Source organism: Thermococcus sp. CX2 (assembly GCF_012027555.1).
In the GTDB taxonomy this organism is placed as follows: Archaea; Methanobacteriota_B; Thermococci; order Thermococcales; family Thermococcaceae; genus Thermococcus.
In genome coordinates, this window is the sequence record NZ_SNUQ01000005.1 from 1 (window position 1) to 53,520 (window position 53,520).

The 53,520-nt window shown below is 50.1% G+C and carries 69 protein-coding genes (1 of these 69 only partly in view); 31 read left to right on the forward strand and 38 right to left on the reverse strand.

Features of this window, described 5'->3' with window-relative positions:
- The coding region (locus E3E23_RS08735) for a pyruvate/oxaloacetate carboxyltransferase (protein ID WP_167908064.1) at nt 1–1,690 on the reverse strand (1,690 nt) is incomplete at its 3' end.
- Nucleotides 1,691–1,821: 131 nt separating this feature from the next.
- Nucleotides 1,822–2,667 carry a class I fructose-bisphosphate aldolase gene (gene fba, locus E3E23_RS08740; RefSeq protein ID WP_167908159.1) on the reverse strand — a complete coding sequence of 282 codons (846 nt, stop codon included), beginning with the start codon at nt 2,665–2,667 and terminating at the stop codon, nt 1,822–1,824.
- 99 nt (nt 2,668–2,766) lie between these two features.
- Between fba and E3E23_RS08745 the strand changes: the two genes are divergently transcribed.
- The 4 genes from E3E23_RS08745 (at nt 2,767) to E3E23_RS08760 (ending at nt 7,295) form a co-directional block, all read left to right on the forward strand.
- On the forward strand, nt 2,767–3,501 hold the full coding sequence (locus tag E3E23_RS08745; RefSeq protein ID WP_167908065.1) for a biotin--[acetyl-CoA-carboxylase] ligase: 735 nt from the start codon (nt 2,767–2,769) through the stop codon (nt 3,499–3,501).
- 224 nt (nt 3,502–3,725) lie between these two features.
- Nucleotides 3,726–5,000, forward strand: a complete 1,275-nt coding sequence (locus E3E23_RS08750; protein ID WP_167908066.1) for a dicarboxylate/amino acid:cation symporter — start codon at nt 3,726–3,728, stop codon at nt 4,998–5,000.
- 124 nt (nt 5,001–5,124) lie between these two features.
- Entirely contained in the window at nt 5,125–6,588 is a 1,464-nt protein-coding gene (locus tag E3E23_RS08755; RefSeq protein WP_167908067.1) for an exodeoxyribonuclease VII small subunit, read from the forward strand.
- Nucleotides 6,589–6,650: 62 nt separating this feature from the next.
- Entirely contained in the window at nt 6,651–7,295 is a 645-nt protein-coding gene (locus E3E23_RS08760; protein WP_167908069.1) for an alanyl-tRNA editing protein, read from the forward strand.
- 3 nt (nt 7,296–7,298) lie between these two features.
- Here the strand turns inward: E3E23_RS08760 and E3E23_RS08765 are convergent, their stop codons facing one another.
- The 14 genes from E3E23_RS08765 to E3E23_RS08830 form a co-directional block, all read right to left on the reverse strand.
- Entirely contained in the window at nt 7,299–8,297 is a 999-nt protein-coding gene (locus E3E23_RS08765) for a TIGR01177 family methyltransferase (protein ID WP_167908070.1), read from the reverse strand.
- 336 nt (nt 8,298–8,633) lie between these two features.
- Nucleotides 8,634–9,236, reverse strand: a complete 603-nt coding sequence (locus tag E3E23_RS08770; protein WP_167908071.1) for a hypothetical protein — start codon at nt 9,234–9,236, stop codon at nt 8,634–8,636.
- A 5-nt stretch (nt 9,237–9,241) separates the two neighbouring features.
- Nucleotides 9,242–9,943, reverse strand: coding sequence for an ATPase domain-containing protein (locus E3E23_RS08775; protein ID WP_167908072.1), 702 nt, complete (start codon nt 9,941–9,943; stop codon nt 9,242–9,244).
- Between the two features lie 194 nt (nt 9,944–10,137).
- Nucleotides 10,138–10,926, reverse strand: coding sequence for a pyrroline-5-carboxylate reductase (proC, locus tag E3E23_RS08780; protein WP_167908073.1), 789 nt, complete (start codon nt 10,924–10,926; stop codon nt 10,138–10,140).
- A 5-nt stretch (nt 10,927–10,931) separates the two neighbouring features.
- Nucleotides 10,932–11,654, reverse strand: coding sequence for an HAD family hydrolase (locus E3E23_RS08785; protein WP_167908074.1), 723 nt, complete (start codon nt 11,652–11,654; stop codon nt 10,932–10,934).
- Nucleotides 11,651–12,664, reverse strand: coding sequence for a histidinol-phosphate transaminase (gene hisC, locus E3E23_RS08790; RefSeq protein WP_167908075.1), 1,014 nt, complete (start codon nt 12,662–12,664; stop codon nt 11,651–11,653). Before hisC ends, E3E23_RS08785 begins: the two co-directional genes overlap by 4 nt.
- Complete coding sequence (gene hisIE / locus E3E23_RS08795; protein WP_167908076.1) at nt 12,661–13,287, reverse strand: bifunctional phosphoribosyl-AMP cyclohydrolase/phosphoribosyl-ATP diphosphatase HisIE; 627 nt, start codon at nt 13,285–13,287, stop codon at nt 12,661–12,663. The genes hisC and hisIE overlap by 4 nt, the downstream gene beginning before the upstream one ends.
- Before the next feature lie 9 nt (nt 13,288–13,296).
- Nucleotides 13,297–14,055 carry an imidazole glycerol phosphate synthase subunit HisF gene (hisF, locus tag E3E23_RS08800; protein WP_167908077.1) on the reverse strand — a complete coding sequence of 253 codons (759 nt, stop codon included), beginning with the start codon at nt 14,053–14,055 and terminating at the stop codon, nt 13,297–13,299.
- On the reverse strand, nt 14,049–14,738 hold the full coding sequence (hisA, locus tag E3E23_RS08805) for a 1-(5-phosphoribosyl)-5-((5-phosphoribosylamino)methylideneamino)imidazole-4-carboxamide isomerase (protein WP_167908079.1): 690 nt from the start codon (nt 14,736–14,738) through the stop codon (nt 14,049–14,051). The genes hisF and hisA overlap by 7 nt, the downstream gene beginning before the upstream one ends.
- A 1-nt stretch (nt 14,739) precedes the next feature.
- Nucleotides 14,740–15,327 (reverse strand): imidazole glycerol phosphate synthase subunit HisH, encoded by a 588-nt coding sequence (gene hisH / locus E3E23_RS08810; protein ID WP_167908081.1) that lies wholly within the window; start codon nt 15,325–15,327, stop codon nt 14,740–14,742.
- Nucleotides 15,324–15,857, reverse strand: coding sequence for an imidazoleglycerol-phosphate dehydratase HisB (hisB, locus tag E3E23_RS08815; protein ID WP_167908083.1), 534 nt, complete (start codon nt 15,855–15,857; stop codon nt 15,324–15,326). The genes hisH and hisB overlap by 4 nt, the downstream gene beginning before the upstream one ends.
- Nucleotides 15,854–16,987 carry a histidinol dehydrogenase gene (hisD, locus tag E3E23_RS08820; protein ID WP_167908085.1) on the reverse strand — a complete coding sequence of 378 codons (1,134 nt, stop codon included), beginning with the start codon at nt 16,985–16,987 and terminating at the stop codon, nt 15,854–15,856. The genes hisB and hisD overlap by 4 nt, the downstream gene beginning before the upstream one ends.
- On the reverse strand, nt 16,977–17,594 hold the full coding sequence (gene hisG, locus E3E23_RS08825) for an ATP phosphoribosyltransferase (protein WP_167908087.1): 618 nt from the start codon (nt 17,592–17,594) through the stop codon (nt 16,977–16,979). The genes hisD and hisG overlap by 11 nt, the downstream gene beginning before the upstream one ends.
- On the reverse strand, nt 17,591–18,481 hold the full coding sequence (locus E3E23_RS08830; protein ID WP_167908089.1) for an ATP phosphoribosyltransferase regulatory subunit: 891 nt from the start codon (nt 18,479–18,481) through the stop codon (nt 17,591–17,593). Before E3E23_RS08830 ends, hisG begins: the two co-directional genes overlap by 4 nt.
- A gap of 393 nt (nt 18,482–18,874) precedes the next feature.
- On the opposite strand from E3E23_RS08830, the gene E3E23_RS08835 reads away from it, so the two are divergent.
- From E3E23_RS08835 to E3E23_RS08845, 3 genes are all read left to right on the forward strand, one after another.
- Nucleotides 18,875–19,399: a ferritin family protein gene (locus tag E3E23_RS08835; protein ID WP_167908091.1), complete on the forward strand. Its 525-nt coding sequence runs from the start codon at nt 18,875–18,877 to the stop codon at nt 19,397–19,399.
- Nucleotides 19,400–19,698: 299 nt separating this feature from the next.
- Nucleotides 19,699–20,310 carry a DOMON domain-containing protein gene (locus E3E23_RS08840; RefSeq protein ID WP_167908093.1) on the forward strand — a complete coding sequence of 204 codons (612 nt, stop codon included), beginning with the start codon at nt 19,699–19,701 and terminating at the stop codon, nt 20,308–20,310.
- Nucleotides 20,300–20,692, forward strand: a complete 393-nt coding sequence (locus E3E23_RS08845) for a hypothetical protein (protein ID WP_240920785.1) — start codon at nt 20,300–20,302, stop codon at nt 20,690–20,692. The genes E3E23_RS08840 and E3E23_RS08845 overlap by 11 nt, the downstream gene beginning before the upstream one ends.
- Here E3E23_RS08845 and E3E23_RS08850 read toward each other — a convergent pair.
- Nucleotides 20,674–21,216 carry a GNAT family N-acetyltransferase gene (locus E3E23_RS08850; RefSeq protein ID WP_167908095.1) on the reverse strand — a complete coding sequence of 181 codons (543 nt, stop codon included), beginning with the start codon at nt 21,214–21,216 and terminating at the stop codon, nt 20,674–20,676. The two genes, E3E23_RS08845 and E3E23_RS08850, sit on opposite strands and share 19 nt — an antisense overlap.
- A gap of 55 nt (nt 21,217–21,271) precedes the next feature.
- Between E3E23_RS08850 and E3E23_RS08855 the strand changes: the two genes are divergently transcribed.
- Nucleotides 21,272–21,748: a ferritin family protein gene (locus tag E3E23_RS08855; RefSeq protein WP_167908097.1), complete on the forward strand. Its 477-nt coding sequence runs from the start codon at nt 21,272–21,274 to the stop codon at nt 21,746–21,748.
- 217 nt (nt 21,749–21,965) lie between these two features.
- Nucleotides 21,966–22,265 (forward strand): ferritin family protein, encoded by a 300-nt coding sequence (locus tag E3E23_RS08860; protein ID WP_167908098.1) that lies wholly within the window; start codon nt 21,966–21,968, stop codon nt 22,263–22,265.
- Between the two features lie 70 nt (nt 22,266–22,335).
- Here the strand turns inward: E3E23_RS08860 and E3E23_RS08865 are convergent, their stop codons facing one another.
- The 15 genes from E3E23_RS08865 to E3E23_RS08930 form a co-directional block, all read right to left on the reverse strand.
- Entirely contained in the window at nt 22,336–22,860 is a 525-nt protein-coding gene (locus tag E3E23_RS08865) for a ferritin family protein (RefSeq protein ID WP_167908099.1), read from the reverse strand.
- 3 nt (nt 22,861–22,863) lie between these two features.
- On the reverse strand, nt 22,864–23,214 hold the full coding sequence (locus tag E3E23_RS08870) for an iron-sulfur cluster assembly protein (protein ID WP_167908106.1): 351 nt from the start codon (nt 23,212–23,214) through the stop codon (nt 22,864–22,866).
- A gap of 3 nt (nt 23,215–23,217) precedes the next feature.
- Nucleotides 23,218–23,577: an iron-sulfur cluster assembly protein gene (locus tag E3E23_RS08875; RefSeq protein WP_167908163.1), complete on the reverse strand. Its 360-nt coding sequence runs from the start codon at nt 23,575–23,577 to the stop codon at nt 23,218–23,220.
- Nucleotides 23,578–23,626: 49 nt separating this feature from the next.
- Nucleotides 23,627–23,761, reverse strand: coding sequence for a hypothetical protein (locus E3E23_RS10085; RefSeq protein WP_256366236.1), 135 nt, complete (start codon nt 23,759–23,761; stop codon nt 23,627–23,629).
- A 115-nt stretch (nt 23,762–23,876) separates the two neighbouring features.
- Nucleotides 23,877–24,224 carry a class II SORL domain-containing protein gene (locus tag E3E23_RS08880; protein WP_167908108.1) on the reverse strand — a complete coding sequence of 116 codons (348 nt, stop codon included), beginning with the start codon at nt 24,222–24,224 and terminating at the stop codon, nt 23,877–23,879.
- A 10-nt stretch (nt 24,225–24,234) separates the two neighbouring features.
- The gene (gene rd, locus E3E23_RS08885; protein WP_167908110.1) at nt 24,235–24,396 is read right to left on the reverse strand and encodes a rubredoxin; all 162 of its coding nucleotides are present in this window, start codon (nt 24,394–24,396) and stop codon (nt 24,235–24,237) included.
- A gap of 82 nt (nt 24,397–24,478) precedes the next feature.
- On the reverse strand, nt 24,479–24,994 hold the full coding sequence (locus E3E23_RS08890) for a rubrerythrin family protein (RefSeq protein WP_167908111.1): 516 nt from the start codon (nt 24,992–24,994) through the stop codon (nt 24,479–24,481).
- Between the two features lie 88 nt (nt 24,995–25,082).
- Nucleotides 25,083–26,168 carry an FAD-dependent oxidoreductase gene (locus tag E3E23_RS08895; RefSeq protein WP_167908112.1) on the reverse strand — a complete coding sequence of 362 codons (1,086 nt, stop codon included), beginning with the start codon at nt 26,166–26,168 and terminating at the stop codon, nt 25,083–25,085.
- A 9-nt stretch (nt 26,169–26,177) separates the two neighbouring features.
- Nucleotides 26,178–26,717 carry a ferritin family protein gene (locus E3E23_RS08900; protein ID WP_206205704.1) on the reverse strand — a complete coding sequence of 180 codons (540 nt, stop codon included), beginning with the start codon at nt 26,715–26,717 and terminating at the stop codon, nt 26,178–26,180.
- Between the two features lie 71 nt (nt 26,718–26,788).
- A complete protein-coding gene (locus tag E3E23_RS08905; RefSeq protein WP_167908165.1) occupies nt 26,789–28,018 on the reverse strand; it encodes an FprA family A-type flavoprotein in 1,230 nt (409 codons plus the stop codon).
- Nucleotides 28,019–28,059: 41 nt separating this feature from the next.
- Nucleotides 28,060–28,512, reverse strand: a complete 453-nt coding sequence (locus E3E23_RS08910; protein WP_167908114.1) for a peroxiredoxin — start codon at nt 28,510–28,512, stop codon at nt 28,060–28,062.
- 1 nt (nt 28,513) lies between these two features.
- Complete coding sequence (locus tag E3E23_RS08915) at nt 28,514–29,404, reverse strand: thiamine pyrophosphate-dependent enzyme (protein ID WP_167908115.1); 891 nt, start codon at nt 29,402–29,404, stop codon at nt 28,514–28,516.
- Nucleotides 29,401–31,113 (reverse strand): 2-oxoacid:acceptor oxidoreductase subunit alpha, encoded by a 1,713-nt coding sequence (locus tag E3E23_RS08920; RefSeq protein WP_167908116.1) that lies wholly within the window; start codon nt 31,111–31,113, stop codon nt 29,401–29,403. The genes E3E23_RS08915 and E3E23_RS08920 overlap by 4 nt, the downstream gene beginning before the upstream one ends.
- Nucleotides 31,114–31,203: 90 nt before the next feature.
- On the reverse strand, nt 31,204–31,389 hold the full coding sequence (locus E3E23_RS08925; protein WP_167908118.1) for a hypothetical protein: 186 nt from the start codon (nt 31,387–31,389) through the stop codon (nt 31,204–31,206).
- Between the two features lie 319 nt (nt 31,390–31,708).
- Nucleotides 31,709–32,212: a PadR family transcriptional regulator gene (locus E3E23_RS08930; RefSeq protein ID WP_240920786.1), complete on the reverse strand. Its 504-nt coding sequence runs from the start codon at nt 32,210–32,212 to the stop codon at nt 31,709–31,711.
- Between the two features lie 205 nt (nt 32,213–32,417).
- On the opposite strand from E3E23_RS08930, the gene E3E23_RS08935 reads away from it, so the two are divergent.
- Together E3E23_RS08935 and E3E23_RS08940 are read left to right on the forward strand one after the other, a co-directional pair.
- Entirely contained in the window at nt 32,418–33,407 is a 990-nt protein-coding gene (locus tag E3E23_RS08935) for a 4Fe-4S dicluster domain-containing protein (RefSeq protein WP_167908119.1), read from the forward strand.
- Nucleotides 33,364–33,723, forward strand: coding sequence for a hypothetical protein (locus E3E23_RS08940; RefSeq protein WP_167908120.1), 360 nt, complete (start codon nt 33,364–33,366; stop codon nt 33,721–33,723). Before E3E23_RS08935 ends, E3E23_RS08940 begins: the two co-directional genes overlap by 44 nt.
- Before the next feature lie 13 nt (nt 33,724–33,736).
- Here E3E23_RS08940 and E3E23_RS08945 read toward each other — a convergent pair whose 3' ends face one another.
- From E3E23_RS08945 to E3E23_RS08965, 5 genes are all read right to left on the reverse strand, one after another.
- A complete protein-coding gene (locus E3E23_RS08945; RefSeq protein ID WP_167908121.1) occupies nt 33,737–34,090 on the reverse strand; it encodes a DUF302 domain-containing protein in 354 nt (117 codons plus the stop codon).
- Between the two features lie 12 nt (nt 34,091–34,102).
- Nucleotides 34,103–35,398 carry a cytochrome c biogenesis protein gene (locus tag E3E23_RS08950; protein ID WP_167908123.1) on the reverse strand — a complete coding sequence of 432 codons (1,296 nt, stop codon included), beginning with the start codon at nt 35,396–35,398 and terminating at the stop codon, nt 34,103–34,105.
- A 59-nt stretch (nt 35,399–35,457) separates the two neighbouring features.
- Nucleotides 35,458–35,787 carry a hypothetical protein gene (locus tag E3E23_RS08955; protein WP_167908124.1) on the reverse strand — a complete coding sequence of 110 codons (330 nt, stop codon included), beginning with the start codon at nt 35,785–35,787 and terminating at the stop codon, nt 35,458–35,460.
- A gap of 2 nt (nt 35,788–35,789) precedes the next feature.
- Nucleotides 35,790–35,996: a hypothetical protein gene (locus tag E3E23_RS08960; RefSeq protein WP_012571816.1), complete on the reverse strand. Its 207-nt coding sequence runs from the start codon at nt 35,994–35,996 to the stop codon at nt 35,790–35,792.
- A gap of 110 nt (nt 35,997–36,106) precedes the next feature.
- Entirely contained in the window at nt 36,107–36,646 is a 540-nt protein-coding gene (locus E3E23_RS08965; RefSeq protein WP_167908125.1) for a nitroreductase family protein, read from the reverse strand.
- 134 nt (nt 36,647–36,780) lie between these two features.
- Here E3E23_RS08965 and E3E23_RS08970 point away from each other — a divergent pair, with 134 nt between their 5' ends.
- The 6 genes from E3E23_RS08970 to E3E23_RS08995 all read left to right on the forward strand — a co-directional run bounded on the left by E3E23_RS08970 (nt 36,781) and on the right by E3E23_RS08995 (nt 42,916).
- Entirely contained in the window at nt 36,781–37,755 is a 975-nt protein-coding gene (locus E3E23_RS08970; protein ID WP_167908126.1) for a HesA/MoeB/ThiF family protein, read from the forward strand.
- A 1-nt stretch (nt 37,756) separates the two neighbouring features.
- Nucleotides 37,757–38,848, forward strand: a complete 1,092-nt coding sequence (gene thiI, locus E3E23_RS08975; protein ID WP_167908127.1) for a tRNA uracil 4-sulfurtransferase ThiI — start codon at nt 37,757–37,759, stop codon at nt 38,846–38,848.
- A 67-nt stretch (nt 38,849–38,915) separates the two neighbouring features.
- On the forward strand, nt 38,916–39,437 hold the full coding sequence (locus E3E23_RS08980; protein WP_167908169.1) for a ferritin: 522 nt from the start codon (nt 38,916–38,918) through the stop codon (nt 39,435–39,437).
- A 203-nt stretch (nt 39,438–39,640) separates the two neighbouring features.
- Complete coding sequence (gene sufC, locus E3E23_RS08985; RefSeq protein ID WP_167908171.1) at nt 39,641–40,375, forward strand: Fe-S cluster assembly ATPase SufC; 735 nt, start codon at nt 39,641–39,643, stop codon at nt 40,373–40,375.
- Nucleotides 40,362–41,786 (forward strand): Fe-S cluster assembly protein SufB, encoded by a 1,425-nt coding sequence (gene sufB / locus E3E23_RS08990; RefSeq protein WP_167908128.1) that lies wholly within the window; start codon nt 40,362–40,364, stop codon nt 41,784–41,786. The genes sufC and sufB overlap by 14 nt, the downstream gene beginning before the upstream one ends.
- Entirely contained in the window at nt 41,786–42,916 is a 1,131-nt protein-coding gene (locus tag E3E23_RS08995; protein ID WP_167908129.1) for a SufD family Fe-S cluster assembly protein, read from the forward strand. Before sufB ends, E3E23_RS08995 begins: the two co-directional genes overlap by 1 nt.
- A 240-nt stretch (nt 42,917–43,156) precedes the next feature.
- On the opposite strand, the gene E3E23_RS09000 is transcribed toward E3E23_RS08995, so the two are convergent.
- Nucleotides 43,157–43,723, reverse strand: a complete 567-nt coding sequence (locus E3E23_RS09000) for an NADPH-dependent FMN reductase (protein WP_167908130.1) — start codon at nt 43,721–43,723, stop codon at nt 43,157–43,159.
- Between the two features lie 141 nt (nt 43,724–43,864).
- On the opposite strand from E3E23_RS09000, the gene E3E23_RS09005 reads away from it, so the two are divergent.
- From E3E23_RS09005 to E3E23_RS09075, 14 genes are all read left to right on the forward strand, one after another.
- Complete coding sequence (locus E3E23_RS09005; RefSeq protein ID WP_167908131.1) at nt 43,865–44,434, forward strand: peroxiredoxin; 570 nt, start codon at nt 43,865–43,867, stop codon at nt 44,432–44,434.
- Nucleotides 44,435–44,701: 267 nt separating this feature from the next.
- Nucleotides 44,702–45,559: an FTR1 family protein gene (locus E3E23_RS09010; RefSeq protein WP_167908132.1), complete on the forward strand. Its 858-nt coding sequence runs from the start codon at nt 44,702–44,704 to the stop codon at nt 45,557–45,559.
- 67 nt (nt 45,560–45,626) lie between these two features.
- Nucleotides 45,627–45,992: a CoA-binding protein gene (locus E3E23_RS09015; RefSeq protein ID WP_167908133.1), complete on the forward strand. Its 366-nt coding sequence runs from the start codon at nt 45,627–45,629 to the stop codon at nt 45,990–45,992.
- A 9-nt stretch (nt 45,993–46,001) separates the two neighbouring features.
- Nucleotides 46,002–46,379, forward strand: coding sequence for a DUF302 domain-containing protein (locus E3E23_RS09020; protein WP_167908173.1), 378 nt, complete (start codon nt 46,002–46,004; stop codon nt 46,377–46,379).
- A 95-nt stretch (nt 46,380–46,474) separates the two neighbouring features.
- Entirely contained in the window at nt 46,475–46,681 is a 207-nt protein-coding gene (locus tag E3E23_RS09025; protein ID WP_042681535.1) for a heavy-metal-associated domain-containing protein, read from the forward strand.
- A 1-nt stretch (nt 46,682) separates the two neighbouring features.
- On the forward strand, nt 46,683–46,901 hold the full coding sequence (locus E3E23_RS09030; protein ID WP_167908134.1) for a YHS domain-containing protein: 219 nt from the start codon (nt 46,683–46,685) through the stop codon (nt 46,899–46,901).
- A gap of 220 nt (nt 46,902–47,121) precedes the next feature.
- A complete protein-coding gene (locus E3E23_RS09035) occupies nt 47,122–48,024 on the forward strand; it encodes a DMT family transporter (protein ID WP_167908135.1) in 903 nt (300 codons plus the stop codon).
- Nucleotides 48,025–48,096: 72 nt separating this feature from the next.
- Entirely contained in the window at nt 48,097–48,444 is a 348-nt protein-coding gene (locus tag E3E23_RS09040) for a helix-turn-helix transcriptional regulator (protein ID WP_167908136.1), read from the forward strand.
- A gap of 2 nt (nt 48,445–48,446) precedes the next feature.
- A complete protein-coding gene (locus E3E23_RS09045; RefSeq protein WP_167908137.1) occupies nt 48,447–50,537 on the forward strand; it encodes a heavy metal translocating P-type ATPase in 2,091 nt (696 codons plus the stop codon).
- A complete protein-coding gene (locus E3E23_RS09050) occupies nt 50,537–51,106 on the forward strand; it encodes an isoprenylcysteine carboxylmethyltransferase family protein (RefSeq protein ID WP_167908138.1) in 570 nt (189 codons plus the stop codon). Before E3E23_RS09045 ends, E3E23_RS09050 begins: the two co-directional genes overlap by 1 nt.
- 9 nt (nt 51,107–51,115) lie before the next feature.
- Nucleotides 51,116–51,847, forward strand: a complete 732-nt coding sequence (locus tag E3E23_RS09055) for a class I SAM-dependent methyltransferase (protein ID WP_240920788.1) — start codon at nt 51,116–51,118, stop codon at nt 51,845–51,847.
- Between the two features lie 78 nt (nt 51,848–51,925).
- Nucleotides 51,926–52,609, forward strand: coding sequence for a cupin domain-containing protein (locus tag E3E23_RS09995; protein ID WP_206205699.1), 684 nt, complete (start codon nt 51,926–51,928; stop codon nt 52,607–52,609).
- A gap of 379 nt (nt 52,610–52,988) precedes the next feature.
- Entirely contained in the window at nt 52,989–53,369 is a 381-nt protein-coding gene (locus E3E23_RS09070; RefSeq protein ID WP_167908139.1) for a DUF302 domain-containing protein, read from the forward strand.
- A 90-nt stretch (nt 53,370–53,459) separates the two neighbouring features.
- Nucleotides 53,460–53,520 carry the start of a hypothetical protein gene (locus E3E23_RS09075; protein WP_240920789.1) on the forward strand. It continues 593 nt past the right edge of the window, so 61 of the gene's 654 nt are visible here — the first part of the coding sequence; its start codon is at nt 53,460–53,462; its stop codon lies beyond the right edge, outside the window.

The window sequence follows — 53,520 nt, forward strand, 5'->3', positions numbered from 1 at the left end:
CATTTTCCATTTTCATGGCCTCGAGGACGAGTAGTCCCTGGCCGGTTTTGACTTCATCGCCCTCCTTGACTAATATCCTGATGATTTTGCCCGGCATTGGGGCAGTAACTACTCCCTCACCTGCCGGTGCTGGAGTTGGCGCTGCTGGTGCTGGGACAGGAGAGGGAGCCGGAGTCGGGACGCTAGAGGGGACGCTTGGAGCACTCGGAACTGCCGGGACGGGAGTACCGGCACTTGCTATCTGAGGCAGATACTTGAGGGCGCTCAGGTCAACTCCTTCAACGCCAACCTCGAACTCAACACCGTCGATGTACAGTTTAAACTTCTGGGCAGTCTTCGGGATTTCCGGTTTTCTAACCCCCTCCTTTCTGACCTTGAAGAACTCCAGTGCAACCTGTGGGAAGAGGCAGTAAGTTAGAACGTCCTCTTCCTTCTCCAGATAGCCGAGTTCCTCAAGCTCCTTCCTGCACTTCTCCAAGGCCGGCTCCAGAAGCTCACCTGGCCTTGCCGCTATCGGTTCTTCGTCCCCGAGAACCTTTGCCTTCAATTCGGGGTTTATTTCCGCCGGGGGCCTCCCGTACAGGCCTTTGATGTAGTTCTTGACCTCGTTGGTTATCCTCTCGTATCTTCCGAAGAGAACGTTGAGGACAGCTTGAGTGCCGACTATCTGACTCGTCGGTGTAACCAGCGGCGGCCAGCCGAGGTCCTCCCTCACGTGCGGAATCTCTTCCAGCACTTCGTCGAGTTTATCCAGAGCCTTCATCTCCTTGAGCTGAGCTATGAGGTTGGAGAACATTCCCCCAGGAACTTGGTACTTCAGGACGTATGGGTTCACCATGAGGGCCTCCTTGTGGAGCAGGCCGTAGTACCTCTCCTCAAGCAGCTTTTTGAGGTAGCGGGAAACCTCGTGGATTAAGTCCCTGTCGAGGTGAGAGCCGACTGCCTCAGGCAGTGCGTGCCATATCGTCTGTATCCCGGGCTGGGCAGTTCCGAAGGCGAGGGGGCTTATAGCTGTATCAATGAAGTCCGCTCCGGCCTCGACAGCCTTCAGGTAAGTCGCGACGGCCATTCCCGTAGTCGAGTGGGTGTGAACGTTAACTGGGACACCGTAGGTTTCCTTTATCTCTCTGACCAGCTCGTAGGCCTTCTGGGGAGTTAGCAAAGCCGCCATGTCCTTGATGGTTATGACATCGACGTCCAGCTTTAGGAGCTCCTCCACCTTTTTCATGTAATATTCAAGGGTAAATATCGGGCCAGTGGTGTAGGCTATGGCGCCCTGAACCTCGGCACCCACCTCTTTGGCCTTCCTTATTGCCACCTCCATGTTCCTGACGTCATTGAGGGCATCGAAGACTCTAAAGATGTCTATCCCATTCTTGTGGGCCAGCTCGACGAACTTCTCCACGACGTCATCGGGGTAGTGTCTGTAGCCTACAACGTTCTGACCGCGGAGGAGCATCTGGAGCTTCGTCTTCCTTATGTGCTCCCTCAAAAGTCTGAGCCTCTCCCAGGGGTCTTCCTTCAGATAGCGAATACAGACGTCGAAGGTCGCCCCTCCCCAGACCTCCATGGAGTAGAATCCTATCCTGTCCATCTTCTCAGCTACGGCCAGCATGTCCTCTGTCCTGAGGCGCGTCGCTATGAGCGATTGGTGCGCATCCCTAAATGTGGTATCTACTATCTCCACCATTCGTGATCACCTGCTTCCTTGTTGTTTACTCCGTATATGCCCCTCTAAACATCAGTTGACTTAAAAAAGTTCCGACGTTAGAGGACATATTTTCCGTCAAACGCCGAAAAGAAGGGAGCAGAAGAAAATGCTCAGAGAAGCCCTTCGGCCTTGGCAGCCTCTTCTGGCTCTTCGTTGCGATGGATGACTCTTATGAGGGCCTTGATGAGTGGCTCTGGGTTTTCACGCTGGAAGATATTCCTGCCGACAACCGCCCCAGCTCCGCCGGCCTCTATGACGTCGTAAACCACCCTAAGGAAGTCAACTGGATTCTCGGTCTTAGCGCCACCGCTCAGAAGGACTGGAACTCCTGCTGCGGCATCGACCACCTTGGCGAAGGTCTCCTTTGAGCCCGTCCAGTAGGTCTTTATCATGTCGGCTCCGCTTTCAACGGCCGCCCTCGCGCCGTACATAACAACACGATAGTCCTCCTTTTTGCCGTACTTCTCGTTGATGTACGGGCCGCGCGGATAGGCAAACTGCACAACCGGGAAGCCGAGGTCGTGGGCGTAGCTCGCTATCTCGGCGAACTGGCGCATCATAACGTCCTCCTGCGGGCTGCCCCAGTAGACGGTCGCCGCTATGGCGTCGGCGCCGAGCTTAATCGCGTCTTCAACAAAACCGAGCTGGCTCTGTAGGAGCTGCTCATCCTTTGGCCTCAGGTTGGTCTTGCTGGTGAGCTTTATCATGAGCCCCCTGTCGGGCTTAACCTCGTCGCCCGCGAACCTCACGAGGCCAGGGAGCATCATCACACCATCTACTCCTGCGCGCATGACCTTTCTTATGATGATTTTTGGATTAACGTGCTCCCAGTACTCCTCAAAATCGGTAGGTCCGTGTTCAAAGCCATGGTCCATCGCGAATATCAGCGCCCTCCCATCTCTGCGGAAGAATCGCTTCAACCTTCTTCTAATCCCAACGCTCTGGTAGGCATCCATACTAATCACCGAGAGTGATATATATCTTGGAGGATTTAAGGTTTTCCTTGATAGAAAGTTGTTTAAGCCTCCCAGAGGATTTCCCTCGGTGGTGGTTTGATGTCTGGACTGGGCAGTGGAATTATTGGCCGTAAAATAATCCACCTTCCTGAAGTAGATTCAACCAACGAGTACGCCAAGCTCATCGCTCTCAACGAGCCAGATGGAACAGTGGTGGTAGCGGACAGACAGACCGCCGGAAAAGGGAGGAAAGGTCGTACCTGGGCTTCCCCCGAGGGAGGCCTCTGGATGAGCGTTATCCTAAAGCCAAGGGGCAGGCCTGAAGACATCCCAAAGCTCGTCTTCATTGGGGCCCTGGCCGTTGCCGATACTCTCGGGGAATTCGGAATTGAAGCGGACATAAAATGGCCCAACGATGTATGGGTAAACGGAAAGAAGATCTGCGGTATCCTCGCCGAAGGACGGCTTAGTCAGTTCGTCGTTCTTGGTATTGGCCTCAACGTGAACAACGAGATTCCGGAGGAGCTGAAGGGGATGGCAACTTCCATGAAGGCCGTTCTGGGCCGGAGGGCCGAGCTGGACGAAGTCCTGCGCGTTCTAATTGAGCGTCTTGATCGCTGGTACACAGTCTTCCTTGAGGGGAGATACGGGGAGATAATCTCCGCCGTGAGGGAGAGGAGCCTTGTCTTGGGCAGGGAAGTTAAAGTCATTGAAGAGGGGATCGAGCTCGTAGGGAAAGCCGTTGATATAGACGACGATGGGGCGCTCATCCTAGAGACCTCGGGGGGTAGGGTGAGGGTTCTTTACGGTGACGTTTCCCTGCGCTTCGTTTAGGTTCAGAGAGAGGAAGAATTCGTATATGAGTGCTGCCCTTGGATTTTGTCGTCAAATCAGCGGATGCGAGTTGCTGTGTCTCTTGGTTCGTCAAGGTGTTTCCATTGGATTCATGATAACACATTCCTTTGACAAAATGCCAACTTTGTACAACAAAACATTAATATAATGCCCCTAGAAATACATTAGTGCCATTTGGCGCTCAAAGATAGGGGGTGAAGTCAGTGGGGAAGGGGCTGCTGAAAACCTATCTTGAAATTCCGGTTTTACATAAAATCCTCGCGGGCCTTATTTTAGGTGTTGTTTTGGGTCTGCTCCTTCCGGGGTATTCAGCGACGCTCAAGCCGCTCGGAGACCTCTTCATACGCCTGCTGAAGATGCTCGTGATGCCGATAATACTGTTCTCGCTAGTAGTTGGCGCCGCCAGCATCAACCCAGCGCGGCTCGGAAGGGTGGGCGTCAAGATAATCGTTTACTATCTGGTCACCTCAGCCTTTGCGGTGTTCTTTGGACTGCTGATGGGCAACATCTTCAAACCTGGAACCGGAATAAACCTGGGAACCGGCGCTGGAAAGGCTATAGAGGCAGAGGCTCCGTCGCTCGTCCAGACGCTCCTCAACATCGTCCCGACCAACCCCTTCGCAGCACTTTCGAGCGGCCAGGTTCTGCCCACAATATTCTTCGCCATAGTCTTTGGGATAGCTATCAGCTACCTCATGAACAGTGAAGATAAAAGGATCAGAAGCTCAGCCGAGACGCTCTTCAGAGTTATGGATGCCGCCGCCGAGGCGATGTACAAGATAGTCGCCGGCGTCATGCAGTACGCTCCAATAGGTGTCTTTGCTCTGATTTACTACGTCATCGGCCAGTTCGGCCCGAACGTCGCCGGACCGCTTGTCAAGGTCGTCGTAGCGGTTTACCTTGGCCTCATCCTCCAGATACTCTTGGTCTACGGCGTCCTGCTCAAGGTCTTCGGCATCGACCCGCTTAAGTTCCTTAAGAAGGCCAAGGACGCCATGATTACTGCTTTTGTTACCAGGAGTTCCAGCGGAACGCTGCCAGTTACAATGCGCGTGGCTGAAGAGGAGATGGGCGTTGACAGGGGCATATTCTCCTTCACCCTGCCGCTCGGTGCAACGATAAACATGGACGGAACGGCGCTCTACCAGGGTGTCACGGTGCTCTTCGTTGCGAACGCGATAGGCCAGCCGCTGACGCTCGAGCAGCAGCTCGTGGTCATCCTCACAGCTGTACTCGCCTCGATCGGAACCGCTGGCGTTCCGGGTGCGGGAGCCATAATGCTGGCCATGGTGCTCCAGAGTGTCGGCCTCGGGCTCGTTGAGGGGAGTCCGGTAGCCTTAGCCTATGCCATGATACTCGGAATCGACGCAATCCTTGACATGGGCAGGACGATGGTAAACGTCACCGGCGACCTGGCAGGAACGACCATTGTTGCCAAGACGGAGGGAGAACTGGACTCTTCCAAGTGGAGGGACTGAACCCTTCGCTCTTCTTCCTTTTTCCAGATTTTGGATTAATTTCTCTTCTGGCCTCTCTGGGATAAAGTTAAATACTCCAAAGTGGCGCTAACTACCAGCACAGATAGAATGGAGGTAATGTGTAATGAAGCGAGTGCTGGCGGTGTTTCTTGCCGCGATTCTGCTGACTCCTCTCATCGGCTCGAACTTCGGGCTTGCGGAGGATTTCCAGCCCAAAACGTACAAGCAAAACTTCGTGTTTACGATTCAGATTTTGCCCAACGGGAGCGCTAACATAACCATGAAAACCGTCTGGCTGGGCCCAAAGGACGAGATAGAGAAGCAAATAGAGATGATTCTCAACGAGACGAATCAGAGCAACGTGACCATCGAGGAGGCCATTCAGAAGTTCGAACAGGAGCAGCTCCGGAGGTATATAGAGAGCCTTACCCAGGCCGGCATGAAGCTCGTGAACGAGAGCATAAAGTCCTATGGCATAGAGAGCGGCGATAACATCACGATAGTCTTCAACGCCATAGCCCTGGACTTCGCCAAGTACTACTCCTACGGCGATTACTGGGAGGTTCAAATCGACCCCACGAGGGGCTACGCCACGCTTGCCATTCCAGACACTGGCCTCCCCTTTGCAATCGATATCAACAACACCTTCATCGTGAAGCTTCCCGAAAATGCCACCCTCCTGAGCTATCCGAGGCCCTTTGCAAAGCAGTACAACCAGAGCAGGTTCTTCGTCACCGCTGAAGCCCAGGACGATACGGTCATAATAAAGTCCCAGATTTACCTTGAGCCTTTCCTGCCACCAGATGGCTACCAGGCGCTCTTCGGGGACTACAAGGACTACTACATCAGATACAAGGCCCCCTACAAGGGCGAAGAGCAGTACCAGAGGAGTGTTATGAACGAGTACGTTACCCTTGACGTCTACGCAAACGGTACCATAAGGCTCCACATGAAGGACGAGTACATCGAGCCTAAGTCAGAGGTTCTTGCGAGGAAAGCTGAGATAGTCGCCTACGGCGTCCGGAACGTCACCGAGTACATCCTCAGGACGTACTCGATAGCCTTAGGTTATCAGGGCGCCCTCGTCGACCACGGCAAGGTTACCATCCTCGGCCTCAACGAGACGGACGCGCCGCTGATAATCGACGCCGAATACCTCGTCAGGAACTTCACCAAGTTCGTGAACGGCTCCTACGTTTACTCCTTTGACCCGACCATGGGCATCACCAACGGCCTCGGCGACAGGATTGAGTACGAGGTGAACCACACCCTCGATCTGACGATTAACCTCCCTGAGGGGGCGGAGATACTGGAGGTTCCCCAGAACGTGAGCAGGGACTTAAATGGCAACAGGTTCGTGCTCACCACCGTTGTCGAGGGAAGGACGATAAAAATCACATCGAACGTCTTCCTCCGCTACGGAGCTCCAGCAGACGACGTGAAGGAGCTCTTGGCCAACTACACGACCGCCACCGTCAAATACACCCTGCCCGAGGAAAAGAAAAACCTCACCACGACCCAGATTGCTGGCATAGTGGGGGCCTTGGTTCTCATAGGCCTCGCGGTTGCGATATGGAAGAAGCGCTGAGCCTTTCTTTCTTTTTCGATATTCATTTAAACCTGTTCTCCAACTTTTCTATGGTGGTGGAAGTGACGAGGAAGCTCTACTACGAGGACGCTTACATGAGGGACGCGAGGGCAAAGGTTCTTGAGGTTAGGGAGGGTGCACTCCTCCTTGACCAGACGGTGTTCTATCCTACCGGCGGCGGTCAGCCCCACGACAGGGGAACGATAAACGGCGTCGAAGTTCTGGACGTCTATAAGGACGATGCTGGAAACGTCTGGCACGCCGTTGCTGAGCCGGAGAAGTTCAAGCCCGGTGACGAGGTCGAGCTCAAAATAGACTGGGACTACAGGTACAAGCTCATGCGCATCCACTCGGCCATGCACCTCCTCGAGCACGTCCTCAATGAGGTTCTTGGGGAAGGCAACTGGGAGCTCTACGGCAGCGGGATGAGCGTCGAGAAAGGTAGGTATGACATACTCTATCCGGAAAACGTCAACCAGTACAAGGAGAGAATCATCGAGCTCTTTAACAAGTACGTTGATGAAGGCGGCGAAATGAAGATATGGTGGGAAGGGGAGACGAGATACACCCAGATAAGGGACTTCGAGGTCATCCCCTGCGGCGGGACGCACGTGAAGGACATAAAGGAGATAGGACACCTCAAGAAGCTCAAGCGCTCCAGCCTCGGAAAAGGCAAGCAGAGGCTTGAGATCTGGCTTGAGGACTGAGCTTTATTCTTTTTCGAAAACGTAGAAATACCTCTCCAGGCTCTTGTGCACACGCTGGTAATACTTGCCCACCAGCTTAAAGCCCACCCTCTCGGCTTCTCTTTCCCCATCGAAGCTCGTTGGAAAGGCTATCGCCAGCCTGCCGCCGTCTTCAAGGACATTGTAGATACTTCTCAGGGCCTTCCTGTAGAGCTCGTCGCGTTTTCTTCCGGCCAGGGTCGCCGAGGTTCCGTAGGGCGGGTCCGTGGCAACGGCTTCAAACTTCTTTCCTGGAAACATCTCCTCAAGCTTCGTGGCATCTCCGAGCCTGAGTTCGTAGTCCTTAACACCAAAGTGCTCGAGGTTGAGCCTTGCCCCTTCAACCATCTCGGGCTTTATGTCAATACCATAAACCTTGAGGCCGATTAAGCCGGCCTCCATGAGTATCCCGCCGGCGCCCATGAAGGGGTCAAGAAGCTCTCTTTTAGCCTTCGTCAGGTTCACCAGCGCCCTTGAAATCCTTGGATGGAGTGAAATCGGCCTGAAGAACGGCCTGTGGTGGGCCTTTCTCCTTTCAAAGTCTTTGGGGTTGAAGAAGTGGTATCTTATCCCCGCGTAGAGCTTTTCGCCGCAGTAGACCCTCACAAGGGTGTCCGGTTTCGAAAGGTTCACGCGGAAACCTTTGCCGTGTATCACCGCCCCCAGCTTCCTTGGAAGGTCGGTAACGTCATACCTGCAGTTAGCCATGGTCTCTGTGTCCACCTTGAAGGTTCCGCTTATCGGCCACTCAATTTCTTTGGCCTTTTCCAGGAGGTCCTCTAGGGAGTCGGCCTCGATTAAGAGCTCTCCATACTCATGGGCCAGGCCGAGGCGGTTCAGGTAGGGGAAAGCCCTCTCATCGGCGTCGAGCTTGAGAAACAGATAATCCTGACCCGCTATTTCACCGCCCGAGAGCTCGAGCATAGCCTTAACTTCATCCCTGGCCATCTCTGGAAGGTTTCCGAGTATCTCCAGGTAGAGCATATTGGTCGCTTTATCCTTTCTTTTAAAAATCTGCCGCTGGACGTTACTGGAATATGAGTTCCATAATAGCAAGCGGGAGCAAGGTCCCCCCAATGTGGAGGAAACTGTCGGTTGTGTAGAGTGACAGTTTGGCTATACCGGGCACTGCAAGCACGTTCTCTTCTATGTGCGTGTCTGGGGGTATACCGGAAACCCAATGGAGATAAGAACTGCTCCATGGGCTGTAGAGCCCCAGTCCTCGCCATTTCTTTGAAAATCTGGAAAACATGGAAAAGAGCAGGCTGGTATAGACCATCAACGTTACTGTTCTAGGGTGTGAACTGCACCATGGTGCGTTCATCTAATTGGATCGCCTATTGTGACTTTCCCATCCTTGATTTCAAATTCATAAAAATCAGTTCCACCACTGGGAGACTTTTTTATTCTAAGTCCACGGGTTATCTTGAATCCTTTGACCTCCTCAATGATGTCTATAACGTAAGTGGCATAGTTCTCGAACATGGCCAAGCTTCTGCTGTCGATGAGCCTTTTGTCAAGCAGAACTACCATGACTGCCTTCTTTTCTTGAACTATCGTAACGAGTTCTGAAAATAGTTTGAATACAATGCTCGAAGGCTGGAAAACGATGAGGGGGTGGAGCAGGAAGAATCCCACACTTGAGCCTTCAGGGAGGTTCCTGAGAATGTGGGATATCTGATAAAGTTCCTCCTGATACATGTCTCGTCCAAGAACTACCATCTCTATTTTCTGTAGATTAAAGCGTTTCTCGAACTTTTCCCTGAGCTGGGGTGTAACGAACGCCACGGCGTTTTCCTTGTGAGTTCGTAGCATACTTGCCGCTATCTCCTCGCCTAAAGTACCTATAGTCTCTATTAGGATCGTACTTCCCTCTGGAACCTCACTCAACAACTTGTCGAGCTTTTTTATTCCCGTCTTCATCCCCGTCACTCAACAAAGATGTTTTCAGTATGATATACCTCAATTCCGTGATCAGTTATTTTATATGGTCTAATCTGCTCGTCAAAAGAACTTCCACGGAATTTCCGTATCATAATTCCCCTCAGCAGCCTCCCGTTTACTTCAATGGTCTTCAGTTCTATGACCCCGCTCACTAGGTATTCCTCTATGTCACTGGTTTTCAGGTCGGAAGTTATCATCACGGTAGCGTTTAGCTCCGAAAGTGACTTCAGAAAACTTATGAACGTTGTTCTGTACTCTAGTTCTTCCTTTACGGTGAGCTTTAGCATTGTTAGTGGATCGATAACTACCCTTGAATAATGTTCGAATTCAACCTTGTTACGGATTGCGTTCGTTAATTTTTCAAAACTCTTCCCAAACTCTTCATAGAAAGCTCCTGCAAAGAGGTGTGTCCTTTCTGTAACCGGAGTCGCATCGATTGCTCTGAATTTTGGGTTATTCAAATCAAAGCCCAGCCTGGCCATATCCTCCTTTAAAATTTTGAGGGGCTCTTCAAGCGTCACATAGAGAACGTTCTCGTGGTTCTTCGCGCCTTCCATGAGAAATTGGATGGTGAGGGTAGTTTTCCCGGTTCCAGGACCACCTTTAACCAGATACGTTCTTCCCGGAATTAGTCCACCTCCAAGCATCTCGTCCAGACCTTTTATTCCTGTGGATACCCTTCCCATAATGCTCACCTAAAACCACTCACCTATGAGGAACTATGTGTTAGCTGTATATATACGTTATTGACAATATAAGGGTTATAAGAGGCATAGTTCTCTGTTTTAATACTTCACGCTTAGGGTGTGGGGGTTATTTTATTACTTGATGGCTTTGATAATAATCACTTTCGATACCCTTATTTTTGTGTAGGGGTCTGCTACTTTTTGATTTCCACTGAGAGTATCCTGGACTTCTTTGTCGCGGCGTCAACGGCTTTCATTATGGCCGTTCTTATCTTTCCTTCCTCCAGCTCAAAGATACCATCTATTGTGGTCCCTCCCGGCGTTATTACCATATCCCTAATTTCCGCTGGATGATTTTCGCTCTCTAGGAGGAGCTTCGCTGTCCCGAGCAGGGTCTGTGCCGCGGCAAGCTTGGCAACGTCCCTTGAGAGGCCAACCCTGAGCCCGCCATAAATCATGGCCTCCAGGAACACGGAGACATACGCTGGCCCCGAACCGCTTAGGCCAGTTATTGCATCCATATGCTCCTCTTCGACCCTTAGACACTTTCCAAAGGAACTAAAAAGACTTTCAACAGTTTTTGTATCTTCATCGCTCAGTCCATCTGAGGTATAGGCCGTGAATGACTCTTTGACTAAAATGGCTATGTTGGGCATTGCCCTCACGAACTTGGCTTTCGGTGCCAGTCGTTTGAGGCTTTTAAGGGGAATTCCCGCGGCCAGTGAAACCACGAGCTTGCCCCTTATGGCTTTCTCAATTTCCTCAAGGATTCCTGCCACTTTGTTTGGCTTGACTGCTATGAAAACTACCTCCGCCCATTCCGCGGCCTCGACGTTATTCCTGATGACCCTGACGCCGTGTTCCTCTAACCACCTGGCCTTTTCGGTGTTCCTGCGCGTTGCGATTACAGAATGGCCCGCCTCAGCCAAAGCTTTTGCGACCGCCCCGCCTATTGTCCCAGCACCTATAACGGCTATTCTCAAACCAATCACCCCAACAGCGTCTCCATTGCCTCGTTTACATCCTCAACGTCTCTTCCCACTATGATGGCCTCGAAATCTGCCCCGTATTTTTCCCGGTAGTTCCTAACCAGGAGCTCGTCGTTCACGGTGTCCCCTATGTAAACTCCCCCTTCACCCCGGGTGAGGTGCCATATTGCCCTCGGATCGGGCTTCACGTAGAGCTCCCTCGTCACAGCCTTCTCGAAGTGGAAGCCTATGAGCTTCTCCGCCAGCTCAAGCTCCAAGGCGCTTCTCCCAGTTATAACGCCGAGCTTGAACCGCTTTTTGGCCATCTCGAGCAGTTCCGCCCTTACTATTGGCTTCTCTCTCTTCCAGAGGCCATCGAAGTCGAAGAGCCTTCCCGGGTAGTGCTCGCCGAGGTAGAAGGTGTTGAAGACTCTTTCTATGCTCCCGTTGAAGAGCCCCACTCCAAACCGTTCGCGGACCCAGTCTATGCCCTCCCCCGCGGGAAACTCTCCGATGAGTTCCTCCACGTCCCCGGCCATGGCGAAGAGTATGAGGGCCTCGCTAACCTTGAAGTCGTCGCCAAACGCTCCTTTCCGCCTCAGCTCCCTTATCCAGTCTAGCTTGATTCTCTTCTTAACCCCAAAGAGCCCGAGGAAGTACTCGACGGTGAGCTTGGTTGCCAAGTCGTAGCTCTCCCTTACGTCGATTAAAACCCCATCAATGTCAAATATCAGCCACTTCATTTTATCCCCTCCACAAACTCCTTCAACGCCGCAATCAGCTCATCATTTTCTTCCCTTCTGCCGACGGTAACCCTTATGTATCCCTCCAATCTTCCGCCGAGCTTTCTCACCACGATGCCTTTTTCAAGCAAAAATTCATAGGCATTGAGCTTCATCAGTATGAAGTTGGCCTCGCTCGGATACGCGTAGTCCTTGAACTCCCGATAGATCCTCTCGCGCTCTTTAATTATGTAATTCACCTTTTCCATAACTACATCGTAGTGCCTCAGCATGACCTTTGCCGTTACCATAGTTAGGGCGTTCAGGCTGAAGGGAGACTTGATTCTGTATAGAGCGTCAACTATTTCTTCGCTTGCCAGGAAGTAGCCGACCCTCGCCCCGGCCAGACTGAAGGCCTTTGAGAACGTCCTCAGGATTATTAGGTTATCGTACTCATCGATCAGATCAACGTAGCTCTCTCCCGAAAACTCCGCATAGGCTTCATCCAGAACAACCGGCACCCCGGTATCGAGAACTTTAATTATCTCCTCCCTTGGCTGGGTATTGCCTGTTGGGTTGTTTGGGGATGTTATGAACACGAGGCTTGCCTTTTCTGCCTTTTCAGCAATTTTATCTCCGTTCATTATGAAGTTCTCATCTAGGGGTACTTCTACAATGGGAATTCCGTCCAGCTTTGCGTAGAAGTAGTACATGCCAAAGGTTGGAGGCGTCGTTACCACATATTCTCCATCAAAAATCCTCATGAGATAGCTCAGCAGCTCGTCCCCGCCGTTTCCAACGGCAACGTTTTCCGGACTAACCCCATAAAACTCGGCTATTGCTTCCCTGAGGGGCATCGAGGTTATGTGGGGGTAGCGGTTGAAAGGGGTTTTCCTAAGCTCTTCGAAGATTTCTTCCTTTATCTCGGGCGGCAAATCGAAGGGGTTCTCGTTCTTGTCAAGCCATATCCTGTAATCTCCCTCCAGAACTTTATAGGGCTGGAAAGATTTAACAAGAGGACTAATCCTCATTTCCTGCGCCTCCTTAACTCAGCCATAACCTCACTCAAACTTATGCCATTGTATGTTAAGAGAACCAAGAGGTGGTAGAGCATATCAGCAGTCTCGTAGATTATCCTTTCCCTGTTCTCTGCAACCAGAACCTCAACAGCTTCCTCACCGAATTTCTTGTAAATCTTCTCTTTCCCTTCAGCAAAGAGCTTTGAGGTGTAAGAGCCATCAAGGGGCTTCTCCTTTCTCTGCTTTATCAGCTCTTCAAGCTCTCTCAGGATTGTGAGCGAGTAGTCTATTCCGCCGGCGATTCTCTCAGGCTCCCCCAACTTTCTGTAAAAGCATGAGTAATTTCCCGTGTGGCATGCAGCACCAACCTGCTCAACAATTAAAAGCAGGGCATCGTTATCACAGTCTATCCTTATCTCCTTGACCTTCTGAACATTGCCGCTGACTTCCCCCTTCATCCTAATTCTGTCCTGTGAGCGCGAGTAGTAGTGGGCGTAGCCCGTTTCAAGCGTTTTCCTCAATGCTTCCCTGTTCATGTAGGCCAGCGTTAAAACTTCTCCCCTCGTGTCCTGAACGATTACGGGGACGATTCCGCCGTTCTTCTCCCAGTTGGCCTTCTTAATCAGCTCCTCCATGCTACCACCTCAGTAGTCCAGCCTCACGGGTATGCCCTTCCCAGCCAAATACTCCTTCAGCTCTCTGACCGTGTATTTCCCGTAGTGGAAGATTGAAGCTGCTAAAGCAGCCTCTGTTCCAATCTTGAAAGCTTCGTAGAAGTGCTCCGGACTTCCAGCGCCGCCGGAGGCAATGACTGGAATATCAACCGCTTCAACGATGGCTTTGGTTAAGGGAATGTCAAAGCCCTTCTGGGTCCCATCGGTGTCCATGCTCGTGAGCAGTATCTCACCGGCACCAAGCCTCTCGACTTCTTTGGCCCACTCTACTGCGTTAATCCCCCTCGCCTTCCTTCCCCCGTGGGTGTAAACCTCCCAGTACTCCCCGTTCCACTTTGCATCAATCGCTATCACTAAATTCGCAGAGCCGACAACCTTTGCTGCTTCCCTCACGAGCTCAGGGTTGTTCACTGCGGCAGTGTTGAGAAAAACTTTATCCGCTCCGCTTTTGATTATCTCTCTTATCTCTTCGACGCTCTTTATCCCCCCTCCGACGGTGAAGGGGACGTATATTTCCTCCGCTATCCGCTTAACGAGGTCGAGCAGGATTTTCCTCTTCTCAAACGATGCCGTGATGTCGAGGAAGACTATCTCATCTATCCCTTCTTCCTCGTATCTCCTGGCGAGCTCTATTGGGTCGCCAGCGTCTCTGATGTTCTGGAACTTTATCCCCTTGACGACTCTCCCCTCTTTTATGTCAAGAGCAGCGATAATCCTTTTGGCTAACATTTCAGAACCTCCAGAAGCTCTTTCAGGCTAACCTCACTCTCGTAGAGGGCTTTTCCGACTATGGCTCCAGAGAAGCCGACCTCCCTCAGCTTGAGCACATCATCCACGCTCGAAACTCCCCCGGCGTAGATGAACTCCTCATCCTTCCAAAACCGCTCTATGCTTTCTATCCCCGTCAGCGTGCCGTCTCTCTCGATTGCGGTGTAGATGAACCTGTCCACGTACTCCCTGAGCATCTCGTAGGCTTCCCCGACCTTAAGCGAGCTCTCCTCGAGCCATCCCTTAACCGCTATCTTCCCACCCCTCGCATCGAGGCTGACTGTTATTCCGTTGAAGTCGCCGGTTATCCTCTCCAGGAACTCGAGGTCGAAGGCCTTCGTGCCGATTATGACGTTCTCGGCGCCGATTTCGTATGCTTTTGCTATGCTCTCATAGGAGCGGAAGCCCCCTCCGACCTGGACTTTAAGCCCTGTTTCCTCTATTATCTTCTTCACAACGTCAAGGTTCTGTGGCTTCCCTGTGAAAGCCCCGTCTAAGTCCACGACGTGGATTTTATCAACGAGCTCCGCAAATCTGCTTGCTATCTCCACAGGATCACCGTAGACCTTCACTTTCTCCTTCTGCCCCTTGTAGAGGCGCACGGCTTTTCCGCCCATGAGGTCAATGGCTGGATAAATTCTCATCTCACAACCTCCTGAAGTTTGCTAAAAGTCTCAACCCGTTTCTGCTCGACTTTTCAGGGTGGAACTGCACCGCGAAGACGTTGTCCCTGCAGACTGCCGAGGTAAAGACGACCTCGTTCCCCTTGGACTTGTAATCGGTAACTCCGGCGATTATGCCCTCATCTGCCGGCTGGGCGTAGTAGGAGTGGACAAAGTAGAAGTAAGCTCCGTCCTTTATGCCCTCAAAGAGCTTGCATTCTTTTTTCTGCCACACCTGGTTCCAGCCTATGTGCGGCGTTCTGACTCCTCTAAACCTCACAACGTTACCCTCGAAGACACCTAAGCCTTTACCCCTGCTTTCTTCACTCCACTCAAACAGCAATTGAAGTCCAAGGCATATCCCAAGGAACGGCTTCCCGTCGTTTATAGCATCCAAGATAACTCCCCTCAAAGGCTCAAGCTTCTCCATCACAGCTCCAAAGTTTCCAACCCCGGGCAGGACTATTTTCTCAGCTTTTTCTATTTCATAGGGGTCGCTCGTAATTACTCCTCCGAGGGCTTTCCTCACGTTGGCCAAGTTACCTATGCCGAGATCAACTATTGCAATCACCACAGCACCCCCTTTGTGCTCTCCAAACGCTCACTCTCTCTCAAAGCCTGTCTTAAAGCAATGCCGAGTCCCTTAAAGGTCGCTTCGATTATGTGGTGGGCATTTATTCCAGCCAGCTGCTTCACGTGGATTGTTGCATTCAGCGTCCTCGCCAGCGCCCAGAGGAACTCCCTGACGAGCGTAACCTCAAAGCCCTCTTCGCTCTCCTTCACGTCAAGCTCAAGGTTGAGGTAGGGCCTTGAGATGTCCACGGCTACCAGAACCAATGCATCGTCCATAGGCATTACGGCATTTCCGAAGCGCGCTATCTTTTTGCCCCTAATTTTCTCCCTAAGCTCCTCTCCGAGGACTATACCCAGGTCTTCCCATAGGTGGTGCCTCAAATCGTAGCTCGCCCTGATGCTGACATTCTGCTCCATGTAAAAGAATAAAGCGGTGAGGAGGTGGTCGAACACTCTGTCTCCCGTCTCTATGCCCCCCTCAACGCCAATCTCCACGGTTATGTCGGTCTCTTTCGTTTTGCGCCTCATCTTCTAACCTCCATGCTCCTTTTGTGTATCTCAAGTCCTTCAATTTCAGCCAGGCGAATTCCTAGATATCTCTCCGCCAAGAACTCCTCTCTGCTGACGTAGGCTAAGCTAATCCTCTTCATGAAGTCCATAACTGTTAAAACTCCGCTGAACTTCGCTGCTCCTCCTGTCGGAAGGACGTGGTTGACGCCGAGGAAGTAGTCAGCCGCTGGCACGGGCGTGTACTCTCCGAGGTATATCGCTCCCGCGTTGTCTATGAGGTCAACCAGTCCCATCGGGTTCTCGGTGATTATCTCCAAGTGCTCGGGAGCTATCTCGTTAGCCTTTTCGGCGCATTCCTCAAGGCTCTCACAGAGAACGACCTCGATTCCGTCCCTGCTGCAGTACTCTGCCAGCTCTCTTGAAGTCGTCAGGAGCCAGGCCTTGCTGTCCTTTCCGTGCTCAAGCTGGGAGAGTAAGTCGTAGAGGACGTATTCTTTGTTCGCGCTCTCATCGGCTATAACTGCTATCTCCGACGGTCCAGCCAAGCTGTCAATTCCCACAACACCGAAAACCTGCCTCTTTGCCTCGTTCACGAACTTGTTGCCCGGACCAAAGATTTTGTCCACTTTCTTCATTCCAATGCCGTAAGCCATTGCTCCAATCGCCTGAATCCCGCCGAGCTTGTAGACCTCTTTAATGCCGAGGAGCTTTGCCACGTAGAGGACGTAGGGGTTGATTTTGCCGTCCTTCGGGGGCGTTGTCACCGCTATCTCCTTAACGCCCGCTATCTTTGCCGGAACCCCGACCATCATGAGCGTCGAGGGCAGAGGCTTTCCTCCCGGAACGTAGATTCCTATCCTCCTAATTGGCTTGTAGATTATGCCGTAAAGCGAGGCGTTCTTCATGTAGAGCTTATCGTTCTCAAGCTGCTTCTCGTGGTAAAAGCGGATTCTCTCTATTGTACGCTTGATGATCTCCTTGTCTTTTTCTGGAATCAGCCTCTCAGCTTCTTCGAACTCCTCCTCGCTTACCAGAAATTCGCCCTCGTAGCCGTCGAACTTCCTTGAGTATTCCTTCACCGCTTCGATGCCCCTCTCCCTTATATCCCTCAAAATTCCAGCCACGTAGCTTTCCAGCTCAAAATCCATCTCTAACAACCTCCTTAAGTTTTAAAACGAGCTCGTTAATTTCCTCAAACTTCGTCTTCTGGGAGATTCTGTTCACCAAAAGCAAAGCCGAAACGTCCATAATCTTCTCTACCTCAACTAAGCCGTTAGCCCTTAACGTGTTTCCAGTCTCGACTATGTCGACGATGGCATCTGCAATCCCGATCTTTGGAGCGAGCTCAATGCTCCCGTGAAGCTTTATCACTTCAACTTCAACTCCATTCTTCTCGAAAAACTTCCTCGCGAGGTTTGGATATTTGGTGGCTATCCTGAACCCGTCCATCTCTTCAACGCTGACTGCATTTTCTTTGGGCATCGCCAGGCTCAAGCGGCACTTCCCAAAAGGCAGCTCAAGAGGAACGAGGACGTCGCTCCCCCTCTCCTCCACGACATCGCTTCCGGCTATGCCGACATCTATGCCGTGCTCTACATACACGGGCACATCAAAAGCCCTCGCAAGGAGAAGCTCATACCTGCCGTTTCTCACTATCAGTTCCCGGGTCTCTGGTGGTTTAAGCTCAACGCCTGCTTTTCTGAGGATTTCAAGCGAACCCTTGAACAATCTTCCTTTGGGCAGGACGAACCTCATTCTTCCACCTCCACCGGAATGCCGAGCTTAACAAGCTCCTTTGCAAGCTTGTACGCTTCCTTCAGCTCCCCTCTGATTCTCTTTCTGCTCTTCTCTATTTTGCCGTCAAAGAGTTTTGAGAGTGCATTTAAGTCAAAGGCGAATCCAAAGGCTTTTGTACCTTTGAAGACATACTCGCCTCCGCCGCCCAAGGGCTTGCCAATCTTTGGAGAATAGACCTCAAAGATTACATCGCTGTAGTAGGGCAGGGGTCTTATCGTGCCGAAATCTATGAAGACCCTCCTGTCGTCAAGGGCCTCGATAATTTTGTTGAGCTTTTCATATCCGCAGCTCTTTCCTCTGAAGTTGAACAGCTGCCAGAGCTCCTCCTTTTTTTCTTCACTTATAGGCAGTCTCTCGATAATTTCGAAGTTTCTCCTCGTCAGGGCTCTGAAGATCTCTGCCCTAAATTCTTCAACTCCTTCAACGGCACTTTCCCAGACTTTTAGGCTGCCGACGTCGATGTAAAAGTCCTCAATGCCGAGCGCCTCAAGGGAAGTTATAACAGTTAAAAGAACCTCGACCTGCATTTTGATGTCTTCTCCGCCGATGAACTCCACTCCAGCCTGCCATTTCCCTCTAATCCCGCCGTTCAACACTTCGCTGATATAGTAGAGCTTAAGTTTCCTAGGCTCTTTGAGGTTTGCAAGTATCTGAGATGTCAGGTCTGGCTTTATTACATAAAATCCGTTGTTGTACGCAAATTTTGTTCCTTTTCTCAGCTCCTCGCTGAACTCTTCTATCGTCGGCAAAAATATCTCTCTGTAACCCCAAAGCTCAAATGTCCGCCTTAAATATTTTGTAATATCCGCTAGCCTCTCTGATTCGGAAAACAAATCCTTCTTCACAATAACCCCTCCAAGAGCTTTTGGATGAAAATATCCCCTGCTAAATAGCGCCTAACCAAGCTAAATGCTCTAGAACAGTCAATGATGATGGCAGTAGCTCACCAGAAAAGCGGATATGTTACAGTAGCTCAACTTGGTGGATATAATTTTCGAGTTTTTGGGCACTTTTCTGTCTTTCATGTTGATCCCCCCAGTCTGAGATTGGGGAGTGTTTGTTACAGTATTTAAGCTTATCCAATGATTTTCTGTCAAGATGTCTGCAATGCGTGAGAATCTTGTCATAATATCTAAAAACTGCGCGAAGAACTTGACAGATATACCCAAAAATGACCGCCTATGAGTCTTCCGAAAATGTTAATAGACTTGAAAGCGAGGTAGATATGGTGATTTTGCATGGAGATAACCGACAAAGAGGTTTTTGAGATTGCCATAAGCTCTGAGATTAGGGCCAAGGAAGCCTACGAAAAACTCGCTTCTGTAATTAAAAGCGACATTATAAGAGACGAAATTCTCTTCCTGGCGAAGGAGGAAGACAAACACCGCGAGATAATCGAGAAAATGGCCGAGAAGTTCGAGGGCGAGAGGACTGAGCCGAAGAAGATAGAGATCGATGTTATGGCCGAGTTCAAGGTCATAGCCGAGAAGATGGCCGAAGTCATCAAGAAGCCCGATGCCAACATCGATGAGATTTACGAGATAGCTATGCAGGCTGAACTCGTCAGCGAGAAGCTCTACAAGGAGCTCGCAGGCTACGCTGCCACCGAGAAGACCAGGCTCATCCTCGAGATGCTCGCAGATATGGAGAGGAACCACTACAACATCCTCAGGAAGCAGTACGACTACATAATGCGCTATCCTGAGCTCTACAAGGAGGAGTTCTACGACCAGCTCATGAAGGACATCAACTTCAACTTCTGAGCCCCGTTCACGTCACTCCATATAGCATAAGCCCAGGATACTGTAGATACTATACTTTACCTAAATTCTTAGCTTTTTTGATCTTATTAAAAATGCTCCACCCAGCATGGGCATGCAAAGCAAAGGTAGACAAGGCCGAAATTTTATTAACGAATTATCCTTTTTATGTAACACTATGTGCCAAATATATGGGCATATTTTTAGCAATGTCCTGCAATTTGGGCACAAACTGTGTATAACTGTGATACTGGGGAAAAAGTTTATATATGTAGAAAAACTGATTATTTTAGGTGAACCTAATGAAGAGAACTTTGTTGGGTTTGATTTTTGTTTTTGTGGTTTTTCTGAGCGGATGCATAGGCGGTGAGAGTACTTCAACAACATCTTCCTCAGTTTCTACGGCGACAACTCTAAGTGAGTGGAAAGCAGACGGCGTTATCGGGGAAAACGAATACTCCCATAAGCTCTCACTTGCCGATGGCAAGTTTGTTGTACACTGGAGGAACGATGGGGAGTACCTCTACGTGGCCCTCAAGGGGCAGACGACGGGTTGGGTGGCAATAGGGTTTGAGCCGAGCGTTGCAATGAAGGATGCCGACATGATCTTCGGCTGGGTGCAGGATGGTCAGATCGTGGTCATAGACGCGTACTCGACGGGGACCTATGGGCCTCACCCTCCTGATGGGGAGCTGGGCGGAACGAACGATATTCTGGCCTTCGCTGGAAAAGAGGAGAACGGCTACACCGTTATAGAGTTCAAGAGAAAGCTTGATACGGGCGATCAGTATGACAATGCCTTCAAGCCGGGGCAGAAGATAAACTTTATTTTTGCGATGGCGGACAGCGACAGCTTTACCCAAAAGCACAACATAGCCAGGGGAAATGGTGAACTCACGCTGGATGAGATCTGATAATGACTATACCTCCAAGATGGTGATTCCAATGGAGCCATTCCAGATACATGCCATAATCCAGATTTCAGCACTGCTGAGCGCTCTCATTGGAATACGCTACGCAAAAAGCCACAACCTAAAGATGCACCATACCTTCATCTACACTACCGTTATCCTGCTAACCATCGGCATCGGCTACATGCTCTACACAACCAGAGCCCTCTCTCCACACGGAGCGCTCGGACTCTTCGTTTACCTCTACCTCCTCCTCACGGCCTTAAGCGGCAGGGCTTTTTTGGCAAGAAAAATTACAAGGAATCGGCACAAGCGTTTGGCCATGATTGCGGTGCTTCTATTAACCCTCCAAATCCTACTGGCAGTTTACAGCTTCCTTCTCTGACCTTTATATTTCAGCACCACGAACTCCTTGTAGTCCATCACCTTTTCGAAGCCCTTCCTGAGGTAGTAGGAGTAAGCTTCTAGGTTGGGGAAGGTTATCACATAGGCGTCTTTTCCAAGCTCTCCTAGGCGGTTTATTGCAAATTCCAGCAGCCTTGAACCGTAGCCCTTACCTTTGTAGGTAGGATCAACCATGAAGAACTCTATGAGGCCCGTTCTCTCGCTCTTAATCTCCTCTGGTACCCACCAGACGTCTTTGCCCTCCAGGTTGTAGACGAGGGCGACCGTTCCAATTACTCTCCCATCTTTCCTTCCGACGTAGAGCTCGTCGAACTCTTCTCCCAGCCGAAACTCGAGGAATGGCTCGTAGACTTTTTTGAAGCCCTCGAAATCGTCAATACTCGGCTTGTTTTCGACCCATTCAAGGGCTGGATAGGCCCCTCCGGTAGACTGATACACACTGAAAACAAAGCTCATCAGTTCGTCTTTAATTGATAGGGGATTTTCTACTCTGACAATCTCCATTTTTATCCCCAAAAGAGTTAATAGCTCTGGGCTCTAAATATTTATTGGTGGTAGCATGGACGAGCTTGAGGCACTTGCTCTTGCCCTTGAAGTTGAGAAGGTCGAGCTGGAGTTCTACCTTGAAATGGCGAGAAATGCAAAAGAGGAGCGAGCAAGGAAGATGTTCCTGTTTCTGGCTGGAGAAGAAGCCGGACACTGGGATATATTTGAAGAAAAATTCGCTGAAAAGCTCGTAGAAAAATGCAAGCTTCCGGCGGTTGATAAAGATACTTTAGAAAAGCTGACGCCGAAGTATGAAGGCGAGCTCAGTGAGGTCAAAGCCGTTGAGATTGGTATGGAGCAGGAAAAGCTCACATGGGAGTTTTACGAGAAGGCCGCTGAGGAAGCCAAGGACGAGAACGTGAGGAGGATCTTCCGTGAGCTGGCTAAGGTTGAGAAAGCTCATTACGAGCTTTTAAAGGCCCAGTATGATGCCGTCATGAAGACCGGGATATGGATGGATTATCAGGACTTCAGCCTAGAGGTGGATTAGTCGAGAAGAACATTAACAGCTTTGTACTTCTTCCTGTCTTGGGCAAGATCAACTGATATGTTGAACATGAAGCATGGTTCGAGAAGCTTTTAATCGGAAATAAAGCGGGCATTTCAGAAAGGAAACCCGGAGAAGGCCCATACGTTTCGGAGTTTTTGAAATGAGGTTTTAGAAAACGTTATCAAGATATAGATCAAAACATAGTTTGGTGATGTGAATGTTGGGAATGAACCCGATTTCCATAAACAAAGAGAAACTGTCCAAAAGGGAAATCGCCCAGGCCCTTCGATGGGCCATAATGGCCGAGCTCGATGCCATCAACTTCTACGAGCAGTTCGCGGAGCTTATTGATGACGAGGCTGTAAAGCACACCTTCTTGGATGTGGCCAACGAGGAGAAGGAGCACGTGGGTGAGTTTTTAGCTCTACTCCTCAAGCTCGACCCTGAGCTGGGCAAGTATATGAAGAGGGGCTTTGAGGAAGTCGAGGAGGAGACTGGCATAAAGGTCGAGCTCTGACCTTTCCTTTTATTGCCCCTGTCAGGGCGCTAGCTGTCTGGTGTGGGTAGGTGTACACGGAACGTTAAACTCAAGGCCCGACGTTCATCATCTGGGAATACATTGTCCAGTCTAGGAGGAGTTCGTATTCGGCTTTGAGCGTGTAGTAGTGGCCTCTTTCCATGTTGGAGAGATAGCGCATCAGCCTTTTCTTCTCTTCAGTGTCCACCATGTCCTCAAGCCTGCCGTAGAACTCCGCGGCTATCTCCTCGGCCTTCATGGCCCAGCGTACAAGATCTATGATGTCCTCGACCTTATGAAGCTCCCGGGCAACGGGCTTAAGCTCAGGACCTATGTGTTCCTTCGGGAAGACCACCTCTTCGCCCGGGAACATGTTGGCGTAGAGTTCTCTCAAAAACTTCTCGTGTTTCTCCTCCTCTCTCGCGAGCCACTTCACCTTCTCCTCAAGAGCCTCCATATCCATGTTTTCTGCCAGGCTCTTGTAGAACTTCTTCGCTCCAATCTCGGCCTTGATGGCCATTCCGAGGAGCTCCTGAAGCGAGAACTCCCCGGCCTTTTCGAGGGGAAGCCCCTCATCAAGTTCAGGTGGAACCACAAATCATCCCTCCGCAAGCAACAGTCCAAGTTCGTTATAGACCTTTATTTTATTAAAGCCTTCCTCCTTGAGAATTTGAAGGATCTCGTTCAGAATCTTGTTCTGTACGTTTATCGCCAGCATCTGGCAGGCGTGACATTCTGGAGTGGAGCGGGCCATGAGGAGGAAAACGTCAACCCTATCTCCTTCAACCGTCAGGCCGTAGACCAGTCCCTCATCCACGATGTTAACGTCAGTTTCCGGATCCTTAACTTTCTTCAGAATCTCGACTACCCTTTGAACCTCTGGAGGCAGATCCTTACGCGGTCCTGATTTTGGTCTTTTCCCCGACCTCAGGAGATCAAAGAGCCCCATAGCTCAGACCTTCTCCGAGCTCAAATCTTCGATCGTATAGCCTTTCTTGTTCTCAAAAACTCCGACAGGGTTGTTCCTGAGGTCGTAGACATAGACGTTGTCGAACTTGACGAGGGCAAAGCGCTCGATGATGTCACCGATTATCTTGGAGTATGCTATCGCCGACTGGCCGGTTATGTTGTACTCGGCGTGGCTCTCGAAGTTGAGCCAGATTTTCAGGGTGTCCTCCCCGACCTCTAGGCCGGCTATGACACCTGAATCGAGGATGTCTCCCCCCGTGATCGGGTCAGTTATCTTCCTCAGCTCGTCGAGAACGGCCTTATAGTGCTCCGGCCACTCTCGATTGGGCATGTAAACCTTCATCTTCTCCACCGGTCATGAAATCAGTATGTCAGGTTAAAAGCCTTCCTGGTCAGGTCTGTCCAGTATTCCAACGGTCGGTATTACTGATGTCGCTCCTCTCGAGGTTTCTGAAGGTGAGCCACGTGAGGGCAATTCCAAGAAGAGTAATCGCCCCGCCGATTCTCATCACTAGCTGATCTAACATCTTCCCAACGCCTTACGTGTTTTTACTTTTACACTTTCTCAGTGGAAGTAGATAAAGCTTTCGAGAAGAGCTACAATGGAAAAAAGAGAAAGGATGGGGGCTGGGGCCTGAGCTTTCACTCAAGCGCGACCTCGTTTTCCCAGAGGCCGTGGATGTTGCAGTAGCTCAGGGCGTAGAGTTTGCCCTTCTTCTGGGTCCTGAGGAAGAAGATAGCCTTCGGCTCGGTGAGCGGGTCGCTGTGGTTGGTGAAGGCAACCCTGCCGACGAGAATCGGGAAGTTGCCATCCTCGGGGTGGAAGTAAAGCTCGATCCAGGCGATGTGGTGCTCGGGAGTGTTCGGGTGCGGGATTTCTTTGCCGACGCTGACCTCAACCTTGATGAGGTCGCCGTCCTTCTCGTACTCTATAACGGGCACGTGCTTTTCTCCCTTCCAGTCTCCACTCTTTATGGTTCCGCTCAGCATCTCTACCACCTCACTCTATCTTTTCAAACATGTCCTTGGGGGCGCCGCAGAGCGGGCAGACCCAGTCTTCGGGAAGGTCTTCAAACTTGGTTCCCGGCTCGATTCCGGTGTCCAGGTCGCCTTCATCCTCATCGTAGATGTATCCACAAACTATGCATTTCCACTTTGCCATTCCTATTACCTCACTCTAATGTTATTAGTCGGGCCTTATAAGGTTTGCGTTTCAAACTTGTTCATTAAGAAAAACAAAGAAATCACTCGAAGATCACAAACTTATCCCCAGGAACACCGCACACCGGGCACTTCTCGGGGATTTCATCGACGACGGTGTAGCCGCAAACGGGACAGATGTAAACCTTCTTTATCTCTATGTCCTCGCCTTTTTCGACCTTCTCTTTTGCCTTCGCGTAGAACTCAGCATGTATCTTCTCTGCCTCGAGGGCGTAGTGGGTTGTTCTGACGGCATCCTTCTCGCCCTGGAACTCGGCCGCGTTCTTGAAGACAGGGTACATCTCCTCGACCTCGTGGGTCTCCCCGTTTATGGCCTCCTGCAGGTTCTCGGGAGTCTTGCCCAGCTTCCCGAGGGCTATGAAGTGGTTCTTGGCATGGACAAACTCGGCATAGGCTATCGCTCTGAAGATCTTGGCTATGTTAGGATAGCCCTCCTTCTCCGCCTGCTCGGCGAAGATAAGGTACTTCATGTGGGCCATGCTTTCGCCAGCGAAGGCCTCCTCCAGAAACTTCCTAGTCATTTTCCTTTCCACAACCATACTATCACCAACAGGAGTTCTGCATTAATAGTTGGGCGGTGAGGTATATAACGATTTTCCAAACCCTGAGTTTGTACACTTTATCATTTCAGTCAATAGGCAGCCCTTCTTTGATTGCTTTTTCAACCTCCATGGCTCTCCTTACGTCTCCGAGCACAACTGCCCCAATGGGCTTTTCATCTTTGTAGAAAACTTTCGTTTTTTCATCAAGCCACCTGCCTTCTCCCCTTGTTCTTCCAATCAATGCAACGTTTAAGTCGGCGAACTTAAAGAGCGCCGAGCAGAAGGAGAAGTCGTGGCTGTTATCCTGCCCCCTGAGCAGGTTTGTGAGGATCTTTGCATGCTCCACGGCGGCTTTGGCAGTCCCGCATATCGTCCCGCTGTACTCGGCGCAGTCGCCTATTGCATAGACGTCCTTCGCGGAGGTTCTGAACCCTGCATCTATGAATATTCCACGCCCGGCGTGGATTCCGCTCCTCAAAGCCAGCTCTTTGTTGGGAACTACCCCGAAGGCGCAGACCTTAAGCCTCCCAGAGATGTATCCCCTATCGGTCTCCACACCGTTCTCATCGGCCTTCAGGAGGTTGGCCTCGAGGTGGAACTCAACTCCGACCTCCTCCAGCTTTTCCTGGAGCTTTTCGCTTAGCTCCTCGTCCAGCCTGAGGAAATTCTTGCTCCTATGAATGAGCTTGACAGAATAGCCAGCCTTGGCAACATTCCCGGCCAGCTCAAGCCCTATAAAGCCGCCGCCGATGACTGTGATTTCTCCCTCTTCCTCAAGCCTTTCCCTTATCATCTTGGCGTCGTCAAAGGTTCTTAGGGTCAGGACGTGCTCCCTCCCGGGTACGGAAGGCTCTCTTGCCCTCGCGCCAGTCGCAAGAACGAGGACGTCATAGGGAATCTCCCCTCTGCTCGTTACGAGAACCTTCCTCGCTCTGTCTATGACCTTGGCTTCAACGCCTAATCTGAGGTCTATTCCATTCCGCTCGTACCATTCGGCTGAATACGGAAAAAGGGCCTTTTCATCCACGAATCCTGCTATGTAGTGGCTCAGCATCGGCTTTGAGTAGTAAGGGAGCTCTTCTTTGTCCACTATTGTTACTTCAAAGTCCCCCGAGAGTCTCTTGGCAAGCTCAACTCCTCCGGGCCCATCGCCGACTATTACAACCCTCACGCTGTCACCTCACGACCGCGTGTGGGGCGCTAGGTAAAGTTCGAGCTGGGTGTTAAGGTGCTCGATGGGAGCGTTGACGTATTCTGGCTTGCCCTCCGTGACGTCCTCGAGATATTCAACGTGGGACTTTATGGACGCGTAGTGGGATCTCTCCTGCGCCGCCAGAAATCCGAATATGGCCCCGTGCTCTGGGAGGAGTTTTTCCAGGTGCGTGTATAGCCTCTCTGAGGTTTTTTCACTGAGCAGGGCAACTCTCATAGCCTCTACGAGGTTGGCGACAGTGTCGACCCTGATCGAGTTTTCGGCGAAGGGTATCCCTTCGGGAACGGTGTAGTCGGTATCCCCAAAGAGCGTTTCGTGCAGCCTTAGAAGAGTCTCCTTGTGGGAGTTCTCAGCTTTAGCAAGGGTCTGGAAGAAGTCTCTGAGCAGCCCTCCTGTTCTGGAGGCGAGGCGCTCATAAAAAGCTTTGGCGTCATCTTCTGAGGCTATAGCGTAGCCGATTATCTCCCTCAGGGGGAGCTCAACAAGTTTATCAAGAATTTCATCCATTGGTATCACCTAATGTAATATCTGTGTTTGAAGTATTTAAACCTACGCAGTGGGGTCAAATAATAAAAAGGTCAGGAAATCCATGCAACGAGCTTTCTCACGCCTTCTCTGAGTTTCTCTTCGTCCTCTGGAGTCGGCCAGCCGCGCGATTCAACAGTGTCTACGTGGTCGAACTTGCTCCTCGTTATGAGGGTCTCTATCTTCTTTCCAGCAACGCCGCCCCAGCCAAAGGCGCCGACGATGAGGACGGGCTTCTCGTAGTTTGCCTTATCAACTATCTCATAGAGAGCATAGCGTATCCTCGGGTGTATCTCGGCTTCGTAAGTTGAGGCTCCTATTATTATCGCCTCACTGTCGGGAATCTCCCCGAGGATGTCGCTAACTGCCGGCGCCTCTTTGTCCGTGAACTTGTAGACTACCGGGTTGAAGCCGTGCTTCCTGAGCTCGTCCAAAACAATCTCCATCCTCCTCTCGACAAAGCCGTACATCGAGTCGTAGATGACGAGAACCTTGCCCTTCTTTACCTTCCCAGCACCGACAGCCTCGTAGTACTCAAAGATCCTGGCCGGATTCTTGCGCCAGATGAGCCCGTGGCCCGGGAGTATCATCTTTGCTTCTTCAATTATGCCGAGGTCTTTGAGCTTCTTTATATTCTGGACTATGTACTTGTGGTAGTGGCCTATGACCGTGACGATGTATTTCCTCACGTGGGGGAGGTACTCCTGAACGACCTTTTCGTCGCTGTCGTCAATGACTGGGGGAATGGAGTAGCCTCCGCCGGCGTCGCAGCTGAAGATGAGCTTATCCTCAACGACGTAGGTTATCATTGTGTCCGGCCAGTGCAGCCACGGGACGGTTATGAAGCGGAAGGTTTTTCCGCCGATGTTAATCTCCTCGCCGTCCTTGATTGCGTAGAAGTTCTCGACGACCTTTTCTCCGTAGAATCCCTCAAGGAAGCGCTTCGCAAAGCTCGTGCCTATGAGCTGGGCCCTGTATCCGTTGGCCTCAAGAACTGCCGGAAGGGCCCCGCTGTGGTCCGGCTCGGTGTGATGGATGATGATGTGTGTTATCTCTTTGGGGTCAACGATGCTCTTGAGGGCCTCCATGAATTCCTCTGTGTACTCTTTCTTGGTTATGTCAAAGAGAACAACGGCATCTTTGAGCTTCATGAGGTAAGCGTTGTAGGTTATGCCCTCCGGGATGTCCCAGGTGGCCTCGAAGTACTTGATCCTGTCGTCATCAATCCTTATGAGGTAAAGCTCGGGATCATCCAGTATTTTTTCAGTCCAGGCCTTTGGCATTGCCATCACCACCTTTGAGTTCTCTTTCCATGGTTATTAATTCATCCCTTCAGGACTGCTAGTATCTCGTTTAAGTCCGGAAGCTCTCCGAGAGGATAGACCTTCACAAAAGCCACCCTGCCGTTTTCGTCTATTATCACGTTCGCCCTTTCCGAGATGCCATCCTTCTCCCTGAAGAGGCCGTACTTCCGGGCAACTTCCCCATGGGGCCAGAAGTCCGCCAGGATTCTGAGCTTTTTAAGGCTCATGTGCTCTGCCCATGCCTTCTTTGTGGGGACTGAATCAACGCTTATTCCCACAGGAACAACGTTGAGCTCCTCAAGCTCATCGTAATGCTCCTCTAGGGCCTTCATTTGCCTTTCACAGATGTTCGTCCATGCTAAGGGGTGGAAAGAGAGCAGAACTCTCCTCCCCCTGAAGTCGCTCAGCCTGAACTCCTCCCCATTCTGGTCTTTCAAAACAAAATCCGGTGCAACATCACCAACTTTTACCATTTCAGAGCCTCCTTTTAATATCTAGAATCTTTCTTATCTCCTCAACCTTCGGCTCCCTCTTCCACAGCGGCGTTTTGTCCCTCTTGTAGGCAGGAACGAGCTCTTCAAACGTGGGCTTTTCGTTGATGTAGAACACGCCGAGCGGGAGCGGATCGGTTTCAATCGCGCGCTTAAAGGCCGCTTCTCTGTCGTAGGGGTCATGGTCGTCCATCCAGTAGGTGTGCTCCCTGTACCAGGCGTAGGTGTTCACCTTGTTGAAGCTGACGCAGGGGTGGAAGATATCGACTATGGCCAAACCTTTGTGCTCTATCGCCTTCTTTATTATCTCGACGCTCTCCCTGAAATACCCCATGAAGGTTCTCGCAACGAAGGAAGCATCGAGGGCTATGGCAAGGGCAATGACGTTGAACGGCTCTTCGAAGACACCCCACGGCTGAGTGGGCGTCTTCATTCCCTTCATCGTTGTGGGAGAAGCCTGGCCCTTCGTGAGGCCGTATATCTGGTTGTCGTGAATAAGAACGGTTATGTCTGGGTTCCTTCTTATCGCGTGAAGGAGATGGTTGCCGCCTTCGGCGTACATGTCGCCGTCTCCACCCTCTGCTATGACGGTCAGCTCTGGATTCGCCACCTTCACTCCAGTTGCTATTGGAATGGCCCTACCGTGGAGCGTGTGGTAGCCGTTGACTTTTATGTAGTGGGGCATCTTTGCGGCCTGACCGATACCGCTGATTATTGCCACCTCGTTGGGGTTAAGGCCGAGCTCCGCCAGGGCCGTTGTGAGTATGTTCCTGATTCCGAAGTTGCCGCACCCTGGGCACCAGGCTATGTCCTGGCTCCCTGGCCTCTTCGGTTCGAAGCGGCTCTTGTCGACCTTCTCAACGTTGGGGTTCATTCTACCACCACCTTGAGGGCATCGAGGACTTCTTCAACCGAGAAGGGCCTCCCATCGTACTTGAGAACCCTGTGATGAACCTCAACGCCAAGCTCCTTCCTTAGAAGCTCCGCGAACTGGCCCGTAACGTTGAGCTCGACGGCTATGATGGTCTTACCTTCGAAAAACTTCTTTGCCTCCAGGTTGAGCGGGTAGAGCCAGCTGAAGTGGAGCAGCGCTACATCGTCCCTACCGAGCTTCTCTATGGCCTCCTCAACAATGTGGAGCGTCGAGCCCCAGGCGACGATGATGTACTTGGCATCCTCCCCTCCGAGGAGTCTTGGCAGCGGTGCGTTCTTCCTGATGGTTTCGAGTTTTCTGATTGCCCTCTTCTCCTGCATTCTGACTGTGAGTTCTTCATCCTCTGTTATGTCGCCCCATTCGTCATGCTCGTTTCCGTTGGCTACAACAACATCCTCACCGTAACCTGGGATTGCCCTCGGCGATATTCCGTCCTCGGTGAGTTCATACCTCCTATAGCCGGGCTTTGCTTCGACTATGTGTTTTTCGACCTTGACCTTATCCAGCTCGAACTCGGGGAGGTTGTAGTAGGTATCCACAAGGTACTGGTCGGTGAGTATTATTACGGGTACCTGGTACCTGTCTGCCAGGTTGAATGCCTCAGTGCTCAGGTAGAATGCCTCCTCTATGTTGCCCGGGGCGAGGATAATCCTCGGGAAGTCCCCGTGGCCGGCGTGGAGAACGAGATTTAAGTCGCCCTGCATGGTTCTTGTGGGCAGGCCGGTTGCAGGTCCAGGCCTCTGGGCGAGGTGTATGACTATCGGGTTCTCGGCCATTCCAGCCAGGCTGAGCGCCTCGGTCATCAGGGCAAAGCCGCCGCCGGAGGTGGTTACCATAGCCCTCGCTCCGGCGTACCAGGCTCCTAAGGCCATGTTGATTGCGGAAATCTCGTCCTCGACCTGCTCCACCACTATCCCGAAGTCCTCCGCATGCTGTGCCGCGAAAACTGCCACTCCCGTTGAGGGGCTCATCGGATAGAAGCTGAGGAAGTTCATACCCCCGGCGAGGGCACCAAGAGCCACAGCCTCGGCTCCGCTGAGGAGTATCTCGTCCCCGACCTTTTCGTCCCTTTGGACTTCTACCTTTACGGCGCCCTCCTCGAGGAGCTTGAGGCCGAGCTCGTAGCCCTTCTTTGCCGCCTCGATGTTCTTCTGAACAACGTTCTCGCCCTTGCTCCCGAAGCGCTCCTTCAGGTATTCCTCAACCGCCGAGAATTCGCCGCGGAAGATGCCAACGACAATGCCCGCCGCTACGGTGTTGAGGTAGAGCTGACTGCCAACATCGAGCGCCATCTTGGTGAGGGGAACCTCGATGAAGTGGACCTTCTCGAGAAACTCCTCCTCGACGTTCTCCTTCTCGCCGATGACGACTGTGCTCTCCGATATCCTGTCCTTGACCCACGGAAGAACACCGCGCTTGAAGGGAATCAGAATGTCTATCTTCTTCACGAAAGCCCGTACTCTCTTGGATGAAACCCTTATCTCCGTGGTGTTTATGCCCCCACGAACGCGCGACATGTACTCCTTGTTTGCATAGACGTTGTAGCCTGAGAACTTCAGCGTTCTGGTCAGAATCTCCTCGACGGTCTGGATGCCCTGTCCGGCCGCCCCACCTAAAACCACAGAAAGGTCTTCTCGAAACTCCACCATAGCACATCACTTCTGATTAAGTTCGACTTTCGACCTCATAAGGTTTGTGAATTAGATTTATATAATTTTCTTTTGCTACCCTAATGATAGCTATAAGTGGTTTTTGAGCACAAATAGAACGAAGCCTATAGCCATTGCCCCCAGAATTAGGGCTATTGCAATTTCAAGCCTTGAAAAATCTCCAGTTTCCTTGCTTTCTCTCAGAAACTCTTTTTGTTTTGTCTCCGCAATTCGGACAGAATCTCCAATGGTCTTCTGATCAGTTATTATCCTCATCAAACCACCGCTACGATGTATTTCTCTTTCAAAATATATAAGCCTTTTGGGAGAAATTGAGTAAATCCAGATGGTTCCGAAAATGTTAATAATCATGACGAGAAACTGACTATGATAGTCCCACTGAAGATACTGACAAGGAAGTTTTTGACAGTCTTGAGGAGTCGTGGATGTAATATCAGGATGGAAAGTAGAGAATCCAACATATGAACTCGTCTCGCTGGAGAAACCGGGCACCACGAGGTAGTGATCTTGAGTAGGAAAAATAATCACCTGTCTTGTAGATGATAAGATTGAGGGTATCCCTCCAAATGGATGTTCAGGGGTTCCTTTTAAGCTCCTCTCTTCTCTCCTCCAGCTTTTTCTTCAGAGCCTCTATCTGTGTATTTAGAGTCTCGCGGATGTTCTCAAGGAGCTTGAGGTATTCCTCTAGGGTTTCAGTTTCCATTTCACGTCCGTACCCCATCGTCTCTAACTTTTCTCTCAGCATTATGTGGTACTGAACAGCCATATAAAGACCTCTGAGTGCAACTTCGTTCGCTTCTTTCAGGTATGTCCAGCCCTTGTCAGTTAGGGAGTATTTTACCAGCCTTCTCTTCCCCCGGTACTCTTCATGAGGTTCTATAAGACCCTCCTCGACCATCTTGTTCAGCATGGGGTAAAGGTTGCCATAACTCGGCTTCCAGACGCCGGAGGTGATGTTCTCTATCTCCTTGATTATCTCGTAGCCGTGAGCCTTCCCCTTGAGGGCGATTATCAGGAGTATCATGTTCCTCATGGGCACCGTGAACATGTTCCTCATGACACTCGCTTCGGATGACATGGGCCACACCGCCGAAAGGCTCATAATCTGAGCGAATATATCGAGAGTAGATATATTGACTTTGGATGCATCCTTAATATGTTGAGAGGTGAACTTAAAAGGTTTGAGGAAGCAGGCTGCGGGGACGATAAAAAAGAACTGGCTAAGGGTAAAAATGATAAAAAGCGCATAACCTATCAAATTATTCGAGTTAGGGGTGTGATAGATGACCAGTCTGAAAGTCAAGCTCGCCAGAAAGTTCGTCTCCTTCGTCCTCCCCGACGTTAGAAAGCTCGTACCTCCAGGGACACAGGTGATTGAGCCTTCTCCCTCTTCCTTCGACGGCAGAACTGTCCCGGAAGTTGTTGCCATCCATGGCCGCCCCGGGATTCACATCCTCAAGATGCTCGTCATCATCCCATACCTCATCAAAACTGCATACTACGCGCGCAAAAGCATTAAAAGCGTCCGCAAAAACCCTAAAAACCCAAAGAGAGTGGCCGATGAGGAGTTTTTCCGCGAGCTTGAGGCGTATGCGAAAGAGCTCGGCGTCTCGGCCATCGGCTATACCGAGGTTCCGGTGGAGTACATCTTCAAAAACAGGGCCCTCCTCTTCAAGAACGCTATTGTCCTTCTAATGGACATGAGAAAGGAGCGTATAGAGAAGGCTCTTGGCTTAGTTGCTGGTATGGAAGTGTGGAGGACCTACGCCGAGCTCAGTAAAGTGGTCTACAAACTCTCCGAGTTCCTGAGGGAGCGGGGCTATGCTGCCCAGCCCGACCCTCCGATAGGCGGGAGCACCAACTTTCCCCTCCTCGCACAAAAGGCAGGCCTCGGCTACATAGGGAAGCACTCCCTCCTTATATCGGAGCGGAATGGTCCATCCCAGAGGATAGCGGCAATATACACGAGCATAGAGAATCTTCCCCACACCGATGATAGGGTGGATCTTTACTCGTGGATTCCTGAGTTCTGCGAGGTCTGCAACCGCTGCGTCTCGGCCTGCCCAGCAAACGCTATTTACCTAAAACCAAAAATTCTCGAGGATGGCCGCAAACAGTACGTAGATTATAAGAAATGTGCGGTAGTGTTCTCCAAGACCCTTGGATGTGGTATCTGCATTAAAGAGTGTACTTTTTTCAAGGGGGAGTTTTTCAGGATAAAAAAGGCCTATGAGAAAATATCAAGCAGAAAAACTCAACAGTCCTTTAAGTAGGTGGAGAATCGACCCCGCGACGGCCGTCATCGTTGGCGGTCTCTGGGGCGTCCTGACGGAGCAGGCCTTTGCAGGCTTCTTCATACTCCTCTCTGGAAGTCCAACTTTCATTCCCTTCGCCCTGATGGTCTTTTCGGTTTACGGCTTCTTCGTTCTTGCATCGCTCCTCCTCTACCGTGAGGAGCTGTCAGAAACCGGAAGGGAATCGCGCTGGGCACCGGTGGTGCTTTTCGTGATGATGCTCGTGGTTTCAATAGGTGTATGGTTCCTCTGGGACGGGTTCCTTTCTCTTTTTGGCTTTGAAGGGGGTGGTTGATAAAAAGAAAAGCTCAGAGCTCCTCTATAACTCCCTTGACGACCTCCAGGGGCTCTTTGATTATGTCGAGCACGTCGTCGGCGGTGTTGATGGCCACGTAGGTTTCGCCGTCCTTCTCGTAGAAGAGCACCGGACACGGCGCGAAGGAGCCTATCTCGTATTCCTTCTTGGTCATCTCGTAGAAGACCTTTGGGTTGCAGACGTAGAGTATCCTGTAGGGCTCCATCTCGACCCCGAGGTTGTTCTTGATAACATCGCTTGGCGTGAAATCAAGGATCACTTTGTAGCCCCTCTTTGCGAGCTCCTCCCTAAACTTCTTTTCGGCTTCCTCAACGCTCATCCCAACCTTCCTTCTGTATCTGAACATTTTTCCACCTCCTCAGAGTTTTGAGAGGCCCTCAAAGAGGGCGCTCCAGAGCTTTAACGGTGTGAGTTCTGTGAGCATAAGCAGGCCGAGGAGCACGAGGATTACACCCAAGGCCCGTTCCCACCTTGCTTTGCCAGACTTGCCGAGGCTTATCCTCCCCGAGAGGAACTTCCTGTTTATCCAGTCCCCCAGGTCTTTCGAGGAGGTAATCAGGTAAACCGTCAGCCCCATGCCAAGGCCGTAGGTTCCCATCACGATTATCCCGCTTAGGGTGTCGCCGCTTAGTGCGGCAGTAATGACGGCGAAGCCGACGTAAGGGGCTATGCAGCCGAGCCACGTGGCCCCCAAGGCCGAGCCGAGGGCGAAGTCATACAGCTTTCCTCTCTTCGACGCCACCTTATCCGATGCCGAAAAGCTCAGGAACCTCTCAAGCTTGGCGCTTACGCTCTCGCTCAGGAAGCCCAGGCCAATCACTATGAAGCCGAGGCCGCCTATGAGGTACAGGGCTCCCCTTATCTGGGCCGCATAGGAACCAAAACTACCCGCCAGAGCGCCCAGGAGGGCGAAAGATAACACCATGCCCGCTATTATCAGCTCCACGCTCCTCCTCGCGAAAGTGAGGGAGAAAGTGCCGACTATGAGGGGCAGGACGCAGGGTGAGAAGACGCTCAGTATTCCGGCCGAGAATATCGGCAGGAGAACCGCGAGGGTGAGGTTTGTGTTGTTTTCCTGGGCCTGGGACGTTGCAGTTTCCGTGGTTTGAGTTTGTTCCCCTCCTTGGGGGTTTTCATCGCTCCCCACTGCAGTCTTTACGAAGAACTCCAAACCATCAGGATTGAGCGCACCGATCGCTACTCCCTTCAGGATTCTGGTGCCGTTCTCGACCTTGAATATTACCATCGTTGGCGTCCCCGGAACGCCGACGCTTATCTCTTCCCCCGGAGTTTTTGGCCTGTAGTAGCCGGCGTTGTCGGGCTGGATGACCACAACGTCATCGTAAACCCTGTATCTGAGCGTTGTAAGGGAGCGCGCTTTGTAAACGTCGATGGAAACAAGGTTCAATCTCGAAAGGGCCTCCTTGGCTTTCTCAGTCGGGAAAACGCTCGTCTTCATGTAGTTGCATGCCGGACAGCTCTCCGAGTGGTAGAAGATGAAAAAGTACTCTCCATCATGGGCCTTGATGAGGTTATCCAGCCCTTCCCCGGTCGAGACATCGTGGAAGGTTAGCTCGCCGTATCTGACTTCTCCGGCTCTTACACTTCCTGCAAAAAGAAGTATCAGGATGATGATTATTAGCGCCTTCTTCACACTATCACCTTAGGAAATAAAGATTTAAAAGTAAAAACCTTTTCTTGAAGCTTTTTTCATCAAAAAGTCATCGGGACGTAACCTTTTTCGAGGTAGTCCGCTATTATCTTCCCCACGTATTCCACTCTGGTGTACTTTTCCAGCTTTACTGCAAAACCCCCATCCTCGGCTATCCTTCTGCACGAAAGGGGAAGCTTGCCCAGCTCCCTCAGCCTCTCAATCCACTGGAGAAATTTCCCATCTCCCTCCGCAATCTTCCTTTCGATGGGCCCGAAAAGTATCACCTCAACGTCCTCTACCCACTTGTATTTCAAAGCGTTGGTAGCCCACATGAAGCCTACCAAAGCTTTTTCGTCCTCACTGGAGATTATAACAAGCGCTTTTACCATCTCTACCCCTCCAGGGCCTTTATGAATTCTTCAAAACTCCTTGTTGAAATCTCCCTTTCCATAACTATGACGTTTATGTTGCCGCATTCATATTTGGCGCACAAACCGATGCATTCCTCAACGCTGACTTCGTAGCCCTTCTCTTGGAGGAGCTTGACGACTTCCTCCAAGTAATCACCAGCACAGAATTTGCAAACCTTGGCTTTCATCTTATCACCCAAAAGTGTTTCGGAGGTACATCTTTTTGGTCTCACTATTTCTAATGTGAAAAGTCTCCAAGTTTTTCAGTTTTCAAAATGTAAATGAAATCGGGATGCCCTCATTTTTCGAATGGCATGCCAAACCTGTTATAGCTGACCTTCCCCCATTCGAAGACCTCTTCGCCGTGGGGCGGCTTGTTCTCCGCTGGATAGCCAACGCCAATGATGCAGAGAACGCGGTAGTTTTCTGGAATGTCCAAGAGCTCCCTCACGTATTCCTCGGCGCTCTTCTCCTCGTTGTGCATCCTGTTCCTAATCTGCACCCAGAAGGATCCCAGACCCAGGGCAACGGCCGCGAGATGTATATGCTCGGCCGCTATGGAAGCGTCCTCGATCCATACGTCGCTCCTTTCACCATCAGCCGTCACGACGATGGCTAAAGGTGCCGTTGCCAGCCCAGAGGCGCCTAACTTCGCTTTCGAGAGCTTCTGGAGCTTTTCCTTATCATCAACGACTATGAAGTGCCAGGGCCTTTTGTTGTATGAACTCGGCGAAAGGAAAGCAGCCTCAAGAAGCTTTTCTACCAGCTCCCTCGGGACTTTCTTATCCTGAAAGCGCCTTATACTTCTCCTTTTTCTCAGCACCTCGAAGAACTCCATGCCACCACCGACAAGAATTTCCTGGAATCCATATTAATATCCTTTTCCAAAGTTGGCATTTCCCAGAACTGTCCAGAACTTTTGGTTTTCAAAAGCCTTTTTTGAGCCTCGTAGAAGCATCCAATGGTGGGAGCATGGTGGATGTAAAGATGGACTTTTCGAGGCACTTCCCGATAATCGGTATGGATGGCCAAAGAAAGCTCGGCGAGAGCACGGTTGCAGTTGTAGGTGCCGGAGCACTGGGAAGCTGGGAGGTCTACTTCCTTCACAAACTGGGCGTTGGAAGAATAATAGTGATAGACAGAGACTTTGTGGACGAGAGCGACCTTCCGAGGACGATATACACTAGTGATGATGTAGGAAAGCCCAAAGTGGAGGTCCTGAAGGAGCGCTTTGAGAACGTTATTGGCTACTTTGAGGACTTAAACCCGTCAACGGTGCACCTTCTGGACGAAGCTGACCTCATTATAGACGGAACGGACAACATTTACACGAGGCAGGTAATAAACGACTACGCGGTGAAGAGCAACAAACCGTGGATTTACGTCGGCATCTTGGCGACTTACGGCAACCTGATGCCCATAATTCCGGGAAAGACTGCCTGCTTCCGCTGTTTGATGCCGAAGCTGCCCTCAAGGCCCATGCCAACGTGCGCCGTCGCAGGGATTATGAGCTACGTTCCTCCCCTGGCTGCTTCACTGGCCGTTACTCTAGCGGCTAAGATTCTCCTGGGTAAGGAAGTGAAGAGTGAGCTGATTTTCTTCGACACCAAGACACTTGACTTTGAGAAGGTGGAGATCCCGAGGAGGGAGGACTGTGATGTCTGCGTTAGGCACAACTTCACGTTCCTGGAGAAGCAGATGAGGATAGAGCACATGTGTGACGGTTCGATTCAAATAACTCCCCCCGAAAGGATGAGTGTAGACCTCGATGAGCTCGCCAAGAGGCTCGATGCCCTCGGCATTGAGTACATCAAGACGTCGCAGTTCATCCAGTTCGAGGACGACTACGCCGAGATTCTGATATTCAAGGGCGGGCGGATGGTAGTTAGGGGAGCAGAGGATGAAAAAGAGGCCAAAAACTTCTTTGCGCGCTATTTGGGTGGTTGAGATGATACTGGTACGCTATGGTGAGATAGCAGTAAAGAGGGGCAAAAGGAGGGAGTTTGAGAGGAGGCTCGTAGAGAACATCCTCGCTGCCTTAGAGAGGAAAGGGATTAAAGCAAAGGCGAGGCTGATCAGAGGACGAATCCTCATTGATGCCCCAGATGAAGCGGCTGAGATTATTGCAAAAGTCCCGGGCGTTGTTTCGGTTTCGCCTGCGAGGGAGATGAACTATGAGGAAGTGCCAGACTATCTGAGAGAAGCCCTGAAAGGTCTGAATCCGAAAAGCTTTAAGGTGGAAACTCAGCGGCTGGATAAGGCGTTCCTCAAGACCTCTGTTGAGGTTAACAGGGAAATAGGAGCGTTCATTGTGAAAGAATTTGGCTGGAAAGTAGATCTGGAAAACCCCGAGCTCACGATAGGAATTGAGATTATAAAGGGGAAGGCCTACGTTTTCTTTGAGAAGATTAAAGGCGTCGGCGGGCTTCCAGTTGGCACGCAGGGGAAGGTCGTGGTTCTGCTCAGCGGTGGCATAGATTCACCCGTTGCCGCATTCCTCATGATGAAGCGGGGAGCAGAAATAATGGCGGTCCACTTTGACCAGGGAAAGCACGCAAAGGAGGTTGTTGAGAAAACCGTTGAGATACTCAATGATTACTCCCCAAAAGACATTGAGCTCATTGTGGAGAACCACTTTGAAGTTCTGAGACCATACGTGGCCGTCCTCAGCAGGATAAACATGCGGGAATGGACATGCGTCCTGTGCAAGGTCGCCATGCTGAGGAGAGCCGCGGAGATAGCGAGGGAAGAAGGTGCACTGGGTATTGTTACGGGGGATTCCCTTGGCCAGGTGGCTTCGCAGACACTGGCGAACCTATATTTCGAGACCATGAGCGTCCGTTTCCCCGTGCACAGACCCCTGCTGGGCATGGACAAGGAAGAGATAGTTAAGATTGCGAGGGAAATTGGCACATATCAAGCCTTTTTAGAGTACCCATACTGTGATTGTCCGTTCAGACCCGAGAGAGTTGTGACCCAGGGGAAGTATGAGGAATTCTTGAAAATCTTGGATATTTTGGAAAAAGAGGGAATAATTTAAAGTTTTTCAAAAATCTAAGGCGAAAACTTTTAGAGTAACAACGCGTAACTATAGTAAGGTGATGCCCATGCTGAGCGAAAGGATGTTGGAAGCTCTAAATGAGCAGCTTAACAGGGAGCTTTATTCTGCATACCTGTACTTTGCAATGGCGGCCTATTTTGAGGACCTTAACTTGGAAGGGTTTGCCAACTGGATGAAAGCGCAAGCTGAGGAGGAACTTGGGCACGCACTCAGATTTTACAACTACATCTACGACAGGAACGGAAGGGTCGAGCTGAAAGCAATAGAGCAGCCACCAAAGGAGTGGGAATCCCCACTGGCAGCATTTGAGGCAGCATACGAGCACGAACAGTTCATAAGCAAGTGCATAAACGAGCTCGCTGCTCTGGCCGAGGAGGAGAAGGACTACTCAACGAGGGCATTTTTGGAGTGGTTCATAAACGAGCAGGTTGAAGAAGAGGCAAGTGTCAAAAAGATTGTTGATAAGCTCAAGTTTGCAAAGGACAGCCCGCAGGTTCTTTTCATGCTCGACCAGGAGCTCGGTCAAAGAGCTCCGCAGCTTCCAAACCTCCTTCTTCAGGGGGGCTGAATTTTTCTCTTTTTTGTCAATATTTAGATTGCATGGGCTGTGCGTGAACTAAATCACAGTATCAAATTTTGACGGATTGAAAGCTGACCCAAATAAATGCTACCAGGATGTGAGGCCCAAGTTGATTACACAAATTTGTGAAGAAAGGTTTTAAAGGCGAACTTTTTTACCCAATACTGGGTATATAAAGGACGGTGATGGACATGCTGAAGGTGGAAGATTTACACGTCAAAGTTATGGATAAGGAAATACTCAAGGGAATCACGCTTGATATTGGAAAAGGCAAACTCCACGTCGTCATGGGTCCCAACGGAAGCGGAAAATCAACTCTGGCCTTGACCATAGCCGGTCATCCAAGGTACAGGGTAGTGAAGGGCAGAATAACCTTTGACGGTGAGGATATAACGGAGATGAAGCCAGAGGAGAGGGCCAAGAAGGGAATATTCCTCAGCTTCCAGCATCCAGTGGAAGTCGAGGGTGTTAAGGTCATCCAGTTCCTTCAGAGGATGCTGAAGAACCTGAGGGGAATAGACGAAGTTGAGGCTTACGACATGATCTTCAAAGCCGTTGAAGAGCTCGGCTTCGACAGCTCGATGCTCTCAAGAGGGCTCAACGTCGGCTTTTCAGGTGGAGAGAGGAAGAAGCTTGAGATGCTTCAAGCCTACCTTATCAGGCCGAAGCTCCTGATTCTGGATGAGCCGGACAGTGGGGTTGATGTTGACTCACTCAAAGTCATGGCCGGGATAATTGATAGGCTGCACAGCGAGGGCACCTCAATACTCCTAATCACCCACTACGGCAGAATATTGGAGTACCTCAACGCCCAGAAGGTTCACGTCCTCAAGGAGGGCAGGCTGGTTGCCTCCGGCGGAGTCGAGCTCGTGAAGATAATCGAGGAGAAGGGCTTCGCGGCGGTGGAGGACTATGGAGCAGTCTAAACTCGCCGAAATACTCAAAGCTGGCTCCCTTGAGGAGATACTCGGCACGGCAGTGCCATATCCTAAAGAGATAGAGCTCAAGGGCGAGCTGACGAAGGACATGATAGAGGAGCTCTCGAGGATAAAGAACGAGCCGGAGTGGATGCTCAGGCACAGGCTCAAGGCTTTAGAGCTCTTCCATAAGCTACCCATGCCCAAATGGGTCGTCGGCATTGAGGAGCTTGACTTGGAAAGCCTTACCCTTTACTCGAAGCCCGAGATAGGCAATGAGATCAAGGACTGGGAGGACCTGCCCGAGAACATCAGGAGGACCTTTGAGAGGCTCAACATTCCCGAAATAGAGAAGAGGTTCCTCTCCGGCTTAACCGCCGTGTTTGACAGCGAGAGCGTCTATTCGAAGCTCAAGGGCGAGTTCGAGAAGATGGGCATAATCATGATGCCGATGGAGGAGGCGGTGCAGAAGTATCCGGACCTCTTGAAGAGGTACTTTGGCAGGATCTTCCCTGCTGGAGAGCACAAGTTCTCCGCTCTGCACCATGCCCTCTGGAGCGGGGGAGTTTTCGTCTACGTGCCCAAGGGCGTGAGAATCCCCTTCCCAGTCGAGGCCTTCTTCGTCATAGGTTCGGCTTTGGAGGGACAGTTCGAGCACACTCTCCTGGTTGCCGACGAGGGAAGTTACATACACTTCATCGAAGGCTGCTCAGCTCCGATGTACAAGGGTTTCTCCTTCCACGACGGTATGGTCGAGATTTACGCCCACAGAGGAGCGACCATCAAGTTCACCACGATACAGAACTGGAGCCGTAATGTGATAAACTTCAACAACAAGCGCGCCATCATAGAGGAGAACGCCTACGTCGAGTGGATAGAGGGCAGCATAGGGAGCAGGATAACCTACACCTACCCCTCGAGCGTCCTGAAGGGCGAGGGCGCGAGGACTGCCCAATACGTCGTCTCCCTCAGCAACGGGCCCTTCATGAAGGATACCGGTGCGAAGACCTGGCACCTTGCCCCGAACACCAGCTCCAAGATAGTCTCGAAGAGCATAAGCGCCAACGGCGGAATAAGCATCTACCGCGGTCTGGTGAGGATCATTAAGGGCGCCAGGAACTCGACCGCTACGGTTTCCTGTGATTCACTCATCCTCGACAAGAAGAGCAAGGCCTACACCTATCCGCACAACCAGAACGACGAGCCGACTGCGAGCATAATCCACGAAGCCACCACCGGAAAGCTCGGCGAGGACAAGCTCTTCTACATGAACTCGCGCGGAATAGGTGAGGAGGAAGCGAAGAGCCTCATAGTGCTCGGCTTCATTAGCGAAATCCTCGAGGGGCTGCCTTTCGAGTACGTCGAGGTGCTCAAGAAGGTCATAGAGCTGGAGTTCAGCGAGGTAGGAGGTGTTGGCTGATGCGCTCTATCGAGCTCTCTGACAAGCCCTTTGATAAGCGCCTTGAAAAGCTGAAAAAGCTTGAGTACCAGAAGTACGGCGACAGTCCAACGATAAAGAGCTATACAAAGTGGAAGCTCTTTGAGGAGAACTCACCACTTAAGCTTCCGACGGAGGCAAAGGCCGGAGAAGTAAAGATTAAGGCGCACGTCCTCCTCTCTGGGAGTGAAGCGAGCTTTAACCTTCCAGCCGGCGTTGAGCTAACTGAGGGAACCCTCGGCCTCTCAAGTCCAGAGGAGTCAAGAATCCTCGGCTTCCACTTCTACGCGCTGAAGAAGTCCTACAGGCTGAGGATAACCGAAGACCTTCTCGAGCCGCTCGTGATAGTATCGCACCTATCGGAGAAGGCCTTCATCAGCCACCACATCAGCATAGAGGCCGAGGGTGTGAAGGTGCCGATAATCATCTACGATTTGAGCGAAGAAGGAACAAAATCCCTAGTGGTCGAGCTTAAAGCGAGAAACGCCGACTTCGAAATCCTCACCGTCGGAAGGCACTCTTCGCTGTCCCACTACCTCCTGAGGGCATCACTCGGCGAAAAAGCTAGAGTTAACGCGTTCACCCTCATTAAAGGTGGCCTCATGAGCCACCACCGTGAAGACTACTCGCTTGAAGGTAGAGAGAGCGAGCTCATCCTGAGGGGAATGCCTCTGGGCATAAGCTCGGCCGTTGACTACCTCACTAACATCCTCCAGTACGGCGAAAAGAGCAGAAGCGAGACAAAAGTGCACGGCTTCTCTTATCAAAAAGGTTGGGCAGTACATAGGGGTGTTGCGAAGGTCTTCGAGAGTGCAAGGGACTCTTCAAGTAGGGTAATCTCGCACATGACGATAATGGATGAAGGATCTCTTGGCGTGAGCGTGCCAATGCTCGAGGTCGATACATCAGAAATCGAAGAGGCTTCCCACTCAGCAGCAGTCCATCAGTTCGACGAGGATGCCCTCTTCTACCTCCGTTCGCGCGGGCTTGAGAGGGAGGAGGCGTTGAACCTCTTCATCCACGGCATCGGCGAGGCCTTGAGCGGCCACCTGGAGCGCCTCAGGGGCAAGGCCAGGAGCAACATAGCGGAGCTCATCGAGGGTCTGCTCTGACTTTTTCTTCTCTTGTTCCGTGTTCACATGGGACACGCTTATAGCAGGTGACAGCAAATATATCCCGGGGTTTTGAGAGTGAAGACGCTTAAGTACTCCGGAATCGCCGGCGCCCTAACCTACTGGCTATTCGTGGCGTGAGCATAAGCAGGAATCCGTGGTTTTCCTTCTTCCACAACGCCCTCAGCGACTTGGGCGACCCATCTAAGGCGGTCTCTCCGTGGATATACAACTACGACCTCATAGTTCCCCGCTCCTTTTCTCTGGGTTTTCTCTTACTTCGTCCCTTATCGGCTTCAGGGCCTTCGCGTACTTTTCGAGAGTCCCGAAGAGCCTTCCAACCCTCTCCTCATACTTCTCGTCCTTTAGCTCTTCGCCCTCGAATATGTCGTCCACGTTGTAGAACAGAACCTGCGCAACCGGGAGCATGCGGTAGTTAAGCGACACGGTTCTCAGCTCCATCAGCAGCCTAACGCCGCCGGTAACGCTTGAGACGGTACATATTCCAACTGGTAAAGCCTCGTACTCGTCGTAAATCGTATCCAGGAGTATCTTAAGCTCTCCGGGATAGCTCCCGTTGTACTCGGGTGCGACTATGATGAGCGCATCCGCTTCGAGAATCTTCTCCCGATATTTTTCCATCTCCGGTGTGATCTTCCAGCGGTGGGTGTAGGCGAGGAGGTAATCGCGGACGTCTATCAGCTCGGCGTCCCAGCTGAATTCTTGAGCCTTCTTCACGAGGTACCTCGCAACTTTCTCGCTTTTCCTACCTTCCCTTGCCGTTCCGAGAACTACCTTAACCTTCATCTTATCACCGAAAGAAGTTCGCTTTTGAGATATTTAAATTTGCCCTTCAAAATGCAATACTTTCGATTTTGGAACTTTTCACTTTGTTAGGCAAACCTATATAAGTTAGGTTTCCCAACATAGTGCCGAGGTGTTTGAAAGATGGTGAAAGTTGGAGAAATCGTCCCGGACTTTGAGGCAGATGCCTACCTTCCGGAGAAGGACGCAATAGAGAAGGTTAAGCTTTCGGACTACAGGGGCAAGTGGGTTGTCTTGGCCTTCTATCCAGCGGACTTTACCTTCGTCTGCCCGACGGAGCTCGAGGAGCTTGCCGAATACTACGAGGAGTTCAAGAAGGAAGGCGCCGAGATCCTGAGCGTTTCAACGGACACAGCTTACGTCCACAAGGCCTGGCACGACACTTCCCCCGCGATCAGGAAGATAAAGTACCCGATGCTCGCCGACCCAGCCGGAAAGATATGCCGCTTGTTTGGCACCTATATCGAGGACGAGGGCGTCTCCTGGAGGGCGACCTTTATCATAGACCCTGACGGAAAAGTCGTCCACATGGAGATGCACGATTTGAGCATAGGCAGGAGCGCGAAGGAGATACTTAGGAGACTCAGGGCCTCTAAGTATGTGAGGGAGCACCCCGGACAGGTGTGCCCGGCCAGCTGGGAGCCCGGCAAGGAGACCCTTGAGATCAGCCTCGATTTAGTTGGAAAGATTTAACTCTCTTTTCCATTTTGTAAATTTTGAGCCGTTTCTTTCTCACATTAGGCAGGTGACAGACATGGGCATGCTCATATCCGGGCAATTATTGCGAATTGTCTGAAACTCAGGTTCGATATCCAAACCACTGGGTTTTGCTGTTGAAGTATCTCCCTCCTGAACGCGGGCGTTTTCACCCCTACGTCCAAAACTTCAATTTGGCAAAGATAAAGTTCATAAGTTATCCGAGAGATTTTAGACTGGCCTAAAAATTTCGGGGGTGGAGTAATGAACGCTGGCGCTTTCCTCATAACCTTCAGAGAGGCCCTTGAGGCCGCTATAATAGTCGCAATAATAGTTGCCTATTTAAGGAGAACCAACCGGACTGAACAGATAAAAAACGTCTGGATCGGCGTGGGACTTTCCCTGCTGGCCAGTATTCTCTTCGGAGCCGCGATACTGGGGCTCTATGGGGGCCTAGAAGAGAAGGAGCTCTTTGAGGGCCTGGCTTCCTACCTGGCTGTGATAGTCATCACGAGCATGATATACTGGATGGCTACCAAAGGTAAAAACATCAGGGCGGAGATAGAGAGCAGGATCAGCAACACAATAGGTCCCCTTGCATTAATCGGCTTTACGTTCATAGTTGTCTTCAGGGAGGGACTTGAGACTGTCCTGTTCCTCACGCCCTTCGCGACTCAGGACTTCGGCGGAACGCTCCTCGGGTTGATAGCTGGCTTAATCGGTGCTTTGGTCCTGGCGTATCTCATATACGGCCTTGGAATGAGGATAAACCTGAGAACGTTTTTCTATTACAGCTCAATACTCCTCGTTTTTGTAGCGGCTGGTTTGGCTGGTTATGGAACCCACGAGCTCATAGAGTGGGCTGAGGAGGAAGGAATGGATTTGGGATTCATAGGTGAAACCGCCTACGACCTCGGAATTCCGAGTGAAAGTTTGTGGCATCACAAGGGCGCGGTGGGCTCTGTACTCGCCGTACTTTTCGGATATTCCGTAACTATGGAGTGGGGAAGGATAATAGTGCAGTTCGGTTACCTCATCCTCGCCCTGTACCTCGTGCTCAGGGTGTATGGGAGGGAACCGGCACTGAGCCCAAAGGAGAACAAGCTCAAAAGCACAGTTTAATCTTTTTCCCATTTTTGTCCAACAACGTATAAAAAGGATGAATCTAAGTTCAAGTTGGGTGAAGAAAATGGATGCACGGAATTTCAAAAGGATTGCTCTGGTAGGAGCGAGCCCGAATCCGGTCAAGTACGGTAATATAATTCTAAGAGATTTAACGAGGAAGGGCTTTGAGATTCTACCGGTTAACCCAAATTACGATGAGATTGAAGGGCTAAAGTGCTACAGAAGCGTTAGGGAGCTCCCGAAAGACGTGGATGTGATAGTCTTTGTTGTCCCTCCCAAGGTTGGTATCCAAGTAGCAAAGGAAGCCGTTGAAGCTGGCTTCAAAAAGCTGTGGTTCCAGCCAGGTGCTGAAAGCGAAGAGATTAGGGAATTTTTGGAGAGTAAAGGTGTTGAGTACAGCTTCCACAAGTGCATAATGGTGGAGACGTAGGTGATGCCGATGAAGTTCTACTACGTCCGAAGATTTGAGAGAGATTTAGACGAACTCTGGGAAGAGCTCAAAAGGAAAATAGAGGAAGAAGGGCTCCTTATAGTGGGAGAGAGGATTCCGGTGAGCATAGTGGAGAGAGATGATGGCATCGTTGCGGACTACCACGTGCTCTTCATATGCGATAGAGAAGTTGTGGCGGAGCTCGTTAAGCTCGACCCCAACATCGGCGCTTTAATGCCGTGCACAGCGTTTGGCTACGTCAGGGAGGATGGTGTTTACGTCGGCGTTGGACTGCCGAGTGTCGCCTGGAGAATAGCGGGCGAGGAAGTAGTGGAGCTCATGAAGCCCATGGAGGAGAAGCTCAAGAGGATAATTGACTCCCTTTGATTTTTCAATTTTTGAAACCTTTGCTATGTTTTCTTCTCATTTTGGGAAAGATAAGGGCAATAAGCTTTCATGCTTAGTCTATATCGGTGATTGAAATGGCAAAGGTTGTTTTGAAGATTAACAACATGAGCTGCCAGCACTGTGTAATGACAATTAAGAGGGCTTTGGAAAAAATTGGCGCCAAAGCAGAGGTCAGCCTCGAGAACAAGACCGCGGTCGTTGAGTACGACGAGTCAAAGCTCAAGATCGAGGACCTAATCAGCGCGGTTGCGAAGTTTGGATACGAAGCGGAGGTGGCTTGAAATGCCCATAGACCCAGTCTGTGGAATGGAAGTTAGTGAAGAAACCGAGTTCAAAGTGGAGTACGGTGGAAAGACTTACTACTTCTGCTCTCCACACTGCAAAGCTCAATTTGAAGCAAATCCCGAAAAATACGTCAAGGAAGAGGGAATGAAGCACGAGCACGGCATGCATTCTCATGGTCATAAACATGGCAGAGGACACGGCTGTTGCTGCCATTGATCTTCTTTACTTTTCCTTTGTAGGGATACTGCTGATGAAGGGGCATGCATTTTAATGTTATCAATTGGCGGTAATGCTCTTTCTTTCTGCCGACTCTGGTTTGGCGTGGAGTTCTTCACTGATTAGCGTGACACTTTAGCTGAAAGAGTGCAATTTTGTATTACCTTCCTCTTTTTCGTGTGAACTAAACTTATAAGGACTTTATTTTAGAGTTACTACCATGACTCACCATTATGGCTATGTAAGCGCTCTCCTAGCAGCACTGCTCTTTGGAATAAGCTCAACGCTGAACAAAATCGCCCTTAGAGATGTCCATCCAATGATTGTAGCAGGGAGCATTTATCTAACGGCTGGAATAGTTCTAATGCTTCTCCGCTTCACACCACTTAAGGATAAAATCCTTGAAAGACTTCAATTTAAAGTTAAAACCCAAGAATACTTCTCAAGGCGAGACCTCCTGCTATTAGCTTTTATAGTGCTCTTTGGCTCTTTTTTGGCACCGCTATCCTTTATGTTTGGGCTTGATAAAACAACAGCGGTCAATGCATCCCTTCTACTCAATACTGAAACATTGTTCACAGTTTTAATCGCTCTCTTAATCTTTAAAGAGAAAGCCTCACGAGAAAGTATTTTTGGAATCCTCTTAATCCTGATTGGAGCCGCTGTGATCTCGACGGAAAACTTTAGGGAGATAGAGCTGAGCAAAGGCATCCTTGGGAACATTTTAATAATCTTGGCAGGTCTTTCATGGGCGATAGACAATAATTTGAGCAAGTTGCTAAGCGTTAAGAGGGATCTGCTCTTGGTAACTTCACTAAAAGGACTGTTTGGAGGGAGTGCACTATTAATTTTGGCTTCTCTAATTGGAATTCCTCCCTACATTCCGCTTCAAAGCCTTCCGTACATACTAACGGTCGGTGCTTTCAGCATAGGCTTCTCCATCGTGCTGTTTCTATTTGCTCTAAGAGAAATTGGAGCCATGAAAACAGGAGCAATTTTTTCAACTTCCTCATTAATTGGCGCATTTTTTGCTTTTTTAGTCCTTGAAGAGAGCTTCACAACAATTAAAGCGTTCTTTGGCATTTTGATGTTTTTTGGAGTGTATTTGCTCTCTTTGGAGTGACTCTACTCACTTCTGTTCAGAAACCTTTATAATAATATTTGCACAGTTGCTCAAATGTAGAGGTGATGGAGAATGGCGGAAGTGTGTAAGGTGTATGAAGAGCACTTGGACAAAATCATCGAAGCCAAGAAAAAGCTGCCTGATGATGAAACAATACTTGAGGTTTCCGACTTCTTTGACGCTTTAGGCAACCCTACAAGGCTTAAGATACTTTTCGCACTGCTGGAGGATGAACTCTGCACGTGCGATTTATCGAACATTACCGGCCTGTCAGTTTCAGCTATATCCCACCAGCTCAGGATTCTGAAGGATAGAAAAATCGTCACATACAGGAAGGACGGAAAGAACGTCTTCTATCGCCTGGATGACGAGCACATAAGGGAGATTTTGAAGGTTGCGCTTAAGCACATGGAGGAGTGAGCATGCCAAAGAAGCTCAAATTAGAAGGCCTTGACTGTGCCAGCTGTGCCTATGAAATTGAGGAAGCGCTGAAAAAGGAAGGCTTTGAGTTCGCCTTAGTCAACTTCACGACGAGCGAGCTGGTTATTGAAGGGGACGTGGAGAGGGCCAAAGAGATAGTGAAAAAGGTCGAGCCGGGTGTTAAGATAATTGAGGAAGAGGAACATCACCACGACAATGACCATGGACACCACCACGATCACGACGAAGACCCACGGAAGACGCTCTACTTCATCATACCTTCGCTCGTGCTCTTCACGGTGGGAATTATCCTGAGGTACTACTACAACTACGACAATGCCTTCGTGTTTGGAATATTCGTTGCAAGCTATCTCTTAGTGGGCTGGAAGGTGCTGAGGAACGCTTTCATCAACTCGGTGCATGGAAACGTCTTTGATGAGAACTCCCTCATAGCTATAGCCACATTAGGGGCATTTGCAATTCGGGAATATCCAGAAGCTGTGGGGGTTATGCTGTTCTACATCGTTGGCGAGTTCTTCCAAGACATAGCTGTCAACAGGTCGAGGCGCTCAATTAAAGCATTGCTATCATTAAAAGCCGAATATGCAAACCTGAAAGTCGGTGATAAGATAGTTAGAGTCAAACCGGAGGAGCTCAAGGTAGGGGACATTATAATTGTCAAGCCCGGTGAGAGGGTTCCAGTTGATGGTGTTGTTATTGGGGGAAGCTCGAGCGTCGATACTTCAGCTTTGACCGGTGAAAGCGTGCCAAGGACCATTAAGGAAGGAGATGAGATTCTCTCTGGAATGGTGAACTTAAGCGGTCTTTTGACGGTCAAAGTTACGAAAGAGCTTAGAGAATCAACTATTTCGAGGATTCTGGAGCTTGTGGAAAATGCAAGTGCAAGGAAGGCCAAAACGGAGAAGTTCATCACAAAGTTTGCTCACTACTACACCCCAGCAGTTGTGGGATTAGCTGCACTCGTTGCTTTAATTCCTCCATTAGCTTTTGGAGAGCCCTTCTCCAAGTGGCTCTACAGGGCTTTGGTGCTCTTGGTAATCTCATGCCCTTGCGCTTTAGTGCTTTCAATACCGCTCGGCTACTTCGGAGGGATTGGAAGAGCAGCGAGGGAGGGCATACTCGTCAAGGGCTCGAACTTCCTCGATGCCCTCAGCAAAGCCACAATCGTAGCTTTTGACAAGACGGGTACACTGACGAAAGGCGTTTTTAAGGTCACGAGGATAGAGACGAGAAACGGCTTCAGCGAGGAAGAAATCGTTAAGTTCGCCGCTTTGGCAGAGGCACACTCAAACCACCCGATTGCAAAGGCGATAAAAGAGGCTTATGGAAAAGAAATCAACGAAGCGCAAATAAAAGAACACGAGGAAATAGCGGGACACGGTGTTAGGGCAAAAATAGACGGCGTTGAGGTGATGGTGGGCAACGACAGGTTGCTGCACCGCTTTGATGTTGAGCACGATACATGCCACGTAAAAGGGACCGTCGCTCATGTGGTCGTTAACGGAAAGTACGCAGGATACCTGGTTATATCTGACGAGATAAAGGAAGATGCTCCGAAGGCTATTAGAGAATTAAAGCGCCTGGGCGTTAGGAAAGTTATAATGGTGACGGGAGATAACAGAGACGTTGCAGAGGAAATAGCAAGGCAGATCGGCGTGGATGAGTTCTATGCTGAACTTCTGCCCGAGGACAAGGTTAAGGTCATTGAGGAGCTTGAGAAAAAGAAAGCTCCGAATGAGAAGATAGTCTTCGTTGGAGACGGCATAAACGACGCTCCAGTGCTGGCGAGAGCTGATGTAGGAGTTGCAATGGGGGCTCTGGGAAGCGATGCGGCAATAGAGACGGCAGACGTCGTTATAATGGACGACAAGCCATCAAAGCTGCCGAATGGCGTCAGGATAGCAAGGAAGACCCAGAGGATAGTTTGGGAGAACATAATCTTCGCCCTTGGGGTTAAGCTGGCCTTCATAAGCCTCGGAATCCTTGGAGAGGCTACAATGTGGGAGGCTGTCTTTGCGGATGTTGGCGTTGCCCTGATAGCGGTCTTCAACGCGATGAGGATTTTGAGGTGATGTGGATGCTCTATGCGCTTGGCGTTATTTTCTTCCTCCTGCTGTCTCTCTACTCATGGTTTGGGATAAAGAGGGCCTATGAAAAGGGAAAAACCTTGCCTCTCCGCGTTTCGGTGGCGATATGGATAGGAGATACCCTCCACTCTATTCTGGTGCTCTGGGCCTCGTTGGGAGGGCTCTGGCTGATGCCCATTAACGCAACTGCTGCCTTAATCGGTGGCTCTGTGCTCGTTGCTGTGGGGCTTGTCATAATGCTTCTCGGCATGCTGGAGTTCCGCTCATTCAAGAGGATGTCCGGTTTGGATTCCTCAAAACTCATAACTACAGGCATATATCGCTACAGCAGGAACCCTCAGTATACAGGATGGTTCTTAGCTCTCATTGGAATATCCATTATGGGACGCTCGCTCCTCGCGCTCCTGCTTACGGTGGCACTCCTTATGGGGATTCACTTGTATAACGTTAAGCTTGAAGAACCCTACTTGGAGCGCATATTCGGCGAGGAGTACTTGAGATACAAAGAGAGCACTCCGAGGTATTTTGGAATGCCCAAAAGAAGGAATAAATGAACATAAAGCTTGAGACAAGCTATAAATAATTTAAGATACGAACTACAAAAGGCGAACAGAATGAATTCAAAAAACCGCAAGGTATTACGGGTATATAGAACCAAGGCTCAGGCAAAAAAGGCTTATGATAAGATCAGCCGATTTTACGATTGTTTTGCATTCTTGGAGAAAAAATATAGGGACAGGGCATTGGAGCTGTTGGACATTAAAAAAGGAGAAACTGTTTTGGAGATTGGCTTTGGAACAGGGCACTGCTTGAAGAAAATGGCTGAGTTAGTGGGAGATGAGGGGAAGGTTTACGGTATTGACATCTCTTCTGGGATGCTGGAAATTAGTAAACGGAGACTTGAAAAAGCTGGGCTTTTGGATAGGGTCGAGCTGTACTGCGGAGACGCCTCAAAATTGCCCTATGAAGATAACAAGTTTGACGCTGTTTTCATGAGCTTCACCCTTGAACTTTTTGACACACCGGAGATTCCGAAAGTTCTTAATGAGATTAGGAGAGTCTTAAAACCCGATGGAAGGCTTGGAGTTGTCAGCATGTCAAAAGAAGGTGGGAATGTTTTGCTGAGGCTTTATGAGTGGCTTCACGAAAAATTTCCCCAATATATTGACTGCAGACCAATTTATGTTGAGCAATCAATAAGAGAGGCCGGATTTGAGATAAAGTACAAAGGGAGAGTGTGGTTATTTGGGCTGCCGGGAGAGATCGTTATTGCGGTAAAACCATCTAAACCGTAAAGGAGTAAACAAATGAATGATACAAATACAACAATGTTATATACTCTTTGAGCCAACAAGAGCACGGAGGGGGTAAAAATGCCAAAAGAGAACTTCTTTCCGGATATAATTACAAATTTACCAAAAGCTGATATTCTTATCGATGGGCTGCATGCATACCTTTTTCAAGGAGAAAACCAGCAAATCGTTTTTATGAGTTTTGAAAAGGATGTGGAAATTCCTGAACATTCTCACGAAGCACAGTGGGGAGTTGTGCTAGATGGGGAAATCGAATTAACCATAGACGGCAAGACATACATTTTCAAAAAAGGCGACACATATTTTATTCCCAAAGGCGTCAAGCACAGTGCGAAGATTAAGAAAGGTTACAAGGATATAACATTGTTCAACCAAAAGGATAGATACAAGGCAAAGGAGACTACACAACCAAGGGCGCCATGTGGGAAGATAGTAAAAAAGCAGGATGCTAAAAAGAGGGAGTTTAAGGGAGTTTCGTTCGATGTGTTGGCTGTTGGTGAAAAATCGATGATTACAAAGATGCACTATAAGGCTGGCGACCACGTGCCATTTCACAGCCACCCTAATGAGCAAAGTGGATATGTTGTTTCTGGAAAGATTCGATTGAGATTTGGTGAATATGATGAAATTCTCGAAGCTGGGGACAGTTATTCAATACCTGCGGGCATGGAGCATAGCGTTGACGCACTGGAAGACTCGATAGTAATAGATTTCTTTGTCCCTCCTAGAGAGGACTATCTATGAAGTAACTGCTGTTTTTATTATTCCAGCGTCTTTATTTTTTCTCTGGCTTGACTGTTACTTTTTGGGATTTTATGGAGACTAGAGGGGACTATCACTTTAGTTTAATGAATGTCCTTGGACTGCTCCTCTTTTTATCAGGTGTTCTCATGCGTAGAGTTGCTAAAGAACTCTTGCCATGCTCCTCTACTCTCTTGCTACCCCCATATTTTCTCAAGTCTATGTGGTTTCATTATTTGTGAAATCTCTAAACCTTATTATGTAGTTATGAATGTTCACTTTGGAAACTTTCCTTTTCTTGACTTTCAATTTTGGCAATAATAATCTTAATTATTGCTTCAAAATAGAAAATAATATGAAAACCAAGTAAGGTGATTACGAAATGTACGTCTACAAGAAAGAGACCAATCTGAGCTTTGAAGAAGCTGTTGATAAAGTCAAAGAGGAATTAAAAAAGGACGGTTTTGGAATACTGAGCGAGATTAGGGTTGATGAGCTGTTTAAAGAGAAGCTTGGTTTGGACATGGAGGAGTATGTCATCTTAGGTGCGTGCAATCCAAAATTCTCAAGTCAGCTCATAAGAATCGACTATGACAGCGGGGCATTTTTACCATGCAACATTTTAGTCTACGTCAAAGGTGGAAAAACTTACGTAAGCTTGCTGTTGCCGACGAGGGCGATGGAAATTACCGGGAACGAAGAGCTGCTGAAAGTCGCTGGTCGGGTTGAAGAAATATTAAAGAGGGTCGTTGGTGGGGTTTAGATCCTCTCTCCTTCCATCGTTTGAACTTACGAATGTTCCATTTATGAGGAATTTATTATCCAATGATCCAACTAATGGTGACTTCATCATATGGAGGAATTTCATATTCTCCATTTTGCCGAAAATTTTATATGCTCCATAAATGCAGTAA

Bases quoted from the DNA above. Each gene is read 5' to 3' on its own strand.
- fba (WP_167908159.1), bottom strand. From the start codon at position 2,667: ATGGATGCCTACCAGAGCGTTGGGATTAGAAGAAGGTTGAAGCGATTC.
- E3E23_RS08745 (WP_167908065.1), top strand. From the start codon at position 2,767: ATGTCTGGACTGGGCAGTGGAATTATTGGCCGTAAAATAATCCACCTT.
- E3E23_RS08755 (WP_167908067.1), top strand. From the start codon at position 5,125: ATGAAGCGAGTGCTGGCGGTGTTTCTTGCCGCGATTCTGCTGACTCCT.
- E3E23_RS08765 (WP_167908070.1), bottom strand. From the start codon at position 8,297: ATGCTCTACCTGGAGATACTCGGAAACCTTCCAGAGATGGCCAGGGAT.
- E3E23_RS08770 (WP_167908071.1), bottom strand. From the start codon at position 9,236: ATGAAGACGGGAATAAAAAAGCTCGACAAGTTGTTGAGTGAGGTTCCA.
- E3E23_RS08775 (WP_167908072.1), bottom strand. From the start codon at position 9,943: ATGGGAAGGGTATCCACAGGAATAAAAGGTCTGGACGAGATGCTTGGA.
- E3E23_RS08785 (WP_167908074.1), bottom strand. From the start codon at position 11,654: ATGAAGTGGCTGATATTTGACATTGATGGGGTTTTAATCGACGTAAGG.
- hisC (WP_167908075.1), bottom strand. From the start codon at position 12,664: ATGAGGATTAGTCCTCTTGTTAAATCTTTCCAGCCCTATAAAGTTCTG.
- hisIE (WP_167908076.1), bottom strand. From the start codon at position 13,287: ATGGAGGAGCTGATTAAGAAGGCCAACTGGGAGAAGAACGGCGGAATC.
- hisF (WP_167908077.1), bottom strand. From the start codon at position 14,055: ATGTTAGCCAAAAGGATTATCGCTGCTCTTGACATAAAAGAGGGGAGA.
- hisA (WP_167908079.1), bottom strand. From the start codon at position 14,738: ATGAGAATTTATCCAGCCATTGACCTCATGGGCGGAAAAGCCGTGCGC.
- hisB (WP_167908083.1), bottom strand. From the start codon at position 15,857: ATGAGGCGCAAAACGAAAGAGACCGACATAACCGTGGAGATTGGCGTT.
- hisD (WP_167908085.1), bottom strand. From the start codon at position 16,987: ATGGATTTTGAGCTGGAAAGCTACGTGGCTGGAATTTTGAGGGATATA.
- hisG (WP_167908087.1), bottom strand. From the start codon at position 17,594: ATGAGGTTCGTCCTGCCCAAAGGAAGATTGTTCAAGGGTTCGCTTGAA.
- E3E23_RS08835 (WP_167908091.1), top strand. From the start codon at position 18,875: ATGGAGATAACCGACAAAGAGGTTTTTGAGATTGCCATAAGCTCTGAG.
- E3E23_RS08840 (WP_167908093.1), top strand. From the start codon at position 19,699: ATGAAGAGAACTTTGTTGGGTTTGATTTTTGTTTTTGTGGTTTTTCTG.
- E3E23_RS08845 (WP_240920785.1), top strand. From the start codon at position 20,300: ATGAGATCTGATAATGACTATACCTCCAAGATGGTGATTCCAATGGAG.
- E3E23_RS08850 (WP_167908095.1), bottom strand. From the start codon at position 21,216: ATGGAGATTGTCAGAGTAGAAAATCCCCTATCAATTAAAGACGAACTG.
- E3E23_RS08855 (WP_167908097.1), top strand. From the start codon at position 21,272: ATGGACGAGCTTGAGGCACTTGCTCTTGCCCTTGAAGTTGAGAAGGTC.
- E3E23_RS08860 (WP_167908098.1), top strand. From the start codon at position 21,966: ATGTTGGGAATGAACCCGATTTCCATAAACAAAGAGAAACTGTCCAAA.
- E3E23_RS08870 (WP_167908106.1), bottom strand. From the start codon at position 23,214: ATGGGGCTCTTTGATCTCCTGAGGTCGGGGAAAAGACCAAAATCAGGA.
- E3E23_RS08875 (WP_167908163.1), bottom strand. From the start codon at position 23,577: ATGAAGGTTTACATGCCCAATCGAGAGTGGCCGGAGCACTATAAGGCC.
- E3E23_RS10085 (WP_256366236.1), bottom strand. From the start codon at position 23,761: ATGTTAGATCAGCTAGTGATGAGAATCGGCGGGGCGATTACTCTTCTT.
- E3E23_RS08880 (WP_167908108.1), bottom strand. From the start codon at position 24,224: ATGCTGAGCGGAACCATAAAGAGTGGAGACTGGAAGGGAGAAAAGCAC.
- rd (WP_167908110.1), bottom strand. From the start codon at position 24,396: ATGGCAAAGTGGAAATGCATAGTTTGTGGATACATCTACGATGAGGAT.
- E3E23_RS08890 (WP_167908111.1), bottom strand. From the start codon at position 24,994: ATGGTTGTGGAAAGGAAAATGACTAGGAAGTTTCTGGAGGAGGCCTTC.
- E3E23_RS08900 (WP_206205704.1), bottom strand. From the start codon at position 26,717: ATGGATGAAATTCTTGATAAACTTGTTGAGCTCCCCCTGAGGGAGATA.
- E3E23_RS08905 (WP_167908165.1), bottom strand. From the start codon at position 28,018: ATGCCAAAGGCCTGGACTGAAAAAATACTGGATGATCCCGAGCTTTAC.
- E3E23_RS08910 (WP_167908114.1), bottom strand. From the start codon at position 28,512: ATGGTAAAAGTTGGTGATGTTGCACCGGATTTTGTTTTGAAAGACCAG.
- E3E23_RS08915 (WP_167908115.1), bottom strand. From the start codon at position 29,404: ATGAACCCCAACGTTGAGAAGGTCGACAAGAGCCGCTTCGAACCGAAG.
- E3E23_RS08920 (WP_167908116.1), bottom strand. From the start codon at position 31,113: ATGGTGGAGTTTCGAGAAGACCTTTCTGTGGTTTTAGGTGGGGCGGCC.
- E3E23_RS08925 (WP_167908118.1), bottom strand. From the start codon at position 31,389: ATGAGGATAATAACTGATCAGAAGACCATTGGAGATTCTGTCCGAATT.
- E3E23_RS08930 (WP_240920786.1), bottom strand. From the start codon at position 32,212: ATGTCATCCGAAGCGAGTGTCATGAGGAACATGTTCACGGTGCCCATG.
- E3E23_RS08935 (WP_167908119.1), top strand. From the start codon at position 32,418: ATGACCAGTCTGAAAGTCAAGCTCGCCAGAAAGTTCGTCTCCTTCGTC.
- E3E23_RS08940 (WP_167908120.1), top strand. From the start codon at position 33,364: ATGAGAAAATATCAAGCAGAAAAACTCAACAGTCCTTTAAGTAGGTGG.
- E3E23_RS08945 (WP_167908121.1), bottom strand. From the start codon at position 34,090: ATGTTCAGATACAGAAGGAAGGTTGGGATGAGCGTTGAGGAAGCCGAA.
- E3E23_RS08955 (WP_167908124.1), bottom strand. From the start codon at position 35,787: ATGGTAAAAGCGCTTGTTATAATCTCCAGTGAGGACGAAAAAGCTTTG.
- E3E23_RS08960 (WP_012571816.1), bottom strand. From the start codon at position 35,996: ATGAAAGCCAAGGTTTGCAAATTCTGTGCTGGTGATTACTTGGAGGAA.
- E3E23_RS08965 (WP_167908125.1), bottom strand. From the start codon at position 36,646: ATGGAGTTCTTCGAGGTGCTGAGAAAAAGGAGAAGTATAAGGCGCTTT.
- E3E23_RS08970 (WP_167908126.1), top strand. From the start codon at position 36,781: ATGGTGGATGTAAAGATGGACTTTTCGAGGCACTTCCCGATAATCGGT.
- thiI (WP_167908127.1), top strand. From the start codon at position 37,757: ATGATACTGGTACGCTATGGTGAGATAGCAGTAAAGAGGGGCAAAAGG.
- E3E23_RS08980 (WP_167908169.1), top strand. From the start codon at position 38,916: ATGCTGAGCGAAAGGATGTTGGAAGCTCTAAATGAGCAGCTTAACAGG.
- sufC (WP_167908171.1), top strand. From the start codon at position 39,641: ATGCTGAAGGTGGAAGATTTACACGTCAAAGTTATGGATAAGGAAATA.
- sufB (WP_167908128.1), top strand. From the start codon at position 40,362: ATGGAGCAGTCTAAACTCGCCGAAATACTCAAAGCTGGCTCCCTTGAG.
- E3E23_RS08995 (WP_167908129.1), top strand. From the start codon at position 41,786: ATGCGCTCTATCGAGCTCTCTGACAAGCCCTTTGATAAGCGCCTTGAA.
- E3E23_RS09000 (WP_167908130.1), bottom strand. From the start codon at position 43,723: ATGAAGGTTAAGGTAGTTCTCGGAACGGCAAGGGAAGGTAGGAAAAGC.
- E3E23_RS09005 (WP_167908131.1), top strand. From the start codon at position 43,865: ATGGTGAAAGTTGGAGAAATCGTCCCGGACTTTGAGGCAGATGCCTAC.
- E3E23_RS09010 (WP_167908132.1), top strand. From the start codon at position 44,702: ATGAACGCTGGCGCTTTCCTCATAACCTTCAGAGAGGCCCTTGAGGCC.
- E3E23_RS09015 (WP_167908133.1), top strand. From the start codon at position 45,627: ATGGATGCACGGAATTTCAAAAGGATTGCTCTGGTAGGAGCGAGCCCG.
- E3E23_RS09020 (WP_167908173.1), top strand. From the start codon at position 46,002: ATGAAGTTCTACTACGTCCGAAGATTTGAGAGAGATTTAGACGAACTC.
- E3E23_RS09025 (WP_042681535.1), top strand. From the start codon at position 46,475: ATGGCAAAGGTTGTTTTGAAGATTAACAACATGAGCTGCCAGCACTGT.
- E3E23_RS09030 (WP_167908134.1), top strand. From the start codon at position 46,683: ATGCCCATAGACCCAGTCTGTGGAATGGAAGTTAGTGAAGAAACCGAG.
- E3E23_RS09035 (WP_167908135.1), top strand. From the start codon at position 47,122: ATGACTCACCATTATGGCTATGTAAGCGCTCTCCTAGCAGCACTGCTC.
- E3E23_RS09040 (WP_167908136.1), top strand. From the start codon at position 48,097: ATGGCGGAAGTGTGTAAGGTGTATGAAGAGCACTTGGACAAAATCATC.
- E3E23_RS09045 (WP_167908137.1), top strand. From the start codon at position 48,447: ATGCCAAAGAAGCTCAAATTAGAAGGCCTTGACTGTGCCAGCTGTGCC.
- E3E23_RS09050 (WP_167908138.1), top strand. From the start codon at position 50,537: ATGTGGATGCTCTATGCGCTTGGCGTTATTTTCTTCCTCCTGCTGTCT.
- E3E23_RS09995 (WP_206205699.1), top strand. From the start codon at position 51,926: ATGCCAAAAGAGAACTTCTTTCCGGATATAATTACAAATTTACCAAAA.
- E3E23_RS09070 (WP_167908139.1), top strand. From the start codon at position 52,989: ATGTACGTCTACAAGAAAGAGACCAATCTGAGCTTTGAAGAAGCTGTT.